General features: G+C 71.3%; 41 protein-coding genes. 25 read left to right on the top strand and 16 right to left on the bottom strand.

Translation table 11 applies throughout. The annotated features are described in order from the left end of the window. From ACWGKT_RS43180 to ACWGKT_RS43165, 4 genes are all read left to right on the top strand, one after another. Window positions 1-2,981 (top strand): non-ribosomal peptide synthetase (locus tag ACWGKT_RS43180; protein WP_453278000.1); only part of this gene is annotated, 2,981 nt, incomplete at its 5' end. Between the two features lie 75 nt (window positions 2,982-3,056). Then, window positions 3,057-3,875: a class I SAM-dependent methyltransferase gene (locus ACWGKT_RS43175; protein ID WP_453277999.1), complete on the top strand. Its 819-nt coding sequence runs from the start codon at window positions 3,057-3,059 to the stop codon at window positions 3,873-3,875. A gap of 144 nt (window positions 3,876-4,019) precedes the next feature. Further along, window positions 4,020-4,913 (top strand): glycosyltransferase family 2 protein, encoded by an 894-nt coding sequence (locus ACWGKT_RS43170; RefSeq protein ID WP_453277998.1) that lies wholly within the window; start codon window positions 4,020-4,022, stop codon window positions 4,911-4,913. Between the two features lie 438 nt (window positions 4,914-5,351). Continuing rightward, on the top strand, window positions 5,352-8,582 hold the full coding sequence (locus ACWGKT_RS43165; protein ID WP_453278002.1) for a BTAD domain-containing putative transcriptional regulator: 3,231 nt from the start codon (window positions 5,352-5,354) through the stop codon (window positions 8,580-8,582). On the opposite strand, the gene ACWGKT_RS43160 is transcribed toward ACWGKT_RS43165, so the two are convergent. Together ACWGKT_RS43160 and ACWGKT_RS43155 are read right to left on the bottom strand one after the other, a co-directional pair. Further along, window positions 8,583-10,268 carry a bifunctional 3'-5' exonuclease/DNA polymerase gene (locus ACWGKT_RS43160; protein WP_453277997.1) on the bottom strand — a complete coding sequence of 562 codons (1,686 nt, stop codon included), beginning with the start codon at window positions 10,266-10,268 and terminating at the stop codon, window positions 8,583-8,585. Between the two features lie 49 nt (window positions 10,269-10,317). Continuing rightward, window positions 10,318-11,061, bottom strand: coding sequence for a Clp protease N-terminal domain-containing protein (locus ACWGKT_RS43155; protein WP_453277996.1), 744 nt, complete (start codon window positions 11,059-11,061; stop codon window positions 10,318-10,320). A 195-nt stretch (window positions 11,062-11,256) separates the two neighbouring features. Here ACWGKT_RS43155 and ACWGKT_RS43150 point away from each other — a divergent pair, with 195 nt between their 5' ends. Continuing rightward, on the top strand, window positions 11,257-12,378 hold the full coding sequence (locus ACWGKT_RS43150; protein ID WP_453277995.1) for a DUF2786 domain-containing protein: 1,122 nt from the start codon (window positions 11,257-11,259) through the stop codon (window positions 12,376-12,378). Window positions 12,379-12,381: 3 nt separating this feature from the next. Here ACWGKT_RS43150 and ACWGKT_RS43145 read toward each other — a convergent pair whose 3' ends face one another. Both ACWGKT_RS43145 and ACWGKT_RS43140 read right to left on the bottom strand, forming a co-directional pair. Further along, a complete protein-coding gene (locus ACWGKT_RS43145) occupies window positions 12,382-12,900 on the bottom strand; it encodes a DUF4232 domain-containing protein (RefSeq protein ID WP_453277994.1) in 519 nt (172 codons plus the stop codon). Between the two features lie 111 nt (window positions 12,901-13,011). Beyond that, on the bottom strand, window positions 13,012-13,518 hold the full coding sequence (locus tag ACWGKT_RS43140; protein WP_453277993.1) for a hypothetical protein: 507 nt from the start codon (window positions 13,516-13,518) through the stop codon (window positions 13,012-13,014). A gap of 409 nt (window positions 13,519-13,927) precedes the next feature. Between ACWGKT_RS43140 and ACWGKT_RS43135 the strand changes: the two genes are divergently transcribed. The 4 genes from ACWGKT_RS43135 to ACWGKT_RS43120 all read left to right on the top strand — a co-directional run bounded on the left by ACWGKT_RS43135 (window position 13,928) and on the right by ACWGKT_RS43120 (window position 15,669). Beyond that, entirely contained in the window at window positions 13,928-14,299 is a 372-nt protein-coding gene (locus ACWGKT_RS43135) for a VOC family protein (protein ID WP_356147643.1), read from the top strand. 109 nt (window positions 14,300-14,408) lie between these two features. After that, window positions 14,409-14,759 carry an ArsR/SmtB family transcription factor gene (locus ACWGKT_RS43130; RefSeq protein ID WP_453277992.1) on the top strand — a complete coding sequence of 117 codons (351 nt, stop codon included), beginning with the start codon at window positions 14,409-14,411 and terminating at the stop codon, window positions 14,757-14,759. Continuing rightward, a complete protein-coding gene (locus ACWGKT_RS43125) occupies window positions 14,756-15,253 on the top strand; it encodes an SRPBCC family protein (protein WP_356147649.1) in 498 nt (165 codons plus the stop codon). Before ACWGKT_RS43130 ends, ACWGKT_RS43125 begins: the two co-directional genes overlap by 4 nt. A 146-nt stretch (window positions 15,254-15,399) precedes the next feature. Continuing rightward, entirely contained in the window at window positions 15,400-15,669 is a 270-nt protein-coding gene (locus tag ACWGKT_RS43120; protein ID WP_235457292.1) for a DUF397 domain-containing protein, read from the top strand. Window positions 15,670-15,760: 91 nt separating this feature from the next. On the opposite strand, the gene ACWGKT_RS43115 is transcribed toward ACWGKT_RS43120, so the two are convergent. Next, window positions 15,761-16,261, bottom strand: a complete 501-nt coding sequence (locus tag ACWGKT_RS43115; protein WP_453277991.1) for an ATP-binding protein — start codon at window positions 16,259-16,261, stop codon at window positions 15,761-15,763. Between the two features lie 344 nt (window positions 16,262-16,605). Here ACWGKT_RS43115 and ACWGKT_RS43110 point away from each other — a divergent pair, with 344 nt between their 5' ends. From ACWGKT_RS43110 to ACWGKT_RS43085, 6 genes are all read left to right on the top strand, one after another. Next, window positions 16,606-17,430: a helix-turn-helix domain-containing protein gene (locus ACWGKT_RS43110; protein ID WP_356147655.1), complete on the top strand. Its 825-nt coding sequence runs from the start codon at window positions 16,606-16,608 to the stop codon at window positions 17,428-17,430. Between the two features lie 156 nt (window positions 17,431-17,586). Beyond that, window positions 17,587-19,047, top strand: a complete 1,461-nt coding sequence (locus ACWGKT_RS43105; RefSeq protein ID WP_235457290.1) for an aldehyde dehydrogenase family protein — start codon at window positions 17,587-17,589, stop codon at window positions 19,045-19,047. Between the two features lie 97 nt (window positions 19,048-19,144). Then, a complete protein-coding gene (locus ACWGKT_RS43100) occupies window positions 19,145-19,705 on the top strand; it encodes a DinB family protein (RefSeq protein WP_453277990.1) in 561 nt (186 codons plus the stop codon). Window positions 19,706-19,771: 66 nt separating this feature from the next. Continuing rightward, window positions 19,772-20,413, top strand: a complete 642-nt coding sequence (locus ACWGKT_RS43095) for a PadR family transcriptional regulator (RefSeq protein ID WP_453277989.1) — start codon at window positions 19,772-19,774, stop codon at window positions 20,411-20,413. Window positions 20,414-20,508: 95 nt separating this feature from the next. Next, a complete protein-coding gene (locus ACWGKT_RS43090; RefSeq protein WP_453278001.1) occupies window positions 20,509-21,495 on the top strand; it encodes an ATP-binding cassette domain-containing protein in 987 nt (328 codons plus the stop codon). After that, window positions 21,492-22,253 (top strand): ABC transporter permease, encoded by a 762-nt coding sequence (locus ACWGKT_RS43085; RefSeq protein ID WP_453277988.1) that lies wholly within the window; start codon window positions 21,492-21,494, stop codon window positions 22,251-22,253. Before ACWGKT_RS43090 ends, ACWGKT_RS43085 begins: the two co-directional genes overlap by 4 nt. Before the next feature lie 22 nt (window positions 22,254-22,275). Here ACWGKT_RS43085 and ACWGKT_RS43080 read toward each other — a convergent pair whose 3' ends face one another. Beyond that, window positions 22,276-23,688, bottom strand: a complete 1,413-nt coding sequence (locus tag ACWGKT_RS43080; protein WP_453277987.1) for a glutamate decarboxylase — start codon at window positions 23,686-23,688, stop codon at window positions 22,276-22,278. Between the two features lie 40 nt (window positions 23,689-23,728). Beyond that, window positions 23,729-25,015 (bottom strand): ion channel protein, encoded by a 1,287-nt coding sequence (locus ACWGKT_RS43075; RefSeq protein WP_356147669.1) that lies wholly within the window; start codon window positions 25,013-25,015, stop codon window positions 23,729-23,731. Between the two features lie 169 nt (window positions 25,016-25,184). Between ACWGKT_RS43075 and ACWGKT_RS43070 the strand changes: the two genes are divergently transcribed. Continuing rightward, a complete protein-coding gene (locus tag ACWGKT_RS43070) occupies window positions 25,185-25,967 on the top strand; it encodes a MerR family transcriptional regulator (RefSeq protein ID WP_453277986.1) in 783 nt (260 codons plus the stop codon). Window positions 25,968-25,982: 15 nt separating this feature from the next. On the opposite strand, the gene ACWGKT_RS43065 is transcribed toward ACWGKT_RS43070, so the two are convergent. Continuing rightward, entirely contained in the window at window positions 25,983-26,348 is a 366-nt protein-coding gene (locus tag ACWGKT_RS43065; protein ID WP_235457283.1) for a YbjQ family protein, read from the bottom strand. A gap of 145 nt (window positions 26,349-26,493) precedes the next feature. On the opposite strand from ACWGKT_RS43065, the gene ACWGKT_RS43060 reads away from it, so the two are divergent. Then, a complete protein-coding gene (locus tag ACWGKT_RS43060; RefSeq protein WP_453277985.1) occupies window positions 26,494-27,453 on the top strand; it encodes a DedA family protein in 960 nt (319 codons plus the stop codon). A 26-nt stretch (window positions 27,454-27,479) separates the two neighbouring features. Here ACWGKT_RS43060 and ACWGKT_RS43055 read toward each other — a convergent pair whose 3' ends face one another. Continuing rightward, complete coding sequence (locus tag ACWGKT_RS43055; RefSeq protein ID WP_453277984.1) at window positions 27,480-29,144, bottom strand: threonine/serine ThrE exporter family protein; 1,665 nt, start codon at window positions 29,142-29,144, stop codon at window positions 27,480-27,482. 143 nt (window positions 29,145-29,287) lie between these two features. Next, the gene (locus tag ACWGKT_RS43050) at window positions 29,288-29,779 is read right to left on the bottom strand and encodes an inorganic diphosphatase (RefSeq protein WP_010044289.1); all 492 of its coding nucleotides are present in this window, start codon (window positions 29,777-29,779) and stop codon (window positions 29,288-29,290) included. Window positions 29,780-29,858: 79 nt separating this feature from the next. Here ACWGKT_RS43050 and dacB point away from each other — a divergent pair, with 79 nt between their 5' ends. From dacB to folE, 6 genes are all read left to right on the top strand, one after another. Then, entirely contained in the window at window positions 29,859-31,463 is a 1,605-nt protein-coding gene (dacB, locus tag ACWGKT_RS43045; protein ID WP_453277983.1) for a D-alanyl-D-alanine carboxypeptidase/D-alanyl-D-alanine endopeptidase, read from the top strand. 145 nt (window positions 31,464-31,608) lie between these two features. Next, on the top strand, window positions 31,609-32,742 hold the full coding sequence (locus ACWGKT_RS43040) for a zinc-dependent metalloprotease (RefSeq protein WP_235457280.1): 1,134 nt from the start codon (window positions 31,609-31,611) through the stop codon (window positions 32,740-32,742). A 192-nt stretch (window positions 32,743-32,934) separates the two neighbouring features. Continuing rightward, window positions 32,935-33,990 (top strand): tRNA lysidine(34) synthetase TilS, encoded by a 1,056-nt coding sequence (tilS, locus tag ACWGKT_RS43035; RefSeq protein ID WP_453277982.1) that lies wholly within the window; start codon window positions 32,935-32,937, stop codon window positions 33,988-33,990. Between the two features lie 75 nt (window positions 33,991-34,065). Next, window positions 34,066-34,626: a hypoxanthine phosphoribosyltransferase gene (gene hpt, locus ACWGKT_RS43030; RefSeq protein ID WP_356147823.1), complete on the top strand. Its 561-nt coding sequence runs from the start codon at window positions 34,066-34,068 to the stop codon at window positions 34,624-34,626. 196 nt (window positions 34,627-34,822) lie between these two features. Further along, the gene (gene ftsH, locus ACWGKT_RS43025) at window positions 34,823-36,862 is read left to right on the top strand and encodes an ATP-dependent zinc metalloprotease FtsH (protein ID WP_235457278.1); all 2,040 of its coding nucleotides are present in this window, start codon (window positions 34,823-34,825) and stop codon (window positions 36,860-36,862) included. A gap of 127 nt (window positions 36,863-36,989) precedes the next feature. After that, window positions 36,990-37,595 (top strand): GTP cyclohydrolase I FolE, encoded by a 606-nt coding sequence (gene folE, locus ACWGKT_RS43020; RefSeq protein WP_235457277.1) that lies wholly within the window; start codon window positions 36,990-36,992, stop codon window positions 37,593-37,595. Window positions 37,596-37,649: 54 nt separating this feature from the next. Here the strand turns inward: folE and ACWGKT_RS43015 are convergent, their stop codons facing one another. The 6 genes from ACWGKT_RS43015 to ACWGKT_RS42990 all read right to left on the bottom strand — a co-directional run bounded on the left by ACWGKT_RS43015 (window position 37,650) and on the right by ACWGKT_RS42990 (window position 42,749). Further along, entirely contained in the window at window positions 37,650-38,138 is a 489-nt protein-coding gene (locus ACWGKT_RS43015; RefSeq protein WP_356147686.1) for a DUF3180 domain-containing protein, read from the bottom strand. 71 nt (window positions 38,139-38,209) lie between these two features. Continuing rightward, window positions 38,210-38,821: a 2-amino-4-hydroxy-6-hydroxymethyldihydropteridine diphosphokinase gene (folK, locus tag ACWGKT_RS43010; protein ID WP_453277981.1), complete on the bottom strand. Its 612-nt coding sequence runs from the start codon at window positions 38,819-38,821 to the stop codon at window positions 38,210-38,212. Continuing rightward, entirely contained in the window at window positions 38,818-39,177 is a 360-nt protein-coding gene (gene folB / locus ACWGKT_RS43005; protein WP_453277980.1) for a dihydroneopterin aldolase, read from the bottom strand. Before folB ends, folK begins: the two co-directional genes overlap by 4 nt. Window positions 39,178-39,425: 248 nt before the next feature. After that, complete coding sequence (locus tag ACWGKT_RS43000) at window positions 39,426-39,929, bottom strand: nuclear transport factor 2 family protein (RefSeq protein WP_356147692.1); 504 nt, start codon at window positions 39,927-39,929, stop codon at window positions 39,426-39,428. Beyond that, window positions 39,926-40,828, bottom strand: a complete 903-nt coding sequence (gene folP / locus ACWGKT_RS42995) for a dihydropteroate synthase (RefSeq protein WP_453277979.1) — start codon at window positions 40,826-40,828, stop codon at window positions 39,926-39,928. Before folP ends, ACWGKT_RS43000 begins: the two co-directional genes overlap by 4 nt. Window positions 40,829-40,928: 100 nt before the next feature. Next, window positions 40,929-42,749: a phosphatidylglycerol lysyltransferase domain-containing protein gene (locus tag ACWGKT_RS42990; protein ID WP_356147696.1), complete on the bottom strand. Its 1,821-nt coding sequence runs from the start codon at window positions 42,747-42,749 to the stop codon at window positions 40,929-40,931. Window positions 42,750-42,976: 227 nt separating this feature from the next. On the opposite strand from ACWGKT_RS42990, the gene ACWGKT_RS42985 reads away from it, so the two are divergent. Together ACWGKT_RS42985 and ACWGKT_RS42980 are read left to right on the top strand one after the other, a co-directional pair. Continuing rightward, a complete protein-coding gene (locus ACWGKT_RS42985) occupies window positions 42,977-44,104 on the top strand; it encodes an alpha/beta hydrolase (RefSeq protein WP_453277978.1) in 1,128 nt (375 codons plus the stop codon). Window positions 44,105-44,235: 131 nt separating this feature from the next. Further along, complete coding sequence (locus tag ACWGKT_RS42980) at window positions 44,236-45,639, top strand: hypothetical protein (RefSeq protein ID WP_453277977.1); 1,404 nt, start codon at window positions 44,236-44,238, stop codon at window positions 45,637-45,639. Window positions 45,640-45,794 lie beyond the last annotated feature (155 nt).

Below are 45,794 nucleotides of genomic sequence, written 5' to 3'. Positions count from 1 at the left end.
AGGTGGATGGGGAGCCGGTGCAGCGGGTGTTGCCGGTCGAGGATGCCCGTCCTGTGGTGGGTGTGGTGCGGTGTGCGACGGCGGAGGAGGTCGCGGAGGCGGTGTCCGCGGCGTGCGGGCACCTGTTCCACCTGGAGAGGGACCTGCCGTTCCACGCGGAGCTGATCGAGCACGACGGGGACGCGGACGGGGCCACCGGCGAGGTGACGCTCGTATTGGTGATGCACCACATCGCCACGGACGGTTGGTCGATGGGCCCGCTGACAGCGGACCTCTCCGCTGCCTACGCCGCCCGTCGTGACGGGCGGGCCCCCTCGTTCACGCCGCTTCCGGTCCAGTACGCCGACTTCGCGCTGTGGCAGCGGGAGCAGGCGGAGTCGGAGCGGGCCGGGCTGGAATTCTGGCGTTCGGCGCTGGCCGGGATGCCGGAGGAGCTGGCCCTGCCCATCGACCGCCCGCGTCCCGCTCAGCCGAGCTATCGGGGTGGCCAGGTGCGACTCCCGATGGACGTCGGACTGGCCGGTGGACTGCGGGAGTTGGCGCGAGCGCACAACGCGTCGCCGTTCATGGTGGCTCACGCGGCCTCGGCGGCGCTGCTGAATGTGCTGGGCGCGGGAACCGATGTGCCGCTCGGCACGGTCGTCTCCGGGCGCTCCGATCAGGCGTTGACCGATGTGGTCGGCTTCTTCGTGAACTCGCTCGTGCTGCGTACGGATACGAGCGGGAACCCGACGTTCGGCGAGTTGCTGGAGCGGGTGCGGTCGGCGGACCTGGCGGCGTTCGAGCATCAGGACGTGCCGTTCGACCTGTTGGTGGAGGAGCTCCAGCCCGCCCGCTCGCTGTCCCGGCACCCGCTCTTCCAGGTCTCCCTGACCTGGGAAAGCGCCCCGGAACCGCTGCTGGAGCTGGCGGGGGCGCACAGCACCCTCGCCGAAGCGCCGTTCGACGTGGCGAAGTTCGACCTTGAGTTCGGCTTCGCCGAGGAACCCGGCGGCGGCCTGGCCCTGGTGGTCGGGTACGCACGGGATCTGTTCGACAGGGTGTCGGCGCAGGAGTTCGGCGACCGCCTGCTGCGGCTGCTCGGACAGGTGGTCGCCGACCCGGAGACGCGGTTGAGCGCACTGGGGGTTTTGTCCGATGCGGAGGTTACGGAGGCGCTGGTCAGAGGGCGTGGACCGGTGGCGACACCGCCTGCGTCTCTGTCTTCGGCCGCGTCTTCGACTGCGCCGGCGGCTGCGTCTGCGTCGAGTGTGGTGGGGGTGTTGCGGGAGCGGGTTGCCGGGTGTCCGGAGGCGGTGGCGTTGGAGTGGGACGGCGGTGAGTTGTCCTACGGCGAGTTGTTGGCGCGTGCGGAGTCGGTCGCGTCCGGTCTGTTGGCGAGCGGGGTCGGGCGGGAGCAGGTTGTTCCGGTCCTGATGGAGCGGTCGGCGGATGCGGTGGTGGCGCTGTTGGGTGTGTTGCTGGCGGGTGGGGCGTATCTGCCGGTGCATACGGCGTATCCGAAGGCCCGGGTCGAGGCGTTGCTGGAGCGGATCGACGCCCCCGTCGTACTCGTGGACGACCGGTGGGCCGACTACGGCCGACGCGTCGACGACGTCGCCGGTGCCGGCTCTCAGGCTCCGCGCGAGTGGCCGGTGGTGCTGCCCGATCAGTTGGCGTACGTGATGTTCACGTCGGGCTCGACCGGTGAGCCGAAGGGCATCGCGGTGAGTCATCAGAACGTGTTGGATCTGGTGCGTGAGCCGTCGTGGGGTGTGGACGCGGACGCGCGGGTGCTGTTCCAGGCGCCGCACGCCTTCGACGGGTCGGTGTACGAGGTGTGGCTGCCGCTGTTGGTGGGCGCGCGGATCGTCGTGGCGCCGCCGGGGGATTGGGCGCCTGCCTTGCTGGACCGGCACAAGGTCACGCATCTGAGTGTGACGGCGGGGCTGTTCCGGGTGCTGGCGGAGGAGGCGCCGGAGGCGTTGTCGGGGTTGGTGGAGGTGACCACCGGCGGTGACGTGGTGCCGGCGGCGGCCGTGCGCCGGGTCCTGGAGACGTGTCCCGGGATCGTCGTCCGTACGACGTACGGTCCGACGGAGGCGACCCTGTGCGTGACCGGGCAGCCGTGGACGTCCGGCGACGAGCCGGACGGGTTGGTCCCGCTGGGCCGTCCCTTCGACAACACCACGCTGCTGGTGCTGGACGAGGCTCTGCGTCCGGTCCCGCCCGGTGTGGTGGGCGAGCTGTATCTCGCCGGTGCCGGTCTCGCCCGGGGCTATGCCGGACAGCCGGGCCAGTCCGCGTCGCGGTTCGTCGCGCACCCGCACGAGTCGGGTGAACGCATGTATCGCACGGGGGACTTGGTTCGCTGGACGCGTACCGGTGATCTGCTCTTCGTCGGGCGTGCCGACGCGCAGGTCAAGATCCGCGGCTTCCGGGTCGAGTTGGGTGAGATCGAGGCCGTGCTGGCGGCGGTGGACGGCATCGCGCAGGCGGCGGTGTTCCTGCGTGAGGACCAGCCGGGCGAGAAGCGGATCGTCGGTTACCTGATCCCGGAGGACGGTGCGCTGCTGGACGCGGACGAGATCCGCGCCGAACTCGCCGCCCGTCTGCCCGACTACATGGTCCCGGCCGCGCTGCTCGCCCTCGAAGCCTTCCCCCTCACCCCGAACGGCAAGGTCGACCAGAAGGCCCTGCCCACCCCTGACTACACGGCCACCAGCGCCCACCGCGCCCCGCGCAACGCCCGGGAGGAAATGCTCTGTGCGCTGTTCGCGGAGATCCTCGACGTGCCGTCGGTCGGCATCGACGACAGCTTCTTCGACCTCGGCGGACACTCCCTCCTCGCCACTCGTCTGACCAACCGCATCCGCGCCGCACTCGACGTGGAACTGCCCGTCCGGAAGGTCTTCACCAGCCCCACCATCGCCGAACTGGCGGTCGCCCTCCAGGGCGCCCGAAGGGCGCGGCCGGCGCTGCGGCCCCGATCCCGGGACTGAGCGAAGTCTTCGACCCGCACCGACGACCACACCCCACGAGCCAATCGATCCAACCGGAGCGTTGACGTGACGACGATGCCTCCTGTCCTCCTGAAGAGCGACGAGTTGTTCGGGGACGACAAGACGGGCCTGCCCTACGACAAGTCGCGGGAGATATCCCGCTACCTCCTCATGCACTACGGCGCTGTCGACGACGTGTTCGACCGCCCACGCCATCCCCTCGCCGACGCCCACGGATACCCGCGGCGGCTGTCCCGGATGCTCCAGGACAGCGCGCTGCGGACCGGGAGCCGAGTGCGGCGCGTGCTCGACGTCGGCTGCAACGTCGGGGGCGTGACGCACGCCCTCAGCGAATGGGCCGAGGACCTCGTCATCGGCGTCGACATCAGCCCGCGCTCGATCGAGATCGCACAGACCCTGACCCGCAGCGGCGGCGGCACCTTCAGCGTCGCCGAACTGGGGCCGTTCACCCGGGACATCGAGCTGCGTCTGCCGGCCACCGACGGTCGGGCCGAGGTGCGGTTCGAGGTCGGTGACGCGGGCACGCTGAAGGGCGGGTCCGACGCGTTCGACGCCGTGCTGCTCTCCAACGTGCTGGACCGGGTCGACGACCCGGCCGCCTGTCTGGCGCAGTTCTCCGTCGGCACGGACCTGCTGCGTTCCGGCGGCCTGCTGATGATCGCCTGCCCGTGGTCCTGGTACCCGGAGTACAGCCACCCGGGCACCTGGCTGGGCTCCGCCCAGGACCACACCTCCAGCGAGGAGGGCCTGAAGCGGCTCCTGGAGGCGGACTTCACCCTCGTCGACGAGGCCGACCAGGCGGGCGTGCTCCGGCAGAACCCGCGCGAGTACGACTACTTCGAAGCGCATGTGACCGTATGGCGGAAGCGTTGAGAGCCAGTACAAAACCGTAGCAAAAGGGCGGCAAAGTGAACCGGCGTCGGGAGAACCGCATGCCCTGAGGCAACATCTTGGTGAACGGCGAGCGCCGCGCGGCAGGGACGCGGACGCCGCCGTCTGCCGGATGGGGTGACGGGCATGGTGGAGCCGAGAATCGCGGTCGCCGTGGTGACCATGGGGAACCGGCCCGCCGAAGTCGACGCCCTGCTGGAGTCGGTGGCCAAGCAGGATGTCGCCCCGACCCGGATCGTGATCGTCGGGAACGGCTGCCGGCTGCCCGACTTCGGCCGGTGGCTGTCCCTGCCCGGCGAGGTCACCGCCATCGACGTCGACGACAACCTCGGCTGTCCGGGTGGGCGCAATGTGGCCCTCGCCCGGCTCCGGGAGTACGGCGACGTCGACGTCGTGGTGGAGCTGGACGACGACGGGCTGCTGGTGGCACCCGATGTGCTGCGCCGCGTACGGGACTTGTACGCGGCCGATCCGCGCCTGGGCATCGTCGGCTTCCGGATCGCCGACGAGCACGGCGAGACCCAGCAGCGGCACGTCCCCCGGGTCGGGGCGGCGGACCCGCTGCGGGGCGGCTATGTGACCGGGTTCCTCGGCGGCGGGCACGCCCTGCGCATGACGATGCTGGCGGAGATCGGGGACTGGCCCGCCGAGTTCTTCTTCGCGCACGAGGAGACGGACCTGGCATGGCGGGCCGCCGACGCCGGATGGAAGATCCTCTACGCGCCCGAGCTGCTGCTCCAGCACCCGAAGACCTCGCCCGCCCGGCACGCCATCTATTACCGGGTCACCGCCCGCAACCGGGTCTGGCTGGCACGGCGCCGACTGCCGCTCCCGCTGATCCCGGTCCACCTCGGTGTGTGGACGCTGCTGACCCTGGTCCGCACCCGGTCGGCGTCCGGGCTGCGGGCCTGGCTCGGCGGGTTCGTGGAAGGCCTGCGCGAATCGGCCGGCGAACGGCGCCCCATGCGCTGGCGGACGGTCTGGCGGCTGACCAGGCTGGGTCGCCCGCCGGTGATCTGAAGCGGAAAAGAAGAGGAGGGGGGAGGGGGCGCGAGGCGCGAGAGGGGCGAGGAAGAAGAGGGGACGAGGGTCCCGGTCGTTCACCTCCGCCGACCGGGACCCTCTTGCGTCCCCGGACCAGGCCTACGGCGACACTCCCCCGAGCTGCGCATTATGCGCGCGCCGGTGGGCCGGATCCGATGCATTGATCACATCAGGGCGCACCAACGGATCGCTAACATGTGGCCAACGGTTCTCCCGGGGGCCGCGATGCGGTTGGCGCGAAGTCGTCGGGAGAATGGGCGGACAAGCCGGAACCGTAGCGGATTCCGGCCCGTACGGGCAGGGGCAGGGCGGCGGGAAATCGCCGTGGACAGGGCGGAAATCCGCCAGGGACGGCGGGCGAGCCCGCGGGCAGCACGGCCGGTTCCGGCCGCGCGGGAAGGCAGTGGCGGCGTGATGCGGCGGTGCGGGCTGCGGTTCGGGCTGCTGGGACCACCGGTGCTGTACGACCGTGCGCCGTCCGGTATTTCGTACAAGACCGAGGCCGCCCAGAGCGATCTCCTGCGGGCGATCGGCAGCCCCAAGGTGCGCGCCCTGCTCGCGGCGCTGCTGCTGGAGGCCGGCCGGGTCGTCTCGGTCGAGTCGCTCAAGGACGCGCTGTGGGGCGACGCGCCTCCGGCGTCCGCGCAGGCCTCGCTGCACAACCACGTCACCCGGCTGCGCCGGCTCCTCGACGACCCCGAACGGCTGCGTGCCGTGTCGCCCGGATACCTGCTGCGGGTCGACCAGGGCGAACTGGACGTCCACGTCTTCGACGCCCGGGGCGCCGAGGCGCGCTCCGCGCATGCCCGCCGGGACTGGGCGGGCGTTCTGCGCGCGTGCGCGGCGGCGCTCGCGCTGTGGCGTGGCACGCCGCTGAGCGGCCTGCCGACCGAACTCGGCGGGTACCCCTTCGTGCAGCGCCTGGAGGAGGCGCGGCTGCTGCTGATCGAGTGGGGTTACGACGCCGAGCTCGCCCTCGGCGGCAGCCGCCTCACCGGTCTCGTACCGGAGCTGGCGGCGCTCGTGGCCGAACACCCCCTGCGCGAGGCCTACCACCGCCAGCTCATGCTCGCCCTCCACCGCACCGGCCGCCAGGCCGAGGCCCTGGCCGTCCACCGAGACCTCCGCACCCGCCTGATCGAGGAACTCGGCATCGAACCGGGCCAGGCCATCCGCGACGCCCACATCGAGATCCTCCGCAACGGGGAAGGCACATCGACCGACGGTGCGCCCATTCAGCGCCCCACCACCACCGAAGCCGCACCCCGAAGCGCGCCCGCCCCCACCGAACCGGCACCCGCCGACGGCGAGCACACCCCACAGGGGCCACCCGCACCCGACCACGATTCCCGTACGGATGGTGCGAGTGGGAACCCAGACCCGGCCGAAGGACGGGTGCCCGCCCACGCGCCGGCACCGGCACCCGCACCGGCCCAACTCCCCCCACCCCCGGCCCACTTCACAGGCCGGACCGCCGAACTGAACGACCTCGTCCACACCCTCACCTCCACGAACACCGTCGCCGTGATCACCGGCATGGCCGGCGTGGGCAAGAGCGCCCTCGCCCTCCACGCGGCCCACACCCTCCGGGCCCGTTTCCCCGACGGTCAGCTCTACGTGAACCTGCACGGCGCCACCCCCGGTGTCCCCCCGCTCGCCCCCACCCAAGCCCTCACCGCCCTGCTCAGAGACCTCGGCGCCACTCCCCGCAGCATCCCCGACCACCCCGACGCCGCCAGCGCCCTCCTCCGCTCCCTCCTCGCCCCCACCCGCACCCTGATGGTCCTCGACGGCGCCGCGAACGCCGCTCAGGTACGCCCCCTGCTCCCGGCCGGCCCCGGCTGCGCCGTCATCGTCACGAGCCGCTCCCCGCTCACCGCCCTCGACGGCGCCCGCCGCTTCCCGCTCACCCCCCTGACCGGCGAGGACAGCGCGGCGCTCCTGCGCGCGGTGAGCGGCCGCGACAGCCTGGACGCCGCCCACCCCCTCGTCCACCTCACCGGCCGCCTGCCGCTGGCCCTCCGCGTCGTCGCCGCCCGCCTCGCCGCCCGCACCGCCCTCACCCCGGACGTACTGGCCGGCCAACTGACCGCCACGGAAGGGCGCCTGCACCACCTGGAGTACGACGACCTGAGCGTCCGCCGCTCGCTCGCCGTCGCCCACGACGCCCTCGCCGCCTCCGACCGCGAGGCCGACCAGGACGCGGCCCTCGCCCTGCGCCGCATCGGCGCCCTCGACCTCCCGACGTACGGCCCACCCCTCATCGCCCGCCTCACCGGCACCGACGAGCGCCGCGCCGAGGCCGCCCTGGATCGTCTGGTCGACGTGGCCCTCCTGGAGGAGACGGCGTACGGCCGCTACGCCCCCCACGACCTGGTCCGCGACTTCGCCCGCGAACTCACTGGCGCCGACGAGGGCACCGAGGCGGCCGTCACCGCCCTGCGCTGGTACGCCGCCGTCGCCGAACGCGTCCTCACCGCCCTCGTCGAACCCGGCCTCGACCAGGACGACCGCCGCCGCCCGACCGCCGCGCAGCCGCCCGAGCACGCGGCCGACGTGGCGGCCGTCCCGCCCTTCGCCTCCTCCGCAGAGGCCTTCGCCTGGGGCGACACGGAGCTGGAGAACGTCGTGGCCCTGGTGGAGCGCCACGCCGGCCCTGACTCCGACGCCAACCCGGACTCCGGCGCGAACCCGGACTCCCACCCGAACCCGCCCCCGCCTCACCCCGACCCGCCGGCAGCCACCGCCCCCCTCACCCCTCTCGCACCTCTTTCCACGCTCATCCGCCTCTTCTTCCCCTACGTCCAGCGCAGCGGCCGCGTCGCCGAGATGGAGGTGCTCGGCCGGGCCGCCCTGGGGACGGCGCGGTGGCTCGGGGACGCGGCCGCCGAGGCGTACGCGCTGGGCGACCTCGCCGGGCTGCACTTCCTGACCGGCCGCCAGAACGACGCCCTGGCCCTCACCGACCGGGCCCTGGCCATCTGGCAGCGCCTCGGCGTGGTCTCCTGGATCCGCCGCTGCCTCAACAACCGCGGACTGCTGCTGGAGGGGCTCGGCCGGTACGCCGAGTCGGAAGAGGCGCTGCGGCGGAGCCTCGGATACTCGCGGCAGCTGAACGACCCCTACGGCGAGGCCGTCACCTACAGCCACCTGGGCAACCTGTACGAGCACACCGACCCCCGGGCCGCGATCGAGCAGCACCGCCGCTCGCTGGCGATCGGCGACGCGATCGGCGCCGTCATCGTGCAGCACTCGGCGCGCTGCAACATCGGCTACGCCCACCTCACCCTCGGCGAACCGGCGGCCGCCGCCACGCACTTCGAGGAGAGCCTGCGCATCCTCGGCGGTCACGGCGACTGGCACGGCGAGTCCCAGACCCGGCTCGGCCTGGTCCGCGCGCTGCGCGGGCTGGGCCGCTCGGAACGCGCCGGGCACGAGTGCGCGGAGCTGCTGCGCCGCGCGGACGCCCGCGCCGACCGCTACATGGGCGGTCTGGCCCGCCACCAGCAGGGGCTGGTGCTGCGCGAACAGGGGCGCGCGAAGGAGGCGTACGACAGCTGGCGCGCGGCGCTCACGGCCCTGGACGGCACGGACGCCAAGGAGGTCGTGGCCGAGCTGCGGGAGCTGCTCGGCGGCACGTGCTGATCACTTCGCGTCGGCATAGCACTCCACCACCGCCGTGGTGAACGGAAACCGCACGGGCGTCCGGCCGAACGTCAACCGCCCCGCCAGGTCCGCGGCTTCGCGTATCGCCGCCACGACCGTCTCGGCCTCCTCCTTCGGGCAGTGCACCATCACCTCGTCGTGCTGGAAGAAGACCAGTTCGGCCGCCAGGTCCGCGCAGGAACGGCGCAGCGCGGCGAGCATCAGCAGGGCCCAGTCGGCGGCGCTGCCCTGGACCACGAAGTTGCGGGCGAAGCGGCCGCGGGCGCGGGCGTTCGTGGAGGCGTAGCCGGGGACCCACTGCCGGTCCTCGCTCTCGTCCTCCCCGGAGGGGATGCCGGCCTCCTCGGCCGCGTCCTCGCCCGTCCGCGCGGCAGGCGGACAGGTGCGGCCCAGCCAGGTCCGCACCAGCCGCCCCTCCTCGCCGGCCCGGGCCGCCTCGTCGACGTACGCCACGGCGGCCGGGAAGCGGCGTCTGAGCGCGGCGAGGTTCTTCAGGCCGTCGCCGGAGGTCTGGCCGTAGACCGCGCCGAGTACGGCGATCTTGGCCTGGTCGCGGTCGCCGGAGAAGGCGCGGTCGGAGACGGACTGGTAGAGGTCGGTCTCGCGCCCGGCCACCTCCATGAGCCCTGGGTCGCGGGAGATGGCCGCCAGCACGCGCGGCTCCATCTGGTCGGCGTCGGCCACCACCAGCCGCCAGCCCGGGTCGGCGACCACGGCCCGCCGGATCACCTTGGGGATCTGCAGCGCGCCCCCGCCGTTGGTCACCCAGCGCCCGGTGACCGTTCCGCCGGCGAGGAACTCCGGCCGGAACCGCCCCTGCCGCACCCAGTCCTGCAGCCAGGACCAGCCGTGCGCGACCCAGATCCGGTACAGCTTCTTGTACTCGAGCAGGGGCTTGACGGCCGGGTGGTCGATGGACTCGATCTCCCAACGGCGGGTGGACTTCACCTTGATCCCGGCCTGGGCGAAGGCCTTGACCACATCGGCCGGCAGATCGGGCCGCACCCGGCGGCCGAACGCCGCCGACACCTCGTCCGCGAGCTCGGCCAGCCGGCGCGGCTCGCCACCGCCCGCGTACCGCTCGCCGAGCAGTTCGCGCAGCACCTCGCGGTGGACGTCCGCGCTCCACGGCAGTCCCGCCCGGTTCATCTCGGCGGCCACCAGCATCCCCGCCGACTCGGCGGCGGTCAGCAGCCGCATCCGGTCGGGGTGGGCGGCCCGGTCGTGCCGCCGCTGCTGCTCGGCGTAGACGGCGAGGAGATCGGCGAGCGGCGGACGGGCGCCCTGCGGCTCGAACAGCGGGGACTGCGCGCCCGGTTCGGCCGAGCGCAGCGGCGGATCGGGCGGTACGGGGCCGCCGCGGAGGCGGGCCAGGGCGGCGGCGGCCGAACGCGGCTCGCCCGACCGCCCCTCGTGGCCCAGCAGCAGGGTCTCGGCGTCCTCGATGTCGTAGCACCGCTCCACTCGCACCCCCGTGGCGAGCAGACGCGGATAGACCTCGGGGGTCGACCGCCACACCCAGCGCGTCACCTCCGGACGGCTCCGCACCGCCTCGGCGAGATCGGGCTCCCGCCGCACCGGGCCGACGGGCAGCCCGTCCGGACCGAGGGGGGCGAGCTCGGCGCCGCCGTCCTCGGCCGGGGCGAGTGCCCACCGGTCGGTCATGGTCGCGAGTGTGGCAGGCGGCACTGACAATCGGCCGTGAGCTGCGGTTTCAGCTCTCGGGCTGCTGCTGTTCGCGGGTCTGCAGCAGCTGCGCGAGCACCTTGGTGACGTACTGCTCGGTCTTCTCCTTGGTGATGCCGAGGCCGCTGAGCACACCCTCGCCGTGCTCGTACTCCAGCAGGGCCAGCAGGAGGTGTTCGGTGCCGATGTAGTTGTGGCCGAGCCGGAGCGCCTCGCGGAAGGTGAGCTCCAGGGGCTTCTTGGCGGCGGCGCCGTACGGGACGAGCTCGGGCACCTCCTCGGCCGCCGGCGGCAGCGCGGCGGTCGCGGCCTCGCGGATCGCGTCGAGGCCGACGCCCTGCTGGGCGAGGGCCTTCGCGGCGAGGCCCTCGGGCTCGGCGAGCAGGCCGAGGACGAGGTGCTCGGGCAGCACCTCGGCGTTGTGCGCGGCCTTGGCCGCGTTGTGCGCGGCCATGACGGCGTTCTGCGCGCGCGGGGTGTAGCGGCTGAAGCCCTGGGCGGGGTCCAGGTCGAGGGACTCCTTCGGCACGAAGCGCTTCTGCGCCGCCTGCCGGGTGACGCCCATGCTCTTGCCGATGTCCGTCCAGGAGGCGCCGGAGCGCCGCGCCTGGTCGACGAAGTGGCCGATCAGGTGGTCGGCGACGTCGCCCAGGTGGTCAGCGGCGATCACCGCGTCCTGGAGCTGGTCGAGAGGTTCCGCGTGGACTTTCTTGATGGCCTCGATCAGGTCGTCGAGGCGTACCGATGCCGTGCCGGACTGGTTCGTCGTCATGTGTCAACCGTAGGTTGACGGCCCTGAACCGTCAACCGAAAGTTGACAGTGCGGGGCGCCCTGGGTGCCCTGGGTGTCCCGGGGACCGGCTCCGCCACTTCGGTGCACCGCCGCCCCGCCCGCGTGACCGAACGGCTGTCCACAGGGTGTGGACAGCCGCCGACCGCTGTCGGTGGCCCATGGCACGATCGACGAGTGAGCAGTACGACCAGCACCGTCGAGCGAGCCTTCGCGGCCGCCCTCTACGACGACACCGACTCCGGCCTCGACACGGCCGCGTCCCTCCTCGCGGCCGACCCCGGCGCCGACACCGAACTCGCGCGGCGGGGCGAGGAGTTCGTGGCGGCGGCCTGGCGGCGCGGCTGGCAGCCCGCCGACGTCGTACGCCTGGTACGCCGCGAACTCGACCAGATACACGTCGAGCGGGCGGCGGCCCTGATCCGCGCCCAGGTGCCGCAGGACCGCCCGCGCGGCCCCCGCTGGACCGCCCAGCTCGACGCGCTCCCCGAAGGCGCCCCGCGCGGCGGCGACCGGTTCTCGCACGCGACCGCGGTCCTGGAGCTGTACCGCCTGCTGCTGCGCCTGCCCGCCCTGGAGCCCCTCGACGAACCGCGCCCGCGCCGGGAAGGCCAGGAAGGCCCGCGGCCGGCCTCCCGCATGCTCACCCGCATCCGGGCGCTGCTCGCCAAGGCGGAGGCGACCGGGTTCCCGGAGGAGGCGGAGGCGCTCAGCGCCAAGGCGCAGGAGCTGATGGCCCGGCACAGCATCGACGAGGCCCTGCTCGCGGCCGACGCACCCGCCGCCGACGCGCCCGGCGCCTGCCGGATCGGGGTCGAGCCGCCGTACGAACAGGCCAAGGCGGTGCTGCTGGACGCCGTCGCCACCGCGAACCACTGCCGTGCCGTGTGGAACGAACCGCTGTGCTTCTCCACGGTCGTCGGTTTCGAGGGCGACCTGGAGGCGGTCGAACTCCTCTACACCTCGCTCCTCGTGCAGGCCACCCAGGCGATGACGAAGGCGGAGACCGCTCAGCGCGCGGGCGGCCGCAAGCGCACCAAGACCTTTCGGCAGTCCTTCCTCGCGGCCTACGCCCACCGCGTCGGCGACCGCCTCGCGGCCGCCGCCGAGACCCAGGTCACCCAGGATCTGCTCCCGGTGCTGGCCACCCGCGAGACCGCCGTGACCACCCGCATGGAGCGCATGTTCCCCGAGACGACCACCACCCGGCTGCGCGGGGTGAGCGACGCGGAGGGCTGGACGGAGGGCGCGCGGGCGGCGGACCGGGCCGAGGTCGGGTCCCGTCCGCGACTGCCGTGATCCTCAGTCGCCGACCTGCTGGAAGGTGCTGACGGTGGCGTTCGGCTTGTCCGCGGAACCCTTGCCCGCGACCGGGCCGTACGACCACGGGAAGGTCTGGGCCTCCTTGGCGCCGGGCAGGGTGATCTTCACGGTCTTGGCCTCCAGGCTCGCCCTGTCGCCCGCCTTGCCGCGCACATAGCTGATGGTGAAAGAGGCGGAGTCGCCCTTGGCGAGCTTCAGCTTCTGCGCCTTCGCGCCCTGCTGCGCGGAGACGGTGACCGAGGCACTGCCCGCGGCGAGGTCGACCCGGGGGAAGCCTTCCAGGGTGCACGGGGTGCTCTGGTTGGTGATGCTGACCGGCACCTCACCCGTGTCGCCGGCCGCCGGGGCCAGGCTCGCCGCCCCGATCTGCACGGACACCCCGCCGTCCGCGCAGGCGTTGTTGTCCTTGCCCTTGTTCTTGTCGCCGCCGCCGTTGTCGCAGGCGGTCAGCACGAGGACGGCGGCGAGGGCGGTGACGGTGAGCGGAAAGGCGCGCATGAGTGGGTCCCTGTCGAGGTCGTGACGGTGTCCCAGCATCATCACGTGCCCGGCCGTTCCCCGCTCGCGCGCCCCTCCGATACGGCGGCCACCAGGCCCCGGGTAGGGCGGCTACTGCGCCCCGAGGCTCGCCGTCGGCAGACCCGGAGGCAGCTTGCCGCCCTCGGCCTTGGTGTACGTCTCCTTGCCGAGCTTGCCCGACGACCAGGTCACCTTCATCGTCGACCCGCTCACCGAGTCGACCATCCCGGTCGCCCGGTCCTTGGAGCCGTCGGCGCACTTCAGATGGATCATCTGCATGCCCGCCTCCGCGCCCGCGGACCCGCTGCACACGGTCCCGCCGGTCCCGAAGAGAGCGGCCTGCTTGCCGGTGATCACCAGGGCCACGGCCTTGCCATCGGTCGTGGTGAGCCAACTGCCCTGCAGCTTGCCGGCGGAGGAGCCCCTACCTCCCGTGCCGCCACTGCCCGCGGTCGACGTCGGGGCCGCGGACGCGCTCGGGCTCGCCGAGGAGTCGTCCTTGGAGTCACCGCCGCTGCTGCACGCGGTCAGCGCGAGCGCGCCCACCAGCCCCGCGGCCGCGGCCGCGATCCGCACCGTCGTAGTCGCCGAAGTCACTGGAAGCTCCCAAGCTGTAGCCGGTCGGCCGCCCGGTTCGCCGGAACGACCGCAGCAAGCTACCAGGCCCTACCACGAGGCCTTCCGGACCCTGGCAGGTATCCGCCGTGCGCCTGCTGGAGTACGCGCCCGTCCCAGCCGTCCTAGCCGTGCTCGACTCTCCCGAAGCCGACGGCGAAGACCGTGGAGTCCTGACACAACTCATCCCGACCGCCCGCCAAGTCCCCTTCCGGGCGACCACCCAGGGGACTTGGCGGGCAACCCCCCACACCCCACGCGCGCCGGGCCCCCCTGGTTCCCGGGCGCCGCGGTTCGTTCCCGGCGCTCGTGCGCGCCACTCGCCCCACGCGATAGGTAGGGATTTTCCTACGCTTGACTCGTAGGGAAATTCCTACCTATGGTCGTGCCCATGAACATCACCCACGCCTCCTTCGTCACCCTCCCCGTCGCCGACCAGGACCGCGCCCTGCGCTTCTACCGGGACGTCCTCGGCTTCGAGGTCACCGCCGATCTGGACCTGCCCCAGGGCCGCTGGCTGCAGGTCGCCCCCGCGGGCGCGCAGACGGTCTTCACGCTCTCCGGGCCGGGCATGGGCGATTTCGAACCCGGCACGGCGCGGGGGATCATGTTGGTGACGACCGATGTCGACGCCGACTGCGCCCGGCTCGCCGAGGCGGGCACCGAGGTGCGCGGCCCGGACGACCTCCCGTGGGGTCGGATGGCCGCCTTCCGGGACCCGGACGGCAACGGTCTGATGCTGCTCACGGAGGCTCACGGCTAGGCCAAGTCCGGGCATCCGACGGACGCGGACGGACACAGCCGGACACGGTCGGACGGGAGTGGCCGCGAGCAGTCACGAGCGCAGACGCAGACGACGAGAAGGGCCCGGCATGACCGCAGCAGGCACCGAGGTCGCCGAGGACCGTGTCTTCGCGGCGCTCGCCAACGCCACCCGCCGCGAGGTGCTGCGCCTCCTGCGCGAGGAGGGCCCCCAGCCCGTCCAGGCCCTGGCCGACCACTTCGACATGCGGCGCCCCAGCCTCTCGGAGCACCTCAAGGTCCTCCGGGAGGCCGGCCTCGTCTCCGAGCAGCGCTCCGGCAGGCAGCGCATCTACCGCCTGGAGGCGGCGCCGCTGGCCGACCTGCAGGACTGGCTCCATCCGTACGAGCGGTTCTGGCGCGACCGCCTGAAGGGCCTCGGCGCACTCCTGGACCGCATGCCCGACGATGATCAGCCATGAACGACCGACCAGCGGCCCCGCAACTCCCCGAACCCCCCGAGTCCGGCGACGATCTCACCACGATCCACGTCGACCAGTTCTTCCCGCACCCGCCCGCCAAGGTCTGGCGCGCCCTCACCGACCCGGACCTGCTTGCCCAGTGGCAGATGCCGGGGGCGGAGAATTTCCGCCTCGAAGTCGGTCACCGGTACCGGATGACCTCGCTCCCGCGTCCGGGCACCCGCTTCTCGGGAGTCGTCGACGTGCAGGTTCTCGCCTACGACAGGGAGCGGATGCTGTCCCTGCGCTGGGCGGATGCCGATCCGGCCAATCCCACGGACTGGACCATTACGTGGACGCTGGAACACGAAGGGCGCGGTACGCGTCTCTTCCTAGTACACGAGGGATTCGATCCGGACGATCCGGCGCAGATGATGGCGCGGAAGATCATGGGCGGGGGCTGGCGTTCGCATGTCTTGCGAGCTCTGGGGCAGACGCTGGAACACCTTCGGTAAAGAAGGCGTCAAAGCTGTAATCGCGGGACCACCCCCCGTGCACGTGCATCTGCTCATGCATCTGCACATGAACAGGGCTATGATCCGGGTCAGTTGACTACAGCATCTATGGCCACATCAGCCAGTGCACCACCAGGGAGCGACCTGTGGACCGCGACGTTGACAGCGTGTACGGGGGGTACGACGTGTACAACGGCATGGCTGCCACGCAGCTGGACGGAGTGGCCTGGCAGAAGAGCAGGCACAGCAACTCGCAGGGTTCCTGCGTCGAGTTCGCCCGGCTGCCGGGCGGGGACGTGGCCGTGCGCAACTCCCGTTTCCCGGACGGTCCCGCGCTCGTCTACACGCGCGCGGAGATCGAGGCGATGCTCCTGGGCATCAAGGACGGCGAGTTCGACCACCTGATCACGAACTGACGGCGGCACCGGTCGGCCGACAGGCCGAGGGCGCCGTGGCAGCGGGCCCCGCAACGCGCGTAGACACGCGTCAGGTGGTGCCGTGTCTACGTCATTCGCCGGGCTGGAGCCGAAACAGCGCCCAGACGACCTTGCCGTTGAGGGTGCCGGCGAGCGGGTGCCAGCCCCAGCTGTCGCTGAAGGAGTCGACGAGGAACAGTCCGCGGCCCGACTCCGCGGAGAAGTCGTCCGAACTGCCGGCGACCGGGGTGTCGTGGCTGGGGTCGCGCACCGCGCACACCAGCCGCTCGGTCCAGCGCATCAGGTGCAGCCGCACCTGCGGGGTCTGGTCCGCGCCGCAACAGCCGGCGTCGCCCGGCAGCGCATGCCGCAGGGCGTTGGTGACCAGTTCCGAGACGACCAGGCATATGTCGTCGAAGCGGTCGCCGACGTCCCACTGATCGAGCGTTCTGCGGGTGAACTGACGTGCCTCGCGCACGGCTTCGTAGCGGGCGGGCAGTGCGCAGGAGGCGGCGCTGGACACGGCCGCGGGGTCCAGTGGCGGAAGGCCCTGCCGTAACGGCTTGAGCATGGTCGATCCATTCGTCCCCATGCGAGGCACTCCCGGGAATTCGCGGTCGTTGCGATGCAGCGGTGGCGCGGGACCATGGTTTCGGATGCGCACAGCAGATGCAAGGGCAGATGCACGTGCACGAGACCGAATTGAGCACTCCCGTACCGCTTGTGGGCCATTTTTTCCGCCAAGCTTGTGCATGTGGCTCACCTCTTCCTTGTCTCTTCCTTCCTTCTTCCTGCGCGGAAACTTTGGCCTCTCTCCGTTTCCGTAACCAGACGAGTACTGCTCGAAGTGTTTTAGTGGCAGACTTCGGCCCCTGAAGACGGTTGGGGAGGCTGGCGAACGTGAGCGCGGGAGAGCCCGGATCGGTGGTGCGACGCATGCTGCTCGGATCACAACTCAGGCGACTGCGTGAGGCGCGGGGGATCACGCGCGAGGCGGCGGGTTACTCGATCCGCGCCTCCGAATCGAAGATCAGCCGGATGGAGTTGGGCCGGGTGAGCTTCAAAACACGGGATGTCGAAGACCTGCTGACGCTGTACGGCATCTCGGACGAGGCGGAGCGCGAGTCGCTGCTCTCCCTCGCCCGGGAGGCCAATGTCGCGGGCTGGTGGCACAGCTACTCCGACGTGCTGCCCAGCTGGTTCCCCACCTATGTGGGCCTGGAGGGCGCGGCTTCACTGATCCGGGCGTACGAGGTGCAGTTCGTGCACGGTCTGCTGCAGACGGAGGAGTATGCCCGCGCGGTCGTGCGGCGCGGCATGAAGGGCGCGAGCGTGGCCGACGTCGAACGGCGGGTGGCGCTGCGCCTGGAGCGGCAGAAATATCTGGTCTCCGAGAATGCCCCGGAGTTCCACGTCGTCCTGGACGAGGCCGCCCTGCGCCGTCCCTACGGCGACCGCGAGGTGATGCGCGGCCAGCTCCAGCACCTGATCGAGATCTCCGAACGGCCCAATGTACGGCTGCAGGTCATGCCGTTCAGCCTCGGCGGTCACTCCGGGGAGAGTGGTGCCTTCACCATCCTCAGTTTCCCCGAGTCCGACCTGTCCGACGTGGTGTACCTGGAGCAGCTCACCAGCGCTCTCTATCTGGACAAGCGCGAGGACGTCGCGCAGTACGAACAGGCACTGAAGGAACTCCAGCAGGACAGCCCCGGGCCGGACGAGAGCCGGGACCTGCTGCGGGGACTGCTGCAGCTGTCCTGACGGCTGCGCTCTTGACTTCTTGCATTTCGTATCCCCAGGTGACACCCCAACTCACATAAAACACAAGTACGATGACGTGTGATCAGACTGAACTGACCGTGAAGTTGATCGGGTGTCTGTCTCGACTGCTTCGGCAGCAAGGGATCGAGGGATCACATGTCGTCCTGCTTCACCGACCTGGCTCAGCAGTACATCGACGGTGAGTGGCGCCCGGGCAGTGGTTCCTGGGACATCATCGACTTCAACCCGTACAACGGTGAGAAGCTGGCCTCGATCACCATCGCCACCATCGACGAGGTCGACGACGCCTACCGGGCGGCCGCACGGGCCCAGCGCGCCTGGGCCGAGACCAACCCGTACGCCCGCCGCGTCTTCTTCGAGAAGGTCCTGCGCCTCGTCGAGGAGCGGGAGGGCGAGATCACCGAGATGATCATCGCCGAGCTCGGCGGCACGTACATGAAGGCCCGGTTCGAGATCCACCTCGCCAAGGAGTTCCTGCGCGAGGCGGCCCAGCTGGCACTGCGCTGCGAGGGCAGATTCCTGCCCTCGCCGATCGTCGGCAAGGAGAACCGCCTCTACCGCGTCCCGGTCGGCGTGGTCGGCGTCATCAGCCCCTTCAACTTCCCCTTCCTGCTGTCGATCAAGCCCGTCGCCGCGGCCCTCGCGCTCGGCAACTCCGTCGTCCTCAAGCCCCACCAGGACACCCCGATCTGCGGCGGCACGCTGATCGCCAAGCTCTTCGAGGACGCGGGCCTCGCGCCCGGCCTGGTGAACGTCGTACTGACCGACATAGCCGAGATAGGCGATGCCTTCATCGAGCACCCGGTTCCCAAGGTCATCTCCTTCACCGGCTCCGACAAGGTCGGCCGGCACATCGCCACCGTGTGCGCCGCGCAGCTCAAGCGCTCGGTGCTCGAACTGGGCGGCAACAGCGCGCTGGTGGTCCTCGACGACGCCGACATCGACTACGCGGTCGACGCGGCCGTCTTCAGCCGGTACGTCGACCAGGGCCAGGTCTGCATGGCCGCGAACCGTGTGCTGGTGGATCGTTCCGTCGCCGACGAGTTCACCGAGAAGTTCGTGGCCAAGGTCAGAACGCTGAAGACCGGCGACCCGAGCGACCCGCAGACGGTGATCGGCCCGGTCATCAACTCCCTCCAGGCGAACGCGATCTCGGCGGCGATCGAGCAGGCCGTGGCCGAGGGCGCCACCGTCCTGGTGCGCGGTGCGACGACCGACAACCTGGTCGAGCCCTCCGTCCTGACCGATGTGCCGACCGACTCCTCCCTGCTGCACAAGGAGATTTTCGGCCCCGTCGCCCTCCTGGTGCCGTTCGACGGCGAGGAGGACGCGGTCCGCATCGTCAACGACACGCCCTACGGCCTGAGCGGCGCCGTCCACACGGCCGACATCGAGCGTGGCGTGGCCTTCGCCAAGCGTGTGGACACCGGCATGTTCCATGTGAACGACGGCACCATCCACGACGAGCCGCTGGTCCCCTTCGGCGGCGAGAAGCACTCCGGCATCGGCCGCCTCAACGGCGAGACCACCCTGGACGCCTTCACCACGCTCAAGTGGATCTCGGTGCAGCACGGGCGGAGCACGTTCCCCTTCTAGTGGCCGCGTCCTTGAGGACAGAAGCTGACCGCAAGGGTCCGTAACGTCATCGGTGTCGGGCAAGAGAAGCCGTTTGGACCTGAGGAAGGGGCCAGTCATGGTCATGCACGTGGGAGCCGAAGCACAGGGCGACGAGCGGGGGGCGCTGCTCGCCTTCCTCGCGGAGCAGCGCGGGGCCGTCCGGCGGGCCGTGCTGGGGCTGACGGAAGAGCAGGCCGCGTCCCGCCCCAGCGCGAGCGAGCTGACCCTGGGCGGGCTGGTCAAGCATGTCGCCGAGGTCGAGCAGGGCTGGGTCGCCCGTGCCAAGGGCGAGTCGCCGGCGGTCAAACGGGACGCGACGAACTGGCACGAGTGCTTCGCCCTGGCCGAGGGCGAGACCGTGGCCGGGCAGCTGGCCTACTGGGAGGAGGTCGCCGCCGAGACGGAGAAGTTCATCCGCTCCGTCCCGAGCCTCGACGACACCTTCCCGCTCCCGAACGACCCCTGGTTCCCGCCGGACGAGTCCGTCTCCATGCGCTGGCTGGCCCTGCACCTGATCCGCGAGACGGCCCGGCACGGGGGCCACGCCGACATCATCCGCGAGTCGCTGGACGGCAAGACGGCGTTCGAGCTCGTGGCGCTGGAAGCCCAGTCGGGCCAGGAGGCCGAGGAGGCATAGGCCTCCCAGCAGGCCCGGGCGGCCCGGCGGCAGGTGGGCCGGCCGCCGGGCCATAACCTGGACCGCATGTCAGCGATCCGTCTCCTCGTGCTGGGCGCGGTCCGCCAGCACGGCCGGGCCCACGGCTACCAGGTGCGCAACGACCTGGAGTACTGGGGCGCCCACGAGTGGTCCAACGCCAAGCCCGGCTCGATCTACCACGCCCTGAAGCAGATGGCGAAACAGGGACTGCTGCTCGCGCACGAGATCGCGCCGTCCACCGCCGGGGGCCCGCCGCGCACCGAGTACGAGATCACCGAGGCGGGCACCGAGGAGTACCTCCGGCTGGTGCGCGAGGCGCTGACCTCGTACGACCAGAAGATGGACGTGAAGTCGGCCGCCATCGGCTTCATCGTCGACCTGCCGCGCGCCGAGGCGGTGGCGCTCCTGAAGGAGCGCATCCGGCGCAGCGAGGAGTGGCGCTGTGCCGTCACCGAGCACTACGTGCCCGAGGACGGCCCCGAACAGCTGGGCCACATCGGCGAGATCATGAACCTCTGGATCCACACGGCCGATGCCGAGGCGGAGTGGACCCGGGGGCTGATCGCGCGGATCGAGGGCGGGGCGTACACCTTCGCGGGCGAGGGCGAACCGTTCGTCGGCGTCCTCGCCGAGGGTGAGGAGAACCCGTACGCGACGGGGGAGTCCCACCCGGAGGACAGCCGCTAGTCGCAGCTAATCAAGTTTGACCAATGACCTTTCCGGCGTTAGCTTCGAGGAAGTAGTCAAGTTTGACTAGTGAAGGAGTGGCGGTGGCACTGGCAGTGACCGACACGGCGATCGGCGTCGACGGAGCACGCAAGGCCTATGGCGGCAGACCCGCACTGGACGGGCTCGACCTCACGGTCGCCCGCGGCACGGTGCACGGAGTGCTCGGCCCCAACGGGGCGGGCAAGACGACCCTGGTACGCATCCTGTCCACCCTGCTCAGGCCGGACGCCGGCCGGATCGAGGTCGCCGGGCACGACGTGCTCGGTGAGGCCCGCGAGGTCCGTCGGCGCATCGGACTGCTCGGCCAGCACGCGGCCCTGGACGAGGAGTTGAGCGGTCGGCAGAACCTGGAGATGTTCGCCCGTCTGCACCACCTCGGCGCCCGCCACGCGCGCGTGCGCGCCGACGAACTCCTGGAGCGCTTCGGCCTGGCCGACACCGGCCGCAAGCCGGTCGGCCGCTACAGCGGCGGCATGCGGCGCCGCCTCGACCTGGCCGCCGCCCTGATCACCGATCCGGAGGTCCTCTTCCTGGACGAGCCGACCACCGGCCTCGACCCGCGGGGCCGCGCCGAGGTGTGGGCCTCGGTCCGCTCCCTGGTCGGCGGGGGTACGACCGTCCTGCTCACCACCCAGTACCTGGAAGAGGCCGACCAGCTCGCCGACCGCATCTCGTTCGTCGACCGCGGCCGGGTCGTCGCCGACGGCACCGCGGACGAGCTGAAGGCGCTGACCGGCGGCGACCGCGTCGACGTCGTCCTGCGCGACGCGGGCCAACTGGGCGCCGCCGTCGCCCTGCTGCCCCTGCGGGCCGAGGACGTCACCGTCGACCCCGACCGCCGGCTGCTCAGCGCGCCGGTCGCCGACCGGATGGCGGCGCTCTCCGGAGTCGTACGGGCCCTGGAGACGGCCGGCATCGAGGCGGCCGACGTGGCCCTGCGCCGCCCCACCCTGGACGAGGTGTTCCTGCACCTCACGGGAGGCGGGGGCGGGGGCGCCGCGCGCGACGAACGTGCGGACCGTACGAAGGAGGCCGTGTGAGCACGTACGCCCTGACCGACTCCTGGACCATGACCCGCCGTGAACTCGCCCGCTGGGCGCGCCGGCCCGGGCAGGTGCTCGTCGCGCTGGTGTTCCCCGTGATGCTGCTGCTGATGTTCGGCTATCTGGTCGGCGGCGGCCGGGGCGTGCGCGGCGACTATCTCGACTACCTGCTCCCGGGCATGCTCGCGCTCACCATGGCCTTCGGCCTGGAGGGCACCATGCTGGCCGTCACCCAGGACCTCACCAAGGGCGTCGTCGACCGGTTCCGCTCGTTGCCGATGGCGAGCGGGGCGGTGCTGGTCGGCCGGTCGGCCGCGGACATGCTCCAGTCGGGGCTCGCGCTCGCGGTGCTGACCGGTACGGCGTGCGCGCTGGGCTGGCGCACCCACGGCGGCCCCTGGGCCTTCCTGGGCGCCGTCGGCCTGCTCCTGCTGTTCCGGTTCGCGATGCTGTGGGCCGGCATCCACCTCGCCCTGGTCGCCGGGAAGCCGGAGCTGGTGCAGGCCGTGCAGATCCTGGTCTGGCCGGTCGGCTTCTTCTCCAACGCGCTGGCCACGCCCCGCTCCATGCCCGGCTGGCTGGGCACGGCCGTCGAGTGGAACCCGCTGTCCCGGACCGCGACGGCCGTCCGGGACCTGCTCGGCGGCGCCGGCGGGGACCCCGCCCACGTCTGGCCGGCGGTCGTGTGGCCCCTGGCCCTGCTGGCGGTGTTCTTCCCGCTGGCGGTACGGCGGTTCGCCCGCCTGAGTCACTAGCAATACGGCGGGTTCGGCCGCGCTAGTGGTGGAAGCTGGTGGCCGCACCCTTGTCCCGGGTGAGGGGGTGCGGCTGCCGGCGCAGTTCCGGCAGCAGGCGGCCGAGGTCCTCGATGAACAGCTCGGCGAGGTCCGCGGAGAAGCCGTTGCGGCACACCACCCGCAGGACGGACAGGTCCTCCCGGTTGGGCGGGAAGGTGTACGCGGGCACCAGCCAGCCGCTCTCGCGCAGCCGCCGGGAGACGTCGAAGACGTCGTACGAGGTCACGTCGTCGTTGGTGGTGAAGGCGAAGACCGGCAGCTCGTCGCCCCGGGTCAGCAGCCGGAAGTCGCCGAGCGCCTCGATCCGGTCGGCGAGCGCGGTAGCCACCGTCCGGGTGTATTGCTGCACGGCCCGGTAGCCCTCGCGGCCCAGCCGCACGAACGAGTAGTACTGCGCCACGACCTGGGCGCCCGGCCGCGAGAAGTTGAGCGCGAAGGTGGGCATGTCGCCGCCCAGGTAGTTCACCCGGAACACGAGCTCGTCGGGCAGCGCCTCCTTGTCCCGCCACAGCGCCCAGCCGACGCCCGGGTAGACCAGGCCGTACTTGTGCCCGGAGGTGTTGATCGAGGCCACGCGCGGCAGCCGGAAGTCCCACACCACGTCCTCGTCCAGGAAGGGCGCGACCATGGCGCCGGACGCGCCGTCCACGTGCACCGGGACGTCGATGCCGGTGCGCTCCTGGAGGGCGTCCAGGGCCGCGCACAGGTCCGCGATCGGTTCGTACGACCCGTCGAAGGTGGAGCCGAGGATGCCGACCACCCCGATGGTGTTCTCGTCGCACAGCGCGGCCGCCGCCTCCGGGTCCAGGTGGTAGCGGTCGCCCTCCATCGGGACCAGCCGGGGCTCGACCTCCCAGAAGTTGCAGAACTTGTCCCAGCACACCTGGACGTTGACCCCCATCACCAGGTTGGGGCGGACGTCCCGGCTCGGATAGCGGTCCGCGTTGCGGCTCGCCCAGCGCCGCTTGAGGGCCATGCCGGCGAGCATGCAGGCCTCGCTGGAGCCGGTCGTCGAACAGCCCACGGTGGCCGACGGGTCGGGCGCGTGCCACAGGTCGGCGAGCATCGCCACGCAGCGCCGCTCCAGCTCGGCCGTGCGTGGGTACTCGTCCTTGTCGATCATGTTCTTGTCCCGGCACTCCCCCATCAGGATCCCCGCCTGGGGCTCCATCCAGGTGGTGACGAACGTGGCCAGATTCAGCCGGGAGTTGCCGTCGAGCATCAGCTCGTCGTGCACCAGCTGGTACGCGGTCGTCGCCGGCAGCGGTGAGTCCGGGAGCCGGTGCGTGGGCGGGGCCTGGGTCAGGCCGACGACCGGGTTCGCCTCCCCGTAGAAGGGGTTGATGTGGGTCGTGCGTTCCTCGTGCTTCTGCGGGCCCTTGTGCAGTGCCATGCAATTGCCTCCTAGAAGGTGAACAGATCCGTCCGGCGGATCACCGGACCGCCGTCCCGTCCGGCCGCAGCTGCATCTGCGGCCGCCCCGTCACCAGCAGCCAGGCGGGCAGCGTGGCGATGCACAACAGGGTCAGGATCGTGGGAGAGGCGACGAGTACCGACGCCGTGAACAGGCTCACCCAGCCCTGTCGGGTGACGGCCAGGAGCATGCCCAGCACGCCCGCCGCCACGCCCAGCGCCGGCGGGACGGCGGGCACCAGGGCGTGGGCGCACAGACCGAGGGCGCCGCCGATGAACACGGACGGGAAGATCCGCCCGCCCCGGAAACCGCAGGACGCGGCGACGAGCAGCGCGGCCAGCTTCACCACCGTCATCACGGCGAACTGCCCGGCCGTCCAGCCTTCGGGATCGCCGGCCAGCTCGTGGATCTGGTCCAGCCCCTTGAAGAGCGTCAGCGGGCCGCCCAGGACCCCCAGCGCGCCCAGGACGAGCCCGCCCACGGGAAGCATCAGCATCGGGTGCCGCAGCCGCTGGAAGGCCGCGTGGACGTACGGGAAGGCGCGCACGGCACACATGCCGAGCAGGGCGCCCACCGACGCCACGACGATCACAGCGAGCAGATCGCCGGCGTCCGGCACGTCGATCGGGGGCAGGTGCAGGTCGAAGGTCGGATGCGAGACCAGGGTGGTCGTCACGGCACCGGCCGCGCCGGCCGCCAGGGGAGCGAAGACGTTGTCCCACAGCAGCCCCCTCATCGGCTTTCCGGCCAGCGACTCCGAGATGACCAGGGCCGCCGCCACCGCCGTGCCGAACAGCGCGCCGATCGTCGCCGCCTCCGCCAGCGCCACCCACAGCGGGCCCGGCAACCTGGGCAGGAACCGGCCGCCCAGCCACACCGCGAGCCCGACGTTCACCGCGATGATCGGGTTCTCCGGCCCCAGGCTCGGCCCGCCCGCGAGCATCAGGCCGGCCGCCAGCGCCAGGCCCGGCAGCGCGACGGGCGGCAGCGTCTGCGCCTGCAGTCCCGTGGTGGCCGGGTCGGGTCCCGCGTGGCCCGGCACCTTCCACACCACCAGCCCGACGGCGACGCCGGTCGCGGTGAGCATCACGAAAATCCACAGAACCGAGTAGCGGCCGATCCCGAGCGCGTCGGGCAGGTTCTGCCACAGCACCTTCTCCAGCTGCTCGGCCGCCGTGCTCACCCCCAGGAGGATCAGGCTCGCCACCACGCCCACGGCGAGGGCGGGCAGGATCAGTGGCAGCAGGGCGCGCGCCGGGGTCGCCGGGACGGTCGTGCGCGTCTGCGGCGCGGTCTCCTGGGCCACAGCCTCACCATAAGCGGACAAAACCGACACAACATCCGGAGCGGGCGGACGGCGCGGCCGGACGAGGGGGACGGCACGTCCGGCGGGGGCGGACGGCCGGGAAACCGGCTTGCACCTCACGTCACGTGAGGACCCACCGTGGAGCCCACACCAGAAAGAAGGAGCGGAAGTGAGCTACTCCGTGGGACAGGTCGCCGGCTTCGCCGGTGTCACGGTGCGCGCCTTGCACCACTACGACGAGATCGGCCTGCTCGTCCCGGGGGAGCGCAGCCACGCGGGCCACCGGCGCTACACCGACGCCGACCTGGACCGGTTGCAGCAGATCCTGTTCTACCGGGAGCTCGGCTTCCCGCTCGACGAGGTCGCGGCGCTGCTCGACGACCTGGCCGCCGGCAGGGGTGACCCGCGCGCGCACCTGCGCCGCCAGCACGAACTGCTGACCGCCCGGATCGAGAGACTGCAGAAGATGGCCGCGGCCGTGGAGCACGCCATGGAGGCACACAAGATGGGCATCGACCTCACACCCGAGGAGCGTTTCGAGGTCTTCGGCGACAACGATCCCGAGCAGTACGCCGAGGAGGCCGAGCAGCGCTGGGGCGGCACCGACCAGTACGCCGAGTCGCAGCGCCGGGCCGCCCGCTACACCAAGGACGACTGGAAGCGATCGCAGGCCGAGGTGGACGCCTGGGCCGAGCGCTACAAGGCGCTGATGGACGCGGGCGAGCCGCCGGCCGGCGAGCGGGCCATGGACCTGGCCGAGGAACACCGCCAGCACATCAGCAGGTGGTTCTACGAGTGCCCGTACGAGCTCCACCGGTGCCTCGGCGACATGTACGTGGCCGACGAGCGCTTCACGGCGCACTACGACGCGATGCGGCCGGGCCTCGCCCAGCACCTGCGGGACGCGATCGCGGCGAACGCCGACCGATACACAGACCGCCGCACCGCGTAGTCACCTGGCCCGGGCCTACTCCCGGGCCAGGACCACGGCGGTCCCGTACGCGCACACCTCCGTGCCCACGTCCGCCGTCTCCGTCACGTCGAAGCGGAACATCAGCACCGCGTTGGCCCCCCGCGCGCGTGCCTGCTCCACGAGCCGCTGCATGGCCTCGTTGCGGCTCTGCACCAGGGTCTTGGTGAGCCCCTTGAGCTCCCCGCCGATCAACGACTTCAGGCCCGCGCCGATCTGGCTGCCCAGATGCCGCGAGCGCACGGTCAGTCCGAAGACCTCGCCGAGGACGTCCTGCACCCGGTGTCCGGGTACGTCGTTCGTGGTCACGACCAGGACGTCGGGCTGGAGACCCTGGCCGCCGCCGTACTCATCAATGCCCATGGCTCACAGCTTTGCCCCAGTCCCCGCACAGTGCATCCTGGAGACACCGGTGGAACCTGGGGCGGACACCATGCGTTGATAGCTTTGTGCGCCTGTACGAGAACGCCGACGCCGCAACGCCTTCACCCTTCAGGAGCCCGGAACCGTGACGACGCTCGCCCTCGGCCCGAGCTGGCTGGACCCCAACTACCTGCTCGACACGTACAGCATCTGGGGTCTGCTCCTCATCGTCTTCGCCGAGTCGGGCCTGCTCATCGGGTTCTTCCTGCCGGGTGACTCGCTGCTGTTCACCTGCGGTCTGCTGATCACCTCCCACCAGCTGGACTTCCCGCTGTGGGGCGCGATCGCCCTCATCTGCCTCGCCGCGATCCTCGGCGACCAGGCGGGCTACATGTTCGGCAAGAAGGTCGGCCCGTCCCTGTTCAACCGCCCGGACTCCCGCCTGTTCAAGCAGGAGAACGTCACCAAGGCGCACGAGTTCTTCGAGAAGTACGGCCCGAAGTCCCTGGTCCTGGCCCGCTTCGTGCCCATCGTGCGCACGTTCACGCCGATCATCGCGGGCGTCAGCGGCATGAAGTACCGCTCGTTCCTGGTCTTCAACGTGATCGGCGGCGTCCTGTGGGGCGCGGGCGTCACCCTGCTCGGCTCCTGGCTGGGCAACGTCGAATTCGTCAAGAAGAACGTCGAAGCGATCCTCATCCTGATCGTCCTGATCTCGGTGGTCCCGATCGCCATCGAGTTCCTGCGGGCCCGCTCCAAGAGCAAGAACGCCCCGTCCGCCGAGGCCCCGGCCCAGCGGCAGCCCTTCCAGCAGCAGGCCCAGGCCCCGATGATGGACGACGCCACGACCCGGCTGCGCCGTGTCGAGCCGGAGTACGGGCAGCAGCAGCCGTACGGCTCGGGGCAGGGCTACGACGAGTTCTACGGACAGCCTCAGCAGCAGCCGCAGCCCTACGCCCAGCAGGGCTACCCGCAGCAGCAGTACCCCCAGCAGCCGTATCCGCAGCAGCAGTACCCCCAGGGTTACGACCAGGGCTACGACCAGCAGCAGCCGTACGGATCGCAGCAGGGCTACCCGCAGCAGTACCCGTACAACCAGCAGTAGGCCCTCGGAGCAGGCGGCCGGGGGCCTCAGAAGCCCCTCGTCCGCTTGGCGGCCCGGCGCTTCTTGGCGGAGCCGACGCGCAGGAACAGCCGGGAGATCTCCGCCCCCAGGTTGACGCCGATCGCGATGGCCATGGCGAGGGACGCGGCCTTGGCCAGGGACACGAGCCCCTTGTCGACCTCGTTCTGCGCGATGGACAGCAGCCCGAAGTAGGTCGCCGAACCCGGCAGCAGCGGTCCGATCGCGGCCGTGGTGTACGGCAGCGCGGACGCGAACCGGTACCGCGACAACAGCTGCCCGAACAGCCCCACCAGCCCCGCGGCCACGGCCGTGGAGGCCACCGGCGAGATCTCCCCGGCGTAGTGCATCGCGCCGTACACCGACCAGGCGACGCCGCCGTTGAGCGTCACCGCCAGCACGGTGGATCGTTCCTGCTGGAGCAGTACGGCGAAGGTCAGCGACAGCAGCATCGAAGCGGCGATCTGGAGCAGCGGCCGCTCGGCGATGTTCAGCGCCGCGTCCGGGTTGAGCGTGCCGCCCAGCTTCACGCCGAAGTACAGGATGACCAGCACGCCGATGACGATGCCGACGAAGAAGTACATGACCTCCAGCAGGCGGGCGGCGGCGGTGATGTAGAAGCCGGTCAGACCGTCCTGCACGCCCGCCACCAGCGCCCGTCCGGGCAGCAGCGCGAACAGCCCACCGGTGATCACCGCGGACGCCTTCACGTCGACGTGCGCCAGCGTGAACGCCACGCCGACCGCGGCGGGCGGCATCGCGGCCACCGTGAACTGGTAGAACTCCGGCAGCCCGCGCCCCGCGCACAGCCAGGCCAGCCGGTCGCCGAGCATCGCGCCCAGCGCCGCCGCCACGAACACGATCACGTCACCGCCGACCAGGATGGAGGCCGCGCCCGCGAGCAGTCCGGTCGCCGCGGTCAGCACCCAGGTGGGGTACGGGTGGCGGTTGCGGCGGATCTCCACGAGCCGCCGGTAGGCCTCCTCCAGGGAGACATGGGTCTCCGGGTCCGTCAGGTCGTCCACGAGCCGGAAGACGGCCGCCAGACGCGTGTAGTCGGTGCCGCGCCGGCGCACCGTGCGGGACGCCGTGACCGGGTCGTCCACCAGGGACGGCTGGTGCGAGATCGACAGCAGCGTGAAGGTGACGGTCGGCTCGCAGCGGTCGAGGCCGTACGACCGGCACACCGCGAACATCGCGGCCTCGACGTCCTCGGCGCCCTCGCCGCCCGCCAGCAGCAGCTCGCCGATACGCAGGGTCAGGTCGAGCACGCGCGGGACGGCCGGGCCGCCCTCCTCCTCGCCCCTCTGCACCGGCTCCGGGGCCGGCCGCTCGGCCACCGGCAGGCGCAGCATCGTGCGCATCCGGTCCTGCCAGGGCGCGTCCTTGACCAGGCTGACGGCCGGTATGCCGGTCGCCGGGGTGAACGCCGGCGGGGCCTGCCGGGTGCTGTAGGTGCTCGGCACGCTGAACGCCGAGCCCTCCGGCTCGACGCTCGGCGCCTGCGGCGTGTGCGTGCCCTCGGGCACGGCGAACTCGGACGTCGTCTCGGACTCACCGCCCGTCCTCGGGACCGACAGCCCCTCGGGTACGGCGAACTCCGACGTGATCTCGGAGTCGTACGTGCTCCTCGCCTCGTCCGAACGAGGCTTGCGGTCCTCCGCCTCCGTCACTCCGCAACGCTCCCTGAACGACACCTTGCCCAGGCCCCAGTATGCGCAGGGCCCACCGCGGACATGCGAACGGGCCGCACGCGTGCGCGTGCGGCCCGTTCGGGACGCAGTGGTGACCGTCCTCGAGTCCTTCGGGACGGAGGTCAGTGACCGCCCTGCTCCTTGAAGCGCTTGTAGGACCGCTCGATCTCGATCTCGGCGTCGGTGCGGCCGACCCAGTTGGCGCCCTCGACGGACTTGCCGGGCTCCAGGTCCTTGTAGACCTCGAAGAAGTGCTGGATCTCCAGGCGGTCGAACTCCGACACGTGATGGATGTCGCGCAGGTGCTCCACCCGCGGGTCGGTGGCCGGAACGCACAGCAGCTTGTCGTCGCCGCCCGCCTCGTCCGTCATCCGGAACATGCCGATCGCACGGCACTTGATGAGGCAGCCCGGGAAGGTCGGCTCGTCCAGGATGACCAGCGCGTCCAGCGGGTCGCCGTCCTCGCCGAGGGTGTTCTCGACGAAGCCGTAGTCGGTCGGGTAGGCGGTCGAGGTGAAGAGGCGACGGTCCAGGCGGATCCGACCGGTCTCGTGGTCCACCTCGTACTTGTTCCGCGAACCCTTCGGGATCTCGATCGTGACGTCGAACTCCACCGGTGGCTCCTCCATGATCAGCACATAGTTCTGGTGATTAAGTGTCCCTCACGCAGGTGTGTGATCGCGAAAGGGGCTGGTGGTCGTGCCAGAGCTGAGGCCTTGGCGAGCCGCGGGACCGCATGTGGTGCGGCTCGCGAACGCCGTACGACCCCGTCTGGCACGGGTCGCGGCGGCCGCGAAACCGCGGGTCGCGCGGATCACCCGGGCCGTGGGACCCCGGCTCGCGGGGCCAGGGGGCCTCGCTCGTCCGCGGTCCCTGAAGACCTGGCAGTACACCGCGGGCGCCGCCACCGCCGGGCTGGCACTGGCCGCCGGAGTGGTTTCCGCCGCCGGCCCCTGGGACGCCAACGGTCAGCGTACGGCCGAGCGGGAGCGCGCGGTCGCCCTGGAGCGGCCGGGTGGCGCAGATCACGGCGGTGACTCCGACAAGGTGGCCGACGGGCCCCGGCCCGCCCCGAGCGCCGCGTCCGTCCTGACGAGCCTGGGCGGCACCGCCCACAAGGTCAGGTCGGCGCCCACCGGGAAGGCCCTCGCGAACGTCCTGGACCCGCTCCTGGACGACCCGGCGCTCGGCGGCTCGCACACGGCCGCGGTCGTCGACGTGGCGAGTGGCGGCCGGCTGTACGGCACCGGCGCCGACACGGCCCTGACCCCCGCCTCCACCACGAAGATCGCCACCGCCGTCGCCGCGCTGTCCGCCCTGGGCGCCGACCACCGCCTCACCACCCGGACCGCCCTGGAACCCGACACCAAGGAACTCGTCCTCGTCGGCGGCGGCGACCCGACGCTCACCGCCCACAGCAAGGCGGAGGGCTGGGCGAGCCTGCGCACCCTGGCGCGGGACACGGCCGAGGCCCTTCGGCGGCGCGGCGTCCGCCAGGTGACGCTCTCGTACGACACCACCCTGTACACGGGCCCCGTGCTCCACCCGATCGGCGTCAACGACAACCTCTCCCCCGTCAGCGCCCTGATGACCGACGAGGGCCGCACCGACGGCTCGAACAGCGGGCCGGTGACCCGGGTGGCCGACCCCGCGGCGGACGCGGCCGGCAAGTTCGCCGGGTTCCTCAAGGACGCCGGCATCAAGACCACGCACCCCGGCCCCTCCAAGGCGACCGGCCGCGCCACCGCCCTCGCCTCGGTCGGCTCGCCGCCCCTGTCCGACCTGGTCGAACGCATGCTGACCAACAGCGACAACGACATCGCCGAGGCCCTGGCCCGCCAGACCGCCCTGGCGAGCGGCCGGCCGACGAGCTTCGACGGCGGCGCGGCCGCGATCGCCGCGCAGCTGAAGAAGCTGGGCCTGCCGATGAAGGGCGCGTCGTTCCACGACGGCAGCGGCCTGAACCGCAACGACAGGCTGACCGCGAACCTCCTGACCGCCCTCCTGGTCGAGGCCGGCTCCGCCACCCACCCCGGCCTGCGGCCCGTCCTCACCGGTCTGCCCGTGGCCGGCTTCACCGGCACCCTCAGCAGCCGCTACGCGGACGGCGCGGCGGGCGTCGTCCGGGCGAAGACCGGCACCCTGACGGGCGTGAACACGCTGGCGGGCACGGTGGTCGACCGGGACGGCCGGCTCCTGGCCTTCGCCTTCCTCGCCGCGAACACGACGGATCCGGTCGCGGCCCAGACGGCCCTGGACAAGACGGCGACGGCGCTGGCGGGGTGCGGATGCGGGTAGCCGGCGGAGTGCGGGTGCGGGGGCCGCTCGAACCTCGGCTCACCCCTGCCTGCACGGGAATCCCCCGGCGCCCCACGGGTCGCCCCGAGCCTCGCCGACCTCGCACGGCCTGCCCCAAGTGGGAAGGCTCACGTACGGTTGACGCATGACGAGCATCGGTGGCGCTGCATCTCCTGGGATGGTCGACTGGAACCTCGCGGTGGCGACCGCGAGCCGGCTCGTGCGGCCGGGCCCCGAGGTGAGCCGCGACGAGGCCCGCGCCGTCGTCGCGGAACTGCGGCGGCACGCGAAAGCCTCGGAGGAACACGTTCGGGGCTTCACTCGTATGGGCACCGAGGACACCCACGGCACGCCTGTACTGGTCGTCGACCGTCCGGGCTGGGTCCGGGCGAACGTGGCCGGTTTCCGAGAGATCCTCAAGCCCCTGCTGGACAAGATGCAGGAGCGGCGCGGCGGCACCCCCGCCGGTGCGGTCCTCGGCGCCGTCGGCGGCAAGGTCACCGGCGTCGAACTGGGCATGCTGCTGTCCTTCCTGGCCTCCCGTGTCCTCGGCCAGTACGAGACCTTCGCCCCCGCCACCCGCGACCTCCCGGCCGGCGAGAACGGCGGCGGCCGACTGCTGCTGGTCGCGCCGAACATCGTCCACGTGGAGCGCGAACTCGACGTGGAACCGCACGACTTCCGGCTGTGGGTGTGCCTGCACGAGGAGACGCACCGCACGCAGTTCACCGCCGTGCCGTGGCTGCGTGACCACCTGGAGGGTGAAATCCAGTCTTTCTTGGCGGAGACCGACGTCGACCCGATGACCGTCCTGGAACGTATGCGCGAGGCCGCCCAGTCGCTGGCCGGCGGGCGCCCGGAGGGCGAGGAGGACGACGGCGGACGGTCGTTCGTCGAACTGGTGCAGACCCCGGCCCAGCGCGAGATCCTCGGCCGCCTCACCGCGGTGATGTCCCTCCTGGAGGGGCACGCCGACTTCGTGATGGACGGGGTCGGTCCGGAGGTCGTACCGACCGTCTCGGAGATCCGCGAGAAGTTCCAGCAGCGCCGCGCCAAGGGCGCTTCCCGGCTGGACCTGGCGCTGCGCAAACTGCTGGGACTGGACGCCAAGCTGCGGCAATACCGGGACGGCGAGCGCTTCGTGCGCGCGGTCGTCGACCAGGTCGGCATGGACGGCTTCAACCGCGTGTGGACCTCTCCGAACACCCTGCCGACCAAGACGGAGATCGCCAAACCGGCGGACTGGATCGCGCGGGTGCACCGCAAGCCGGAGTCGTGAACCCCGTGGGAAAGTCGTGAACCGAATCCGGCCGACGGCAGGCGAACGCCCCTCCAATCACCCGTCCGAGGGACCGTGAGCCATGGGTAGGCGTGCAATGCTCGGGGAACGGCCCGTTTCTGTCACCATCTACACACTCTGAGTGACCGAAGCTCGGGCTCACCCCCGACAATTTCATGAAGGGAACCGGACATGGGTCCCCATCCTGCGGTCGCGGCGATACGCCTGGCGGTCCGCCGCGTCCTTCACGACCTCATCGACGAACAGATCCCCAACTCCCGGGTCGGCACGCACGCCGCCCCGGACAGCACGCACGGCGCGTACGAGCGCCCCCCGTCCCCGCTCGTCCTCGTGGCGTGCTCCGGCGGCGCCGACTCCATGGCCCTCGCCTCCGCCCTCGCCTTCGAAGCCCCCAAACTCGGCATCCGCGCCGGCGGTATCACCGTCGACCACGGCCTCCAGCCCGGCTCCGGCCTGCGCGCCGACGAAGTCGTCCTGAGGCTGCGCGAACTCGGCCTGGACCCTGTCGAGTCCATCGCCGTCACCGTGGGCCGCGAGGGAGGCCCCGAGGCCGCCGCCCGGGACGCCCGCTACGCCGCCCTCGACGCCGCCGCCGAACGCCACGGCGCCCGCGCGATTCTGCTCGGTCACACCCGCGACGACCAGGCCGAAACCGTCCTGCTCGGCCTCGCCCGCGGCTCCGGCATCCGCTCCCTGTCCGGAATGGCCGCGGTCTCGGGGGCCGGCGGCCGTTACCGCCGCCCCTTCCTCCAGCTCGACCGGCAGACCGCCCGCAAGGCCTGCATGGTCCAGTCCCTGCCGGTCTGGGACGACCCGCACAACGCCGACCCGGCGTACACGCGCTCCCGGCTGCGCCACGAGGGCCTGCCCGCCCTGGAGAAGGCCCTCGGCAAGGGCGTCGTCGAGGCACTCGCCCGTACGGCCCAGCTCTCCCGCGACGACGCCGACGCCCTCGACGCCTGGGCCAGTCAGGCCGAGACCGCCGTCCGTGACGCCACCGGACTCCTGGAGTGCTCCAAGCTCTTCGCGCTGCCGCCCGCGGTGCGCCGTCGCATCCTGCGCCGCGCCGCCATCGAGGCGGGCGCTCCGGCCGGTTCGCTGTTCGCCCGCCACATCGAGGAACTCGACCGGCTGATCACCGGTTGGCGTGGCCAGGGGGCCATCAATCTCCCGGGCAAAGTCGTCGCCCAGCGACAGGGTGGCAGACTGGTGATTCGGCAAGGCTGAATCCCTCCCCCCGGGGGAGGCGCCGGATCTCCCTTAGGGGACGGGACCGGCGGGCCGGTGGGACGACCGAAAGTGATGCGGGTGGACGCGAAAGACATGGGTGCCGACCTCCAGCGGGTGCTCATCACCAAGGAAGAGATCGACGCGAAGCTGGCCGAGCTGGCCGCGAAGATCGACGCGGAGTACGAGGGCAAGGACCTGCTGATCGTCGGCGTGCTCAAGGGCGCGGTGATGGTCATGGCCGACCTTGCCCGGGCGCTGTCCACCCCCGTCACGATGGACTGGATGGCCGTGTCCTCGTACGGCGCGGGCACCCAGTCCTCCGGTGTCGTGCGGATCCTCAAGGACCTCGACACCGACATCAAGGGCAAGCACGTCCTGATCGTCGAGGACATCATCGACTCCGGCCTGACCCTGTCCTGGCTGATCAACAACCTCGGCTCGCGCGAGCCCGCCTCGCTGAAGGTGTGCACGCTGCTGCGCAAGCCCGACGCCGCCAAGGTCGCCATCGACGTGGAGTGGGTCGGCTTCGACATCCCCAACGAGTTCGTCGTGGGCTACGGCCTCGACTACGCCGAGAAGTACCGCAACCTCCCGTTCGTCGGTACGCTCGCGCCTCACGTCTACGGCGGCTGAGCCCCAAAGGGCCCAAGTCCGTAAGACGATCGGGAACCCCAGCGGGTTTCGTGCCGTTGGAGCATGCAGAGACGGGAATGCCAGCCGTCCGAGCGGCTTCGCGCGGCTTCGGGTGACAATGCTGGGGTACCGTCAGAAGAACTGTCTTATCAAACTCACTATGGCAGGAGGGACGGGGCGGCACCGCTCCGTATGGATGGACGTGAAGCGATACTTCCGTGGGCCGGTCATGTGGATCGTGCTGGCCGTCCTTGCCGTGGTCGTGTTGATGCAGGTCGTCGGCTCGTCCGGCGGCTACAAGACGGTGGACACCGGCCAGGTCGTGGCGGCGATCAACGACAACAAGGTCGAGTCGGCCAAGCTCACCACCGGTGACGAGCAGACCGTCAAGGTCACGCTCAAGGACGGCGTCAAGGTCGAGGGCAGCTCGAAGATCCAGGCGAGCTACATCGGCGACCAGGGCGTGGCCCTGGCCACGACGCTGCAGAACAAGTACCAGGACAAGCAGATCCCGGACGGCTACACGGTCGCGCCGTCCAAGCAGAACCCGTTCGTCGGCGTTCTGCTCTCGCTGCTCCCCTTTGTCCTCATCGTGGTCGTCTTCCTGTTCCTGATGAATCAGATGCAGGGCGGCGGCTCCCGGGTCATGAACTTCGGCAAGTCGAAGGCGAAGCTCATCACCAAGGACACCCCGAAGACGACCTTCTCGGACGTCGCGGGCTGTGACGAGGCGGTCGAGGAACTCCAGGAGATCAAGGAGTTCCTGCAGGAGCCGGCGAAGTTCCAGGCCGTCGGCGCCAAGATCCCCAAGGGCGTGCTCCTGTACGGCCGTCCGGGTACCGGCAAGACGCTGCTCGCGCGTGCCGTGGCCGGCGAGGCCGGGGTCCCCTTCTACTCGATCTCCGGTTCCGACTTCGTCGAGATGTTCGTCGGCGTCGGTGCCTCCCGAGTCCGTGACCTGTTCGAGCAGGCCAAGGCGAACGCCCCGGCGATCGTCTTCGTCGACGAGATCGACGCGGTCGGCCGCCACCGCGGCGCCGGCCTCGGCGGTGGTCACGACGAGCGCGAGCAGACGCTGAACCAGCTGCTCGTCGAGATGGACGGCTTCGACGTCAAGGGCGGCGTGATCCTCATCGCCGCGACGAACCGGCCCGACATCCTCGACCCGGCCCTCCTGCGCCCCGGCCGCTTCGACCGCCAGATCGCGGTCGACCCGCCGGATTTGCAGGGCCGTCTGGAGATCCTCAAGGTCCACCAGAAGGGCAAGCCGGTCGCTCCCGACGTCGACCTGTCTGCGGTCGCTCGCCGTACCCCGGGCTTCACCGGTGCCGACCTGAGCAACGTCCTCAACGAGGCCGCCCTGCTCACGGCGCGCAGCGACAAGAAGCTGATCGACAACTCCATGCTGGACGAGGCGATCGACCGTGTGGTCGCGGGCCCGCAGAAGCGGACCCGGATCATGTCGGACAAGGAGAAGAAGATCACCGCGTACCACGAGGGCGGTCACGCCCTGGTCGCGGCGGCCTCGCCGAACTCCGATCCGGTCCACAAGATCACGATCCTGTCCCGCGGCCGCGCCCTCGGCTACACGATGGTGCTCCCGGACGAGGACAAGTACTCGACCACCCGCAACGAGATGCTCGACCAGCTGGCCTACATGCTGGGCGGCCGCGCGGCCGAGGAACTGGTCTTCCACGACCCGACCACGGGCGCCGCGAACGACATCGAGAAGGCCACCACCACGGCCCGCGCGATGGTCACCCAGTACGGCATGACCGAGCGTCTCGGCGCCATCAAGTTCGGCGGCGACAACACCGAGCCGTTCCTCGGACGTGAGATGGCTCACCAGCGTGACTACTCGGAAGAGGTCGCCGCGCTGGTGGACGAGGAAGTCAAGAAGCTCATCGAGAACGCGCACAACGAGGCCTGGGAGATCCTGGTCGAGAACCGCGACGTCCTCGACAACCTCGTCCTGGCCCTGCTGGAGAAGGAGACGCTCGGCAAGGAGGAGATCGCCGAGATCTTCGCGGCGATCCACAAGCGGCCCGCACGGCCCGCGTGGACCGGCTCCTCCCGGCGTACGCCGTCCACCCGCCCGCCGGTGCTCTCCCCGAAGGAGCTGGCACTGACCAACGGGGCGAACGGCTCGACGCCGGCGATCAGCACCGCGAAGTCCACGGCGGCCGAGTCCGCCCCGGTGACGGAGCAGACCCCGGAGGACCGCTCCGAGAGCTGACCGTTCCTGGTGGGGCCCACGGGCCGCACCAGTCCCGGAATGGATGCCGCGTCCCCCAAGGTTTTAGCCTTGGGGGACGCGGCATTTCCGGATGTCCGCAGGCAAGTGACACAGGAACGAGGCACCAATGACCGACCCCGTGACCCTGGACGGCGAGGGCACCATCGGCGAGTTCGACGAGAAGCGCGCCGAGAACGCCGTACGCGAACTCCTGATCGCGGTCGGCGAGGACCCGGACCGCGAGGGCCTGAGGGAGACGCCGGCGCGGGTGGCGCGGGCGTACAAGGAGATCTTCGCGGGACTGTGGCAGCAGCCCGAGGACGTGCTGACGACCACCTTCGACCTCGGGCACGACGAGATGGTGCTCGTGAAGGACATCGAGGTGTACTCGACCTGTGAGCATCACCTGGTGCCCTTCAGGGGAGTCGCCCACGTCGGCTACATCCCGTCCGTCACTGGGAAGATCACCGGCCTGTCCAAGCTGGCCCGGCTCGTCGACGTCTACGCCCGCCGGCCGCAGGTGCAGGAACGACTCACCACGCAGATCGCGGACTCGCTGATGGACATCCTGGAGCCCCGCGGCGTGATCGTGGTCGTCGAGTGCGAGCACATGTGCATGTCGATGCGGGGCATCCGCAAGCCGGGCGCGAAGACCATAACGTCCGCGGTGCGCGGCCAGCTGCGCGACGCCGCGACGCGGAACGAGGCGATGAGCCTCATCATGGCGCGCTGAACGACCCCGCCGGGGCGCTGAACGACCGCCGGGGCGGGCCGACGCGCCGGCGGATCACGCCGCCGGTTCGGCCCCCGTGTGGTTGTGGTCCTCGTCCTCCGGGAGCTTGCAGACGCGCTCCAGGAAGATGGCGGCCGCTATGACGGCGAAGCCGGCCAGGACCGAGAAGGCGGCGTAGATCGCCTGGTCGCGGCGGGCGGGCATGTCGAGGAGCTCCAGCAGGAAGACGCCCGTGCCGCCGTACATCCCGGCGACCAGGGCGGCCACCAGGGCGCTGGCCTGACCGAAGACGACCGCGCGGGCGGCCATGAGCGGGTCGACGCCCTTGGCGCCGGGGCGGCGCTCGCGCTGGGCCTTGAGACGGTTGCGAATCGAGAGCGCCGTGGACAGGAGCACCACGGCGATCAGGGCGAGGACGATGGGGGCGGCCAGCGGAACACTGGGCAGTGTGCCCACCGAGTTCCACAGGCGGGCGCCCGCCCAGGACAGCACCCCGGCGACGACGAACACGCCGACCAGCACCCTGATGCGCAGCTCTCTCACGGTGTTCCTTCAGCTCCCCCGCAGTACGTGTGGCCGGACCGTGCGTTCGTCTCGGCCCTTGACCTTAACGACTACTCGGGCAGGCGGAGTTCCAGGTCCGCGCGGGCTTCCACGCCGTGCCGGGTGAGGGCCGCGAGAAGGTCGCCGACCGCGCCGCGGCCGGGCAGATGGGCGTCGGGGTCCACGTCGTACCAGGGCGCCAGCACGAAGGCGCGCTCGTGGGCGCGCGGGTGGGGCAGGGTCAGATGCGGGTCAGCGGAGACGACGTCGGCGTACGCGACGATGTCGACGTCGAGGGTGCGCGGGCCCCAGCGCTCGTCCCGTACCCGGTTGAAGGCCTCCTCGACCGCGTGCGCGCGCTCCAGCAGGGAGGACGGGGGCAGGGTGGTCTTCAGGACCACGACCGCGTTGAAGTACGAGGGCTGGCTGCCGGGCTCGACGCCCCACGGCTCCGTCTCGTACACCGGTGAGACGCCCTTGATGCGCACGCCCGGGGTGTCCTCCAGGGCGTCGACGGCGCCCTGGAGCGTCTCCAGGCGGTTGCCGAGGTTGGAGCCGAGGGAGATCACGGCCCATTTCGGGTTGCTGAGTGTCGTGTCGGCGGCGTCGACCTGCTCGACGACGGAGGCGGGCACCGGCTGGACGGTCGGGTCGCTGGGACCCTGCGTGAAGGATGCGGTCATACTCGGCTCCGGGTGATGGTGACGGTCACGTCGTCGAAGGGGACCGTGATCGGAGCGTCCGGTTTGTGGACGACGACCTCGACCTCCTGGACCCCCTCGTGCTTCAGACAGGCCTGGGCGATCCGCTCGGCGAGCGTCTCGATGAGGTTCACCGGCTCGCCCTCGACCACGGCCACGACTTCCTCGGCCACGATGCCGTAGTGCACGGTCTTCGCCAGGTCGTCGTCCGCCGCGGCCGGCCGGGTGTCCAGGCCAAGGACGAGGTCCACGAGGAAGGTCTGGCCCCCCTCGCGCTCCTTGGGGAAGACACCGTGGTGCCCGCGGGCCTTGAGGCCACGCAGCGCGACACGATCCACGCGAATCACTCCTGCAATCGTCGGTAACGGCCGGTTCGTACCGAGTGCGGGCGGCACACCGGCCTCAGACGAATCTACCTGCGGGCACTGACAAAACCAGGCCATGAGAGCGCGGGCCCGGGCGGGGGTCGGGAGGGTTCATCACGTGTTTCCCCTGGGGAACCCGGCGGCTCATGGGGTGGTAGCCGCACATACCCGGGGGTAGGTGATTCCAACCACTCCTTGGTCCCTGCGGGGCGCCTACCCACTCAGGCAGAGGTGTCCTCGTCCTCGTCCTCATCGTTTTCGGCCATAACCGGGGAGGCGTGGTGGGACCAGAGCTTCCAGCCGTCGGGGGTGCGCCGGAAGACGTTCGTGGCGACGACGAGCTGCCCGACGAGCGGGCCGAGCTCCGCGCCCTCCGCGGGCGCGGGACCCCCGCTGAGGATGTTCTCGGTGCAGGTCACCAGGGCGGTGTCGCCGGTGACGGAGACATGGACGTCGGTGAGGAAGAACTGGATGTAGTCGGTGTTCGCCATGATCAGCGCGTATGACCGCAGGACCTCGCCGCGCCCGGTGAGCACCGGCCAGCCCGGGTGCACGCAGGAGATCACGCCGGCATCCGCCGGGTCGTGGTACTCCTCGTCGACGCCCAGGTCGGCGGGGGTGAGCCAGAGCGAGGACAGTTCCTCGAAGTCGCCGCGCTCCATCGCCTCGTAGAAGGCGGTATTGGCGAGTTCGACCTGTTCGACGTCGGTATGGGGGGCGCTCACCGGGTTCCTTCTCCACTCGCGCCGGGCGTGTTCCCTTCCGTGCGCGCGCCTTCCACGGCGCGCGCGACCCGCACGGCGTCCGCCGTCGCGCGCACCTCGTGGACGCGTACCGCCCAGGCGCCGGCCTGTGCGGCGAGCGCGGAGACGGCGGCCGTGGCGGCGTCGCGCTCCCGGGCCGGCGGGGGCTCCCCCTCCGGTCCGGCCAGGACGCGGCCGAGGAAACGCTTGCGGGACGCGGCGACCAGGAACGGGTGGCCCAGGGCGGTCAGGCGGTCCAGGTGGGCGAGCAGGGCCAGGTCGTGCTCGGCCTCCTTGGAGAAGCCGAGGCCGGGGTCGACGACGATGCGGTCGGGGGCGATGCCGCCCGCCAGAACGGCCTCCACGCGCGCGTGCAGCTCGTCGACGACCTCGGCGACGGCGTCCTCGTACACCCCGTGGACGTTGCCGCCGTCCATGAACCCGCGCCAGTGCATGACGACGAAGGGGGCGCCCGACTCGGCGACCACCGGGATCATCGCGGGGTCGGCGAGGCCGCCGCTGACGTCGTTGACGAGGGCGGCGCCGGCCGCGAGGGCCTGCGCGGCGACCGAGGCGCGCACGGTGTCGACGGAGACGACGACGCCCTCGGAGGCGAGGCCGCGGACGACGGGGATGACCCGCCGCAGTTCCTCGGCTTCGTCGACGCGGGTGGCACCCGGGCGGGTGGACTCGCCGCCGACGTCGACCAGGTCGGCGCCCTCGGCGACCAGTTCGAGGCCGTGCTTGACGGCGGCGGTCGTGTCGAAGAAGCGGCCGCCGTCGGAGAAGGAGTCGGGGGTGACGTTCACGACCCCCATGACCGCGCAGCGGTCCCATGCCGGAAGGCCCGTGACTCGGCCGCGCCCGCTCTGGTTGCTCATACGTTCAGCGTAGGCCCCGGGCGGGGCCGCACGTTCCGGTGGCCCGAGCCCAAGCCCCGGGGCAGGAGAGGTCGGGGCTCGCGCTCGGGCCGGTCCGGGATCACGCCGCCCTGACGTCCCGCACGTCGTGTTCCGCGAGCCGGTGGGAGCACGGGCGGGCGGCGGCCGAGCGGCGGCGCAGGAAGCGCGGCAGCGGCAGCGCGAGGTTCACGAAGCCCTCCGCCTGCATGGCGGCGAGGCCGATGCGGGGCAGGTCGCCGGAGGCCCGGTAGACGACGAACCGCGGCTCCCAGCGGGGCTGGAACTTGGCGTTGAACTTGTACAGGGACTCGATCTGGAACCAGCGCGAGAGGAACACCAGCAGTCCGCGCCAGGCGCGCAGCACCGGGCCCGCGCCGATCTTCTCGCCGCGTGCCAGGGCCGAGCGGAACATCGCGAAGTTGAGCGAGACCCGGCTGACGCCGAGCTTCGGAGCCGCCTGCAGGGCCGCCACGATGAGCAGTTCGTTCATGCCGGGGTCGGCCGAGCGGTCGCGGCGCATCAGGTCCAGGGAGGCGCCGTCCGTGCCCCAGGGCACGAAGTGCAGGATCGCCTTCAGGTCGCCGTAGGGGCCGGGCTGCTCGTCCGCCTTGTGGGCGGTGGCGATCAGGCAGTCCCCGTCGGACGGGTCGCCGATGCGGCCCAGGGCCATGGAGAAACCGCGTTCGGTGTCGGTGCCGCGCCAGTCCTCCGCGGCCTGCCGGATGCGCTCCAGCTCGGCCTCGCCCACGTCACGGATGCGCCGTACCCGGGTTTCGTAGCCGGCCCGCTCGATGCGCTTGACCATCTGGCGCACGTTGCGCATCGCGCGTCCGGCGAGCGAGAAATCCGCGACGTCCACCACCGCCTCGTCGCCCAGTTCCAAGGCGTCCAGACCGGTCTCGCGGGTCCACACCTCGCCGCCCGTCTCCGAACAGCCCATGACGGCGGGCGTCCAGGAGTGCGCCTTGGCCTCGTCCATGAACCGCTCGATGGCGCCGGGCCAGGCCTCGACGTCGCCGATCGGGTCGCCACTGGCGAGCATCACGCCGGACACGACGCGGTAGGTCACCGCCGCCTTGCCGCTGGGCGAGAAGACCACGGCCTTGTCCCGGCGCAGCGCGAAGTGGCCGAGGGAGTCGCGGCGGCCGTGCTTCTCCAGGAGCGCCCGCAGCCGGACCTCGTCCTCCTCGGTCAGCCGCGCGGCCGGGTGTTCGGGGCGGAAGGCCAGGTAGATGGTGGTCACCGCGGTGAGCCAGCCGAGCGCGCCGAGGGAGAAGGCGACCGTCCAGGACGTGTTGCCCTCGTAGTTCATCGGGCCCTCGAAGCCGAACAGGCCGTAGATGACGTGGGTCAGGCGATCGGCCACGCTCGGGTCGCCGATCGTGCGGTTCGGGTGGACGCTGACGATGAGCAGTCCGAGCACGAGGGAACCGGCGGCCATGAGGACGAAGTTGGCGAGCGCCCGCCACCGGCTGCGCGGGTCGGGCAGGGCCGAGAACTCGTCGCGGTGGCGCAGCAGCGGCAGGAGCAGCGCCACGGAGATGAGCACGCCGATGACGGAGTGCCGGTACGCGAACTGCGACATCGCGCCGGCCGGCAGGAGCACCACGGCGGCCCGCCAGGCCCGGCGCTTGCGCCGCTTGAGCCCGTGCGCGAGCAGCAGCAACAGCACGCCGGTGCTGAGCGCGAGCGCCGCGGCGAACGGGCCGAGCGCGCCCGGCAGCACCTCGGCCAGGGCGTGCATACGGCTGTGACGGAAGCGCGGGAACACACCCGCGGCAATGTCCAGGACGCCCACAAGGGCGCACGCCCTGCCTATGACGGCAGGGACGGCCTCGGGGCGCGGTCCGTGAAATACGCGCCGCGCCACGCTTGATCGGCTCGGAACCTCGCCCGACATTTCCCCATCTATCCTGACAGACATCGCATCCCGTAGTTCTGCGAGAGACCTTGAGTCCGGTGCCTATTCGGGCATCCGACGACATTGCGCCCTCTAGGACGGTGTCTCGGGGAGAGAGGTTCACTCCCCACCGGAAAGCAGGGTCAAAGCCCAAGGAAAGCCCGGGGCAAGCCTTCGCCACGAAGCGTCGGCGAGCCCCTGGCGGAAAGCGCAGGCGGGAACAGCTCATGGGTCTCACGAGCAACAAGATGCTGATGCTGGCGGTCGTTCTCGCCGTGCTCCTCTTCGTCGGCACGGTGTGGCTGTGGCCGCGGCTGGCCCGGCGGAACTGGCGGGCCGTCAGCGGGCGCGTGGGGCTCCTCCTGGCCACCCAGCTGGCGCTCTTCCTCTGCCTGGGTATCGGTGTCAACCAGGCCTTCGGCTTCTACGCGAGCTGGGCGGACCTGTTCGGCAAGGAGACGGACCAGGGGGTCGTCGTCGACCACACGGCTCGCCTCGGCGCGGGCGGCCCGCTCCAGGTGATGGCCGCCGGGCCGGTGCAGGGGCTGCGCGGATCGCGTCCGTCGGCGACCGGGCAGATCCAGAAGGTCGACATCGTGGGTCGTACGACCCATATCGCCACGCCCGCGTACGTGTACCTGCCGCCGGAGTACTTCCAGCCCCGGTACCGCGCGCGTACGTTCCCCGCGGCCGTCGTCCTCACCGGCTACCCCGGTACGGCCAAGGCCCTGGTGGACAAACTGCACTATCCGCGTACGGCCGGCGAACTGGCCAAGGACGGACGCATGCAGCCGATGATCCTGGTGATGATGCGGCCGACGGTGGCGCCGCCGCGCGACACGGAGTGCGTGGACGTCCCGGGCGGCCCGCAGACCGAGACGTTCTTCGCCAAGGACCTGCCCGATGCCGTACTGGCCCACTACAGGGTGGGTAAGAAACCGGGCAGTTGGGGCATTATCGGCGACTCCACCGGCGGCTACTGCGCGCTGAAGCTCGCCATGCACCACCCGGACGTGTACGCGGCCGGCGCGGGCCTGTCGCCGTACTACAAGGCGCCGATCGACGCCACGACCGGTGATCTCTTCCGGGGCGACAAGGCCCTGCGGAATCGTTCCGACCTGTGGTGGTACCTGAAGCACCAGCCCGCGCCCGACACCTCACTGCTCGTCAGCAGCAGCAAGATCGGCGAGTCCAACTACAAGGACACGCTCAAATTCATAGAGCGGGTGCGGGCCACGAACCTGACCCGGATCTCGTCGATCATCCTGGAGAGCGGCGGTCACAACTTCAACACCTGGCGGCGGGAGATCCCGGGGACGCTGCAGTGGATCAGCGGCCGGCTGAGCGACCGCTGAAAGCGATCGTGCGCAATTCGGTGCCTGGTGATCGTTCCTGATCTTCCTGGTGCCGTCTGTAGGCATCGGTATGGCTGTGTTTTTACGAGGCGGGGCACCACGATTCGCCTACGCGCGGTAAGTTTCTGGCCATGCCACGTGGACGTCACCGCCATTCCCCGCCTCTGCACAGGCTGTTGCCGCCTTCGGCGATCGCAGGCGTATCGCTCGTCTGCGCCCTGGGCCCCTGGGTGTTCTCGGAACAGACGGTGCTGCGCTCCCTGGCCGCGGCCGCCGCGGCGACGGCGGTCATCGGCGCGGTCGTCATGCGCCGCTGGGACACCCAGGCCGGCAAGCACGTCGCCGACCTCACGCGCGCGCGGGCGAGCGACGAGTGGCGGTACGAGGAGCGGGTCGCCGAGCTGGAGACCGACCTGGAGGAGTCGCGCGAGCTGCGCGGCAAGCTGGAGCAGCGGCTGCGCGCCAAGCGGGCGGAGCTCGCGGGGCTGCGCAACGAGCACGCCGCCCTGCTGCGCCGCTACGCCACGGCGGAGACCGAGCGCGCGAGCGCCCTGGAGGGCCGCCGGCTGCTGGAGATAGAGGCGACCACGCCCTCCCGCGCGCTGCCGCCCGCGCCGCGGCGCGCGGAGCCGACGGAGGCCGGGGCTGTGGCTGCCGCGGCCGACGCCGAGACGGGCGACGCCGAGGCGACGGGTGCGGCCGAGGCCGAGGCGACGGATGCGGCCGGTGCGGTCGACGCGGCCGAAGCCGGCGAGACCGGTGCCACCGCGGCTGACGAGTCCGCCGAGTCCGCCGAGGAGCAGCCCGCTGTTCCCGACGTGTTCTCGCCGGAGGGTTCCCGGCTCTTCCTGCGGGCCCAGGCGGCGCTGTCCCGGTTCGACGGGAACGACGGGAACGACGGGAACGACGGGAACGACGGGAACGCCGAGAACACGGCCGTCGACGAGGGTGGCAAGGTCGTCGACGAGGGTGACGCGGCCGCCAAAGGAGAGGGCGCCGGAGACCCCGTGAACGAGGCGTCCGCCGCGGTGGAGGAGCCCGGTCGGTCCGCTCCGTCCGCCGAGCCGGCCGGTCAGGAGTCCGCCGAGGGCTCCGCCGCCGCGGACTCCGGCCAGGAGGACGAGGCGCAGGGGCAGCCCGAGGCGGTCGACGGGCACGAGCACGCGGCCGCCGACATCCCGACGGCGTCGGCCCCGGCCGCCGCGCCCGCGCAGCAGCCGACGGGGCACTTCACGGTGCCGACCGCGGTGGCCGTCGTACCGGCCGCGCCCGTGCGGCGCCCGGTGGTCGAGGGCGGGTTCGACTTCTTCGGCACGCAGAAGGAAGAGCCGTCGGCCGCGCTCGACGCCGTGCAGAACGAGGACCTCGCCGACGTGGTCGGCCAGGAGGCGCTCGCCCTGCACAAGGCCGAGTCCGAGGCCGAGTTCAAGCCCGCCGACGAGGAGTCGCGCGCCGTCGGCCAGGTCATCGACCTGACGGCCCACGACGAGACGGAACAGATCGACCTGCAGGGCCTGCGCAGCGCGGCGTCCTGAGCGACCGCTTGAACGGAGTGAGGGGGGGGCCGGGGCAGGGGGGGGCGCCCGCCAGCGGTGAAAACCACCCCCCGGGCGGGCGGGGGGCCCCGGCGGCCGGCCCGGGAGGGGACCCCCGCGCCCCCCGCCCCCGCCGCGCCCGCGGAGGCGGCCGC

The sequence above is a fragment of the Streptomyces sp. NPDC054794 genome (assembly GCF_053611585.1).
The sequence above is the reverse complement of the archived record's forward strand: the minus strand, read 5'-3'. Positions and strand labels throughout refer to the sequence as shown.

Coding starts and splice junctions, on each gene's coding strand:
- ACWGKT_RS43040 (WP_235457280.1), top strand. CDS start 31,609: ATGACGAGCATCGGTGGCGCTGCATCTCCTGGGATGGTCGACTGGAAC.
- hpt (WP_356147823.1), top strand. CDS start 34,066: ATGCGGGTGGACGCGAAAGACATGGGTGCCGACCTCCAGCGGGTGCTC.
- ACWGKT_RS43175 (WP_453277999.1), top strand. CDS start 3,057: ATGCCTCCTGTCCTCCTGAAGAGCGACGAGTTGTTCGGGGACGACAAG.
- tilS (WP_453277982.1), top strand. CDS start 32,935: ATGGGTCCCCATCCTGCGGTCGCGGCGATACGCCTGGCGGTCCGCCGC.
- ACWGKT_RS43130 (WP_453277992.1), top strand. CDS start 14,409: ATGACCGCAGCAGGCACCGAGGTCGCCGAGGACCGTGTCTTCGCGGCG.
- ACWGKT_RS43105 (WP_235457290.1), top strand. CDS start 17,587: ATGTCGTCCTGCTTCACCGACCTGGCTCAGCAGTACATCGACGGTGAG.
- folE (WP_235457277.1), top strand. CDS start 36,990: ATGACCGACCCCGTGACCCTGGACGGCGAGGGCACCATCGGCGAGTTC.
- ACWGKT_RS43115 (WP_453277991.1), bottom strand. CDS start 16,261: ATGGGGACGAATGGATCGACCATGCTCAAGCCGTTACGGCAGGGCCTT.
- ACWGKT_RS43100 (WP_453277990.1), top strand. CDS start 19,145: ATGGTCATGCACGTGGGAGCCGAAGCACAGGGCGACGAGCGGGGGGCG.
- ACWGKT_RS43170 (WP_453277998.1), top strand. CDS start 4,020: ATGGTGGAGCCGAGAATCGCGGTCGCCGTGGTGACCATGGGGAACCGG.
- ACWGKT_RS43080 (WP_453277987.1), bottom strand. CDS start 23,688: ATGGCACTGCACAAGGGCCCGCAGAAGCACGAGGAACGCACGACCCAC.
- folP (WP_453277979.1), bottom strand. CDS start 40,828: ATGAGCAACCAGAGCGGGCGCGGCCGAGTCACGGGCCTTCCGGCATGG.
- ACWGKT_RS43160 (WP_453277997.1), bottom strand. CDS start 10,268: ATGACCGACCGGTGGGCACTCGCCCCGGCCGAGGACGGCGGCGCCGAG.
- ACWGKT_RS43095 (WP_453277989.1), top strand. CDS start 19,772: ATGTCAGCGATCCGTCTCCTCGTGCTGGGCGCGGTCCGCCAGCACGGC.
- ACWGKT_RS42985 (WP_453277978.1), top strand. CDS start 42,977: ATGGGTCTCACGAGCAACAAGATGCTGATGCTGGCGGTCGTTCTCGCC.
- ACWGKT_RS43110 (WP_356147655.1), top strand. CDS start 16,606: ATGCTGCTCGGATCACAACTCAGGCGACTGCGTGAGGCGCGGGGGATC.
- ACWGKT_RS42980 (WP_453277977.1), top strand. CDS start 44,236: ATGCCACGTGGACGTCACCGCCATTCCCCGCCTCTGCACAGGCTGTTG.
- folK (WP_453277981.1), bottom strand. CDS start 38,821: ATGACCGCATCCTTCACGCAGGGTCCCAGCGACCCGACCGTCCAGCCG.
- ACWGKT_RS43155 (WP_453277996.1), bottom strand. CDS start 11,061: ATGACGACGAACCAGTCCGGCACGGCATCGGTACGCCTCGACGACCTG.
- ACWGKT_RS43145 (WP_453277994.1), bottom strand. CDS start 12,900: ATGCGCGCCTTTCCGCTCACCGTCACCGCCCTCGCCGCCGTCCTCGTG.
- ACWGKT_RS43125 (WP_356147649.1), top strand. CDS start 14,756: ATGAACGACCGACCAGCGGCCCCGCAACTCCCCGAACCCCCCGAGTCC.
- ACWGKT_RS43135 (WP_356147643.1), top strand. CDS start 13,928: ATGAACATCACCCACGCCTCCTTCGTCACCCTCCCCGTCGCCGACCAG.
- ACWGKT_RS43065 (WP_235457283.1), bottom strand. CDS start 26,348: ATGGGCATTGATGAGTACGGCGGCGGCCAGGGTCTCCAGCCCGACGTC.
- ftsH (WP_235457278.1), top strand. CDS start 34,823: ATGGACGTGAAGCGATACTTCCGTGGGCCGGTCATGTGGATCGTGCTG.
- ACWGKT_RS42990 (WP_356147696.1), bottom strand. CDS start 42,749: ATGTCGGGCGAGGTTCCGAGCCGATCAAGCGTGGCGCGGCGCGTATTT.
- ACWGKT_RS43165 (WP_453278002.1), top strand. CDS start 5,352: ATGCGGCGGTGCGGGCTGCGGTTCGGGCTGCTGGGACCACCGGTGCTG.